The organism is Ruegeria sp. HKCCA5929, from assembly GCF_013034525.1.
Lineage (GTDB): Bacteria > Pseudomonadota > Alphaproteobacteria > Rhodobacterales > Rhodobacteraceae > Ruegeria.
On record NZ_WQGE01000001.1, the window covers coordinates 113,065 to 169,730 of the forward strand.

Sequence of the window (56,666 nt, forward strand, 5' to 3'; positions counted from 1 at the left end):
TCTGGCCTTTGGGCTGGTGCTTATTGTCGAGGGGCTGGCCTATGCGCTGGCCCCTTCGCTTATTGAACGTATGCTCGAAGCGCTTCGTTCAGTGCCAGAACAGGCGCGCCGGTTGATGGGACTGCTTTGCGTCATAAGCGGGTTGATCCTGCTTTGGGGGGCGTATCAGCTGGGTTTTTGAGGGTGTGCCTTCACTTGGCAGTGAATTCCCCGCGATCCTGAGTTGCTCGTCCGATCAAACTGACTACATTGGTCGATAAGCAAGACTGTTTCTTAGCGGTCTGGGGAAGACTGTCGACAAGGAGAGCTCAAGTGCAGGCGAAAGCGCGCAGTGTGTCCGTCCGGTGGGACGAAAGGGGTGAGTGGATGCGGGTGATGTGGCTGGCTTTTGCCGGAATGCTGCTTTTGCTGGCGCAAACAGTTGCCGTGCAGGCTCGGGGTGAAAGCCTTGCGCCGCTGGCGGAAAAGATCAGCCCGGCCGTGGTAAACATCACAACAAGTACCCTGATCGAAAGTCAGGCTGGTCCTCAGGGGATTGTTCCCGAAGGGTCTCCGTTCGAAGATTTCTTTCGTGAATTTCAGGACCGAAACGGAGATGACGACGATGCGCCACGCCGCAGCAACGCCTTGGGCTCTGGCTTTGTGATCTCAGAAGACGGGTTTATTGTCACCAACAATCACGTTATTGCAGAAGCCGATGAAATTCTTGTGGAATTCTTCCCGGGCGACGGTCAGCCCAAGCAAGAACTGGTCGCTAAAGTCATCGGTACGGATGAGAAGACCGATATCGCATTGCTCAAGGTCGAAGCGTCGGGCCCGCTGAAATACGTGACCTTCGGCGATAGTGACGTCGCGCGTGTGGGCGATTGGGTGATTGCCATGGGCAACCCGCTGGGGCAGGGCTTTTCGGTTTCAGCCGGGATCGTGTCGGCCCGTAATCGAGAGCTGAGTGGCTCTTACGACGATTACATTCAGACCGATGCGGCGATCAACCGAGGCAACTCAGGTGGTCCGTTGTTCAACATGGATGGCGAAGTGATCGGCGTGAACACGGCTATCCTGTCTCCCAACGGGGGGTCAATCGGGATTGGATTTTCGATGGCGTCCAACGTTGTGGTCAAAGTTGTCGACCAATTGCGTGAGTTTGGGGAAACGCGCCGCGGGTGGCTTGGCGTGCGTATTCAGGACGTGACGCCGGACATGGCCGAAGCAATGGGGCTTGAAAAGCCTGGCGGTGCTCTGATCAGTGATGTCCCGGAAGGTCCGGCAAAAGAAGCAGGTTTGAAGGCGGGTGATGTGATCACCAGTTTTGACGGCGTCGAGGTTGAAGACACACGCGGTCTGGTGCGTCAGGTCGGTGAAACAGAAGTTGGAAAATCTGTGCGTGTCATCGTGCATCGGGACGGCGGAACCCAGACCGTGTTGGTCACACTGGGGCGTCGCGAAGATGCTGAGCGTGCTGATAGTGGCGAACAGGAACCTGAAGAGGCGCCGGTCGACGAGGACGCGGATATTCTTGGCCTGACGATATCTCCCCTGACCGACACGCTGCGCGAGGATCTGGGTCTGGACGCAGATGCCGAAGGTCTGGTGATTTCCGACGTGGATCAGGCGTCTGAAGCTTATGCCAAAGGATTGCGGGCCGGTGATCTGATCACCGAAGCAGGACAGCAAAAAGTCGAGACCATCGGTGATCTGGAAGAGAGAATGGAAGAATCGCGCGAAGCCGGCAGGAAATCCTTGCTGCTCTTGGTACGCAGGGGCGGAGATCCGCGGTTTGTGGCGCTGAGCCTCGAAGAGTAAACGAAAGAGGCCGGGGCAAAAGCCCGGCCTTTTTCTTTGCCTAGCCGATTAAGGGGCAGGGTATTTGCAAAAAAAATGAGCCATACGCAGAAATTGCGTATGGCTCAGATACAGGGAGAGGTCAGTGGACAGATATCGGGGATGATTCTCTGACCTCCTACGGTAACAACTTCAACTTAGGTTATGTTTGGAAACAGGTCTGTGAACCAGATCACATCCGCTCAGATCAGGTCAGATTCGGCCAACTCACGTAGTGCCACAAAGTCCTGAATCAGCAGTCCGCCGCGGGATGCTTCCACAACATTGTCGCGTTTCCAGCCTGAGATTGTCTTGGACACCGCTTCGCGCGTCGCCCCGACAAACTCGGCCAGTTCACTTTGCGACAGTGTAATGCGTTCGGACGGGTTGTCCTGCAAACCTGACAGGTGTAGCAGCCTTCGCGCAAGACGAATGGGCATGGGCAAAAAGACTTGCTCGTTCAACTGAGACCCCATGTACCGCATCCGCAATCCGGCCAGCCGGATTAAATCCTCTGCAAGATCAGGATAGTGCCGGATCTGTTTCAGGACGTCATTGCGGCGCACTCGCAAAACGCGCGAGGCTTCGGCCGCCGCAATGGTCGCTGTGCGGGGACCGTTGTCGAACAGGGCGATTTCGCCAAAGACTTCGCCTGGGCGCATCAGGGTCAGGGTCAGCTTGCGCCCGCTCATGGCGAGAAAAGACACTTCGAGGGTGCCTTCCAAAATGGCGTACAGCGCGTCGCCCTCGTCGCCTTGTTCAAAAAGTGTTTCGCCTTGGGTCAGGGAAATTTCGGTCGCTTGAGCCGAAAGCATTTCTCTGAGTCCGTCGGAGGCTTCGGACAAGAAGCCGCTGTTGGGAAAGGCCGTCATGTATGCACCGATCTTGGGCAAGGTGAGTGTGCGGGTGGTGATACAACTTCACATAGCTCGGCGCATTATCCAAGAATTTTGTTTGTTTTGGCAGACCTGGCTGACGCAACGGGACTTATTTCTGTTCCGGATCCTCCATGTAGCGCTGCAACATGCTGAATTGCAGCATCAAAAAGGCCATCAGCGCTATGGGAAAGCCAAAGGTCTCAATCTTGACCCACATGTCCGTCGACATTGTGCGCCAGACAAATTCGTTGGCGGCGGCCAGAATGGCAAAACAGGCGCACAAGCGGCGGGTCAGGATCATCCAGCCTTCCTGTTTCATAGGAAGCAACTCTTCCAGAACATAGGCCAGGTAAGATTTCTTTTGCATCAGGCCAATGCCCAGGATCAAAGCAAACAGACCATAGACCAGCGTGGTTTTCATCTTGAAGAACCGCTCGTCATTGAACCAGGCGGTGAGGCCACCGAAGAAAAGGACCATGAAGGCGGTGAATATCTGCATTCGGCTGAGTTTGCCGGTCAGGTACCACAGGATACCCATCGCGCCGAGCATCAGGGGCACAAAGATGATCGTTGCAACGATAAAGCCGGAATACTCGATACCACCGATCAGAAAACTGTCGTCACGCAAACGCAGGTAGATGAAGAAGAAGGCCAAGGGGGGCCCAAGTTCCAGCACCTGTTTCAAAAACGGGTTGATGTCTTTTTTGGCTGTCATCTGTACGTCCTGCTGTTTACCCGCCCATTTCAACTATTACGGCGCCGAGTGCAATCAATGCCATAAGGGCAATGCGTCGGGGCCCTACAGTTTCCTTTAGCACAAGCCAACCGATCAGGGCCGCAAAGACCGTTGAGGTTTCGCGAAGAACGGCGGCCTCACCCACTTTGTCCAGCCGGGTGGCGAGCATGATCGCACCAAATGACAGAGGGGCAATAATTCCCCCCGCCAGACCGCGCAGCATGAGAGGGCCAATAGCAGGGCGGTCGATCATGGCGCGCGACCTGAGGAAAGCGTAGATCGGCATGGCCGCGCCATCGATCATGAAGAACCAGGCCAGAAAGGTGAAAGGGTCGGCAGTGGCGCGGATACCGTAGGCGTCATAGGTGGTGTACAGGGCCACAAAAAGGCCCGTGATGATCGCCAGAGTGAGCGCGATGCCCAGAGTGTCCCGATTGGTTTCCAAAAACCGGAAATTATACGCAGCCAACCCGAAGATACCAACCAGTAGGGTCGCAACGCCCAGCCATTGAACGGCAGAAAAAGTCTCTCCGAATAGAAGATAAGCCCCGATGACTGTAAAGAGTGGCCCAGTACCGCGCACAACCGGATAGACCACTGTATAGGAGCCTTTGGTATATGCCATAGCCTGAAGCGTCTTGTAGGCGATGTGGATCAGCCAGACGAGCGCGAAGATTGGCCACATATGCGGTTCAGGCCAGGGCACAACAAAAAGGGCGAGAGGTGCGGCCATGAGGCAGTAACTGGCATCAATGGCCCCACGAGACAGCCACGGATCATGACGCCCCTTTTGCAGAGCCCCAAACACGGCATGAAGAAAGGCCGCCATCAGGGCCAACCCGAGAGCAAGTTGGTGGCCCGCTTCGGTCCCTTCCAATGAGATCAGCCAGTTGCTCAAAGATGCCAACCTTTTGCTGGGCGGTGAGGCTGGGGGTTTTCCACCCCCAGACCCCCGAAGGTATTTTTAGCCAGATGAAGGGGCGGATCAGCCTTTGTCGAGACCGGTCAGGGCGGCGGCAAATTCTTCGGGATCGAAGGGGGCGAGGTCGTCGATCTGTTCGCCCACACCAATGGCGTGGATGGGCAGGCCGAATTTGTCCGCCAAAGCGACCAGAACGCCGCCTTTGGCGGTGCCGTCCAGTTTGGTCATGACAAGGCCCGAGACGTCAGCCAGCTTGCGGAAAGTCTCCACCTGGCTCAGCGCGTTCTGGCCTGTTGTTGCGTCGAGGACCAACAGGGTGTTGTGCGGCGCTGTGTCATCGACCTTGCGGATGACGCGGACAATCTTGGCCAGCTCTTCCATCAGGTCGGCACGGTTTTGCAAACGGCCTGCGGTGTCGATCATCAGCAGATCTGCACCTTCGGCTTGTGCGAGGGTCAGGGCATCGAACGCCAGGCTGGCAGGGTCCGAGCCTTCTGGCGCGGTCAGCACCGGAACCCCGGCCCGATCGCCCCAGACTTGCAGTTGTTCAACGGCCGCGGCGCGGAACGTGTCACCGGCGGCGATTACAACTTTTTTGCCCGCTTCCTTGAACTGGCTGGCTAGCTTGCCGATTGTGGTGGTCTTGCCCGAGCCGTTGACGCCGACCACCAGAACCACTTGCGGGCGTTTGGGATAGATCGGCAGGGGCTTGGCCACCGGCTCCATCACGCGGGCCACCTCTTGTGCCAGCAATTGCTTGATTTCACGTGTTGAAAGTTTGCGGCCAAAGCGCCCCTCGGCCATGTTCGAGGTGACGCGCAAGGCCGTATCGACGCCCATGTCAGAAGCGATCAGCAGCTCTTCGAGTTGCTCCAGCATGTCATCGTCCAAGGTGCGGCGCATTTCCGTCGTGCTGCCGCCGCGATTGAACAGGCGGTTCAAGATACCCTTCGATTCAGGGACTTCGGGAGGAGGAGCGACCGGAGTTGGATCAGCGGGGATCGGGGCGGGCGGTTCAATAGGTAGTGGTGCCGGGGCTGGATTCGGGATTTCCGGGACCGGTTCCGGTTCGGGCTGCGGTTCTGGGATCACCGGGTCAGGCGCGGCCGTTTCCTCGCCGCCATCTTCGACGATGGCTTCCAGCCCCTCTTCCAGACGAGAGGAGGATTTGAACAGCTTGTCCTTTAGCTTTGAGAAAAACGCCATGTAGTGTCTCCGCAGGTGTTCCCTTCACCTAATGCGGATTTGCGGCAGTTGCAAAGGGTCACGCGAATGCAAGGACAAAGCCAAGCTGTGCGCCCCAGTATAGCGGCCAGACGAGATAGGGCGTTGCCTTGAGGGCCGGGTGGTTCGGCGGCAGCAGGAACTTCTCGGTCGCAAGGATCAGATCGGACGCGATGAAGGCGATGGCGGCAGGAAAGGCCCAGCGCAATACACCTGTTTCCGGCAGTGCCATAACAGCTATACCCATTCCCAGGATGATGGGTATGTAGGCCAGAACAGGGCCTTTCAGATCAGCCGCGCGTGGCGCCAGCAAGGTGGCCATGACGATGCCCAGAATAATCAGAGACCACACCGTCGCGGGCGCGTTCCAAATCAGATCAGCGTTACTGGTCGGATAGGTCAGGAATAGCGCGATATAGGCCAGATGTCCGCCAGCGAAGGAAGCAATCCCCACCATAAACGTGGCATCCGTTTCGCGAGACAACAATGCATCGCCTGTCGCACAAAGAATGAGCGCAACAACAAGTAACCATGGCCCGCCTTGTACAAGGGCTGCAACGGCCAAAGCGGCAACCGAGGTGGTCTTGAATACCGTTCGCAAGGCCGAGGCCGGGCGCGCTGTCAGCGGCAGATAGACAAGGGCGCAGCCAAGTGCGATCAAGAAAACTATGTTGGTCATGAGTGCCTCCGACTGCTCACGACCGATCTCAGCCGGTGCGGGTTTTGAAATCAATTGCTTACGTTAAGTTAATTTTCTTATGAGGTCCCAGCATCAAACGGTAAATGGAATCGAAGTGAAGCTTCTGGCAGGGTGCGTATATGCTCAGGTATTGGATGATTCTCGCAAGTTTTGCCGCGCAGGCCGTTGCGGCCCAGACGCCTTTATCTGGCACGGAGTTCGACAGATACACGCAAGGTAAAACCTTGTTCTACGGGTTCGACGGGCAGGTTTACGGGGTCGAGCGGTATCTGCCGAACCGGCGTGTGATCTGGTCTTTTCTGGATGGCAATTGCAAGGAAGGTGTCTGGTATCAGCGGGACGAGCAGATCTGCTTTGTCTACGAAGACAGGCTCGACCCTCAATGCTGGGTTTTTACGCAATCTGGTGGCGGGCTGGTTGCGCAGTTTGAAGGCAACCCAGAGGCGACTGAGCTGTATGAGGCTGAGGAACTTGGCGAGGAAATGGTGTGCTATGGGCCTGAGGTTGGTGTGTGATCAAAGCAAGCACAAGACCTCAGAGCCCTTTAATTTCACGACGTTTTGCGGCCCCAGATGGTCAGCATGGCTTAAAACAGTGATCCCTGATCCGGGGCGTCCGGTTTGGGTTTCTTGGGCGTCGGTTTTGCGGCTGTGCCAGTGCTCAGAACACCATCTGCGAACTCGATCTCAAGCGCCGCATGTGTGGCCGCCTGGGCTTTGGTGGTGATCACGTCACCTTCCGCACGGACGACCGCATATCCCCGCTCCAAAGTGGCTTTGTAACTGAGCGTTTCGCGCAGGCGGTCGGTGGCCTCAAGTTGTTGCTGAAGGCGTTCCAGACGCGTGGTCTGAGCGGTGTTCATTCGATCATTAAGCCGGGCAAGGCTCTGCCGCTGCTGCTCGATCTCGCGCTGAATCGGGCGCAGAGACAGGCGCGACGACAGGTTGCGCAGCGATTCCTGACGTGTTGTTACCAAACCACGTAGGGTCGAAGGGCGTAGATGGGCGGACAGTTCGACGACTTGCAGACGGCGGTTTTGCACGCCGCGGGTCAAGGCGGGTGTCAGGCGATCTGCAATCAAATCAAGACGTTGGCGTGGGGAGTTCAACAAGCTGTCTGGGCGCGGCAAGGCGCGGGACAGATCGCGCAGCCTTTGCGTTCGGCGTTGAACTGCATCCGTTGCCGCACGGGACAACCGCGCCCCTTGCTCTCCGGTCCATGCAAGCAGCTCCATGCGGACGGGCACGGCAAGCTCTGCTGCGGCAGTGGGCGTGGGCGCGCGGCGGTCCGAGACAAAGTCGATCAGCGTTGTATCGGTTTCGTGCCCGACGGCTGAAATCAGCGGAATTTCTGATGCAGCTGCGGCGCGGGCGACGACCTCTTCGTTAAAGCCCCAGAGGTCTTCGATAGACCCGCCACCGCGGGCTACGATGATCAAGTCGGGCCGGGGCAGGGCTCCGCCAGGCGTCAATTGGTTGAAGCCTTCGATGGCGCGAGCGACTTCTGGTGCGCAATTCGCCCCTTGGACGGCCACGGGCCAGATTAGCACCTTACGCGGGAACCGGTCCCTGAGGCGATGAAGAATGTCACGGATCACAGCACCCGAAGGCGATGTCACCACACCGATGATATTCGGCAGATAGGGCAACGGCTTCTTTCGCTCGGGCGCAAACAAACCCTCGGCTTCAAGCTGCTTCTTGCGTTTCTCCAGCAAGGCCATCAATGCGCCTTGTCCGGCGACGGATACCTCATCGACATTCAGATTGTATTTCGATTGCGCACCAAATGCGGTCAGGCGGCCCGTGACGACAACCTCCAACCCTTCTTCTGGCACAACGGAAAGGCCGGAAATCTGTCCTTTCCATGTGGTGCAGGCCAGAACGTTCCGGTCATCTTTGATGTCATAGTACAAATGCCCCGAACGCGCTTTGAACACGCGCCCGACCTCACCCCGCACTCGGATTCGCCCGAAAGAGCCTTCGAGCGTCCGTTTCACCTCTCCTGAGATCTCGGAAACGGTGTATTCGGGGGTATTTTGGCCCGGAATCGGGTCATCGAGCAGATCGGACATTTCAGCGCCTTGTTTCAAATGCCGGGCCAGCTTAGAACGCCGCGCAGGCAAGGCCAAGCAGATCGGAGAGCATTCATGAACATCCTCATTCTCGGCAGCGGCGGACGCGAACACAGTCTCGCCTGGGCGGTGTTGCAAAACCCAAAATGCGACCGTCTGATCGTGGCTCCGGGCAATGCCGGGATCGCTCAAATCGCGGATTGTGCGGCGCTGGATATTGAAAATGGCGGGGCCGTTGTCAGCTTTGCCGAAGAAAACGCGATTGATTTTGTGATTGTCGGGCCCGAGGCACCTTTGGCGGCTGGCGTGGCTGATCGCTTGCGCGAGGCCGGAGTTCTGGTTTTTGGTCCCTCCGCCGAGGCGGCGAAGCTGGAAGCGTCGAAAAGCTTCACCAAGGAAATCTGCGACGCAGCCAAAGCCCCCACAGCAGCGTATGCGCGGTTCACCGAAGCCGAGCCTGCCAAGGCCTATATCCGCGACCAAGGCGCGCCGATTGTGGTGAAGGCTGACGGTCTGGCCGCAGGCAAGGGCGTGATCGTCGCGATGGACGAACAGACCGCACTGGACGCGATTGACGACATGTTCGGTGGCGCTTTTGGCGGTGCTGGCGCGGAAGTTGTCATCGAAGAGTTCATGGACGGTGAAGAAGCGTCGCTTTTTGTTCTGTGTGATGGCGAGAACATCTTATCCATAGGGACTGCTCAGGACCACAAACGGGTTGGTGAGGGCGATACCGGGCTGAACACGGGCGGTATGGGTGCGTATTCTCCCGCACCGGTGTTGAGTGCAGAGGTTGAAGCACGTGCGATGGAAGAAATTGTGCGGCCGACCATTGCCGAGATGAAGCGTCGGGGTACGCCGTTTCAGGGGGTTCTCTACGCTGGGTTGATGATCAAGGACGGTCAGCCGCGTCTGGTGGAATACAATGTGCGTTTTGGCGATCCTGAATGTCAGGTGCTGATGATGCGCCTTGGTGCGCAGGCGATGGATTTGATGCATGCCGCTGCCGAGGGGCGACTGGGCGAGATGCGGGTGAACTGGGCGGATGATCACGCGATGACGGTTGTGATGGCGGCCAAGGGCTATCCAGGTTCCTATGAAAAGGGTTCAGTCATCAAGGGGTTGAACGCATTGCCCGAGGACAGCAGCAACATGGTGTTCCATGCGGGGACCAAGGCTGTCGAGGGTCAGGTGCAGGCCGCAGGTGGGCGTGTGTTGAACGTAACGGCGCGCGGTGACACGTTGCAAGAGGCACGGGACCGGGCTTACCAGATGGTTGATGGGGTGGAATGGCCCAAAGGATTTTACCGGCGCGATATCGGGTGGCGTGCTTTGGATGGTTGATCGGGCAGGGGGCTTTGCCCCCTCGGCCTGCGGCCTCACCCCCAAGGTATTTTTAGCCAGATGAAGAGACGGATCAGCAGTTCAAGGCTTGGGCGAGGCTGTTTGAGCCTTTGAATGGGCCGAGATCGGTTTTGGTCCAGCCATTGTCGTAGGAAACGCTGACGATCCGTGACCAGTCGGCGCTGGCTACGATCAGCTCTGGGCGGTCGCCGCAGGTGCCCACACCGCCTGAGATAAAATCCTCACCGATCTTGTGGTTGGTCAGACCGGATATCGAAGCGATCTCGGTCAGGGCGTTGTCTTTATAGCGCCAGACGCGCAGTGTTTTGGCAAGGTGCGGACGGTCGATATAAGCGATTTCGATATGGCCGTCACCGTCCAGGTCGGCTGCGCCAATTGGGGCGAGCCAGCGGAAGCGGGTGCCGATATGAGGTGTGGCGGCGATTTTAGTGCCGCTTGCGTTATAAATGGCGAGTTGCGCGCCTTGTTGATCCTGAGACTCGACAACAATCGCTTCGAAAGTTCCGTCTGCATCAATATCGATAAGCCGTGGTGAGAGGTCTTCGAAGACGCGGTCTTTGGGCAGACGAACGGTCACGGTCTTTGGGTTTGAGCCGGTGATTTGAACGCGGAGTTCCAATGCACCGTATTCAACAGCGTCGCCCAAGACCCCATGCGCATAGCGTGTAGTGGGCTCTGTAAACTTGGCCGCTTTAATTTGATCGGCAGCAGTTGCTGCGCCAAAGGTCGATCCCCAAAGGCACAGAGATGTCAGTGCGCCGCGCGCCCGGCCTTGCCAAATGCGAGCGGGCGTGCGCGGCGCTTTGGAATGCATCAGATCTGTTTTTCCGGCATCTGAACGACCAGACCGTCCAGCGCGTCGGTGACCTTGATCTGGCAGGTCAGGCGCGAGCGCGCCGGGTCGGGCTCATAGGCAAAGTCCAGCATGTCTTCTTCCATGTCATCCTTGCCCGGGATTTTTTCAACCCAGTCGGGGTGGACATAGACATGGCAGGTCGAGCAGGCGCATGCGCCGCCGCAGTCGGCCTCGATGCCGGGAATGTTGTTGTCACGGGCCCCTTCCATGACGGTCAGTCCGTTGGCGACCTCGACAGTGTGTTCGGTACCGCCGTGCTCGACATAGGTGATCTTTGCCATTGCGTGCGTCTTCCTTTTTCGATGTTCGAATCTTCCTTAGTCAAGGCATTTAGGTCTTTCCAGCCTCATTTGCGACTCATCGCGCCGTGTCTGGACTTTCCTTGCGTTTGTTCTATCTTTGTTCTCATGCTTGTTGCTCCTGTTCGCACTGTCGCGCCAAACCAGGGCTGGCCGCGCCCGCCATCCTGTTTGCCCTCAAGCCAGTTAACTGCACCGCCCGAGGGCGCGCGGGTGGCCGTGGCCGGGCTGGTGATCCTGCGACAGAGGCCGGGGACGGCCAAGGGGGTGATCTTTCTGACGCTTGAGGATGAGACCGGGATCGTGAATGTGGTGGTGTGGCGCAAAATCTACGAACAATTCCGTCGCGCGGTGATTTCAGGGCGTTTGCTGAAGGTGACAGGTCGGATGCAGCGGGCGCATTCGGTGACTCATGTGATCGCGGAAGAGATCGAAGATATCTCGGGCATGTTGGATGTGCTGGTGCGGGGGGAAGGGCAATAAAGCAATCTGCGTATAGTGCTGCCTCTGGACAGGGCGCTGCCCCGGTCATAGCTCGGATAGGTATTGAAACGGGTAAGAGGGCGCGATGGCAAACGGACATTTTCTGTGGACGGACCTGTCCACCTACGACATGCGCACTGCCAGAACGGACTATGCTGAATTTTTCAATTGGTCCTTTGGCAAAGAAGAGGCGTATGACTTTGCCACTATCGGCGGTCAGGAGGTTGCAGCAATCTTCCCGATGCCGGATCGTTTGGCGAAAATGAACATGCCGTCATTTTGGATGTCCTACATCCATGTTGATAATCTGGACGCGAAGGTCGAACAAGCTCGGACACACGAGGGGGTCATCATCGAAGTTGAGCCCCAACCCTTCAGTGAAGCGGCCCGTATCGCGTTGGTTCGGGACCCGTCCGGCGCAGGGTTTACGATGTACGAAGGACCTGACATCCAGACCGGCGCCCCAGGCGCTGGTAAGGTCATAGGCCGCTTTCACCACGTTCCTGACATAGCGCTGATCGCGCCATTCTATGCGGACCTGTTCGGGTGGCGCTTTGAGAAAAGCTCGGCAAGCCCATGGCCGCGTTATGATATACGCCATCCCGACGGAACAGTTGTTGCCTGGGCCGAAGAGGTGCCCGAGGCGATACGTGGAAAGTTTCGCTATTGGATGCCATGTTTTGGCGTCAAATCGGTCGGCGATACCCTACGGCAAATCGAAGCGCGGTCCGGGCAGCACCACAATGACCTGCCGGAGGGCCGCGTATTGGTATCAGACCGGCAAGGGGCTCATTTTATGATCCAGACTGTGGATCCAAACGGTACTGCTGTCGACGAAAGATCGGATTCAAGCGCCAAAAGCACGCCTGTGGGAGTGGCCTGGAAGTCGCTGATCGCGTTGGTTTGCGTATGGCTTGCCGTGATCATGGATTTACAGGTGTTTTGGGGCGTGCTGTTCCTGATCTGGACATGGCTGGCACTAAGATCCGGGCGCGCCGATTTTGTGGAGCCGATTGATCGGGCGACTCGACCTTGGATGTTCTGGCTTATCACCGGAACGTGGATCGTGCTTATCTCTTGGGTGATCATTGCGTCGGTTTTCGGTGGCTGGTGATTTTGTGCGAAGGAAGCTAAGCGCTCATTACAAATCAAACGTTTTTTCAGCAGCTTGGTGTCCGATTCCGCTCGTTTGGGAACCGTCGCATGGACATGTTTGCATCAACCAAGAGTGAGCAAAAGGCGCTTTTCTGCCAATTTGGCGACTGTTGGTCGACTCTCCGACACCGGGTGGGTATTTGCTCATGTCTTTTTGCGTCAGCCGAGGCTCGGGGGTGGGCTTGGTCGCGCATCACTCAACGTCTTCTCAGAGTCAATCGGGATGCCAAACACTAAACAGCACGGATCGTTCAAAAAAACCATCGGTCTGGATGAAGATCAAATATTAGACCGTCTTGCAGAGCTTTCAGTGCTCAGCCGGTCAAAAGGGTATATGCATGCCGCAAGAATGATAGAAGAAGCTCAGAAAGCATACGCTTTCGAGAGCCAGCATCTTGCAGCCGCTGAAGCATACCGCACCGAGTTACTGAACTTGACGGGTTTTGAGACGACCCGCTCGCCGGAAAACTTGGATTTGAAGCAACGCGGAGGTCCGAGTTTTAGGTCGAGGCGGTCCAGGAAACCGGAATGCTTCCATTCCGACATTGCACATCGATCAGTTAAACCGCAGGGGCAAAGAGCTTTTGTCCTGACAGCCGGGATGCGTGTCGAAAGCAGGAAGGTTACAGCGTTGCGTGGTCAGCAATGGGCAGGCAAACCAATGCGCTTTCCCGCAGAGCCAGAATTCAAGTTTCGCTGATGCACTGTGCTGCGGCCATTTTGTTCATGCCTAACATCGAACATCACCAAGAAATCATGTGCTTGCTGTGATTGGGGTTTATCGCTTGAACAAAACCCCTTGCGACTGCTTGTCCCTGTGATCCCCACGCAATTCGGCGTGTAATGCGCGACCAGCCTGAACGCCAGGACGGGCGCTTACGGTTTCAAGCCAGCGGGCGAAATGGGGTGTGTTGTCCAGTACATGCTGCTGACCTTCCCAAAGGCTGGCCCAACCCCAGATCGACATATCTGCGATGGAGTAGAAATCGCCCGCAACGTACTCATTATCCGCCAGTCGACGATCCAGCACGCCATAAAGGCGGGCGACCTCGGTGCGATAGCGGTCCTTTGCGTAGGGCAGGTCCTGTGGTGGGTCCAGTTGAGGGGCGTATTTCAAAAAGTGATGCGCTTGACCGGCCATGGGTCCGACGCCGCCCATCTGCCACATCAGCCATTCCTCAACAGCGATCCGGTCACGCTCGGTCTTGCCATAGAACCGCCCGGTCTTGCGGGCCAGATACATCAGGATCGCACCGCTTTCGAATACGGAAACGGGTTCACCATCAGGACCGTCGGGATCAACAATGGCAGGCATCCGGTTGTTGGGGGCGATCTTCAGAAACTCCGGGTCGAACTGATCGCCTTTGCCGATGTTGATCAGGTGAGTCTTGTAGGGCAGCTCCATCTCTTCCAGGGCGATGGACACTTTCCAGCCGTTTGGCGTGGGCCAGAAATACAGATCGATCATGGTCTCTCCTCAGGTTGAAGAGATCATGAGAGTTTCTGCGCAATCGGCAAGGGGGCTTGCGGCAGGCGAAGCGCAAAAAGCTGTGACTTCGGGCGATGCCATCGCAGGGGAAGGCCCGTCGAACCTTTGATTACAGATCTGTGACTGCGGGTTTGTCGGGGTTGACGACTCTGCATGTGCGGCGTAAGGCCAACATCACAGACCACGTGGCGATTTGTTACCGGATTGCGGGCCACGCTAAACAACACCGCTAAAAGGTCAGGATGAAAGACCCCTTTCGCTTGGCCGCGTCTGGGGTTTTTTGTTTGCCTCTGCCAGAGGCTGAAAGGATTGAGATGAGCGAGAACTGGAACAAGCGCACCCAAGCCGTCCATGGCGGCATCCGCCGCAGCCAATACAACGAGGTGAGCGAGGCGATTTTCCTGACGCAGGGCTTTGTCTACGAAAACGCAGAACAGGCCGAAGCCCGGTTTCTGGAATGCGGACCTGACGAGTTCATCTATGCCCGTTACGGCAACCCAACTGTATCCATGTTCGAACAGCGTATCGCAGCGTTGGAAGGGGCTGAAGACGCCTTTGCAACGGCATCGGGTATGGCCGCTGTCAACGGTGCGTTGACCTCGATGTTGAAGGCAGGCGATCATATCGTCTCTGCCAAAGCCTTGTTTGGATCCTGTTTGTACATCGTCGAAAACATCCTGACCCGCTTTGGTGTGGATGTGACCTTTGTTGATGGCACTGATCTTGAGCAATGGAAGGCCGCAATCCGGCCTGACACCAAAGCGGTGTTCTTCGAATCCATGTCGAACCCGACTTTGGAGGTGATCGATATCGCGTCTGTGGCCGAACTGGCCCACGCTGTCGGTGCCCTTGTTGTGGTGGACAACGTGTTCTCGACCCCGGTGTTTTCGCGCGCGATCGCGCAGGGTGCAGATGTTGTGATCTATTCGGCGACCAAGCACATTGACGGCCAAGGTCGCGCGCTGGGCGGCGTGATTATCAGTACTCGTGACTTCATCCGCGGAACGGTCGAGCCGTACCTGAAGCACACCGGCGGCGCGCTTAGCCCGTTCAACGCCTGGGTCATGCTGAAGGGTCTGGAAACCATGGCTCTGCGGGTCAATGCGCAGGCTGAAAGCGCGCAAAAGATTGCCGAGGCACTGGAAGGGCACCCGGCGCTTGAGCGTACCCTGTATCCCGGCCTGGGAACCCATGCGCAGAACGCGCTGGTTCAGACGCAGCTTGGCGGCAAGGGCGGCACGGTTCTGTCTCTGGACATCAAGGGTGGTAAAGATGCGGCCTTTGCGTTCCTGAATGCGATGACGATCCCCGTGATTTCAAACAATCTGGGCGATGCCAAATCCATCGCAACGCACCCGGCTACAACGACGCACCAAAGGCTGAGTGACGCGCAGAAAGACGAATTGGGTATCACACCCGGCCTCATTCGGTTCTCTGTTGGTCTGGAAGACGCTGACGACCTGCTGTCCGATATCCGGCAGGCGTTGGAGGTCTCGCAAAAGTAATCTGCCGCGCCCCTGGCGTCTTTATCGTGCCGGTGTGTGACTTGACGTCAAATTGCAGCGTGATTGTGTTTCCGTATGGATAGCCTGCTGCGCTGTTTCCTGCTGATTGCACCATCAAAAGGCGCAAATCGTTGCGAATTGACGGTTTTGCACCGCTTTTTTCGATCCGGACTGCTATTGGCCACGTATCGGGGTAGACTGGAAAATGAACATCAGTCGTATATAGTCCGACGATCAATCGAGGAACCGCAGCCGATGAACGTTCACCCGCGCGACATTGATGAAACTCCGGATCGGGAAAAGGCCGCCGAGGCTCTTAAAGTTCTTCGGCAATGGGCTCAATCGGCGTCTGCATCCGAAATCAGCCAATTGGACCCGGCAGTCGCCAGGTTGGTGCCCGGGCTGACTTCGGTGAATTACCCATCTCTTTCTCGCGAGTATCCTGAAGAATTTGCAGTCGATGCCGCGTATCGCGCGTCACTGCCAGATTTGCAGAATGGCCCGTCCAGCCTGATCCGTGGGGCCAAGCAGCAAATCCAGCATGTGGGTATTTCGAACTTCCGCCTGCCGATCCGTTTCCATCGGAAAGAGGGCGATGACCTGACGCTTGAGACGTCGATCACAGGTACTGTCAGTCTGGAGGCCGAGAAAAAGGGCATCAACATGTCCCGGATCATGCGGTCGTTTTACAAACATGCAGAACGTACGTTCAGCTTCGAGGTCATGGAAGCGGCGCTTGATGACTACATGACAGATCTGGACAGTTTCGATGCCCGGATTCAGATGCGGTTTTCTTACCCGGACAAGGTAATGAGCTTGCGCTCAGGTTTGGAAGGCTATCAATATTACGACATTGCCCTGGAATTGGTCGAACAAAACGGTGTGCGCCAGAAGATTATGCATCTGGACTATGTGTACTCTTCGACATGTCCGTGCTCGCTGGAACTGAGCGAACACGCTCGTTCGATGCGCGGGCAGCTTGCAACGCCGCATTCTCAGCGCTCGGTCGCGCGGGTTTCCGTTGTGGTGGACTGCGATGCAGATTGCCTGTGGTTCGAAGATCTGATTGCGCTGTGTCGTCGTGCTGTTCCGACCGAGACGCAAGTCATGGTCAAACGTGAGGACGAACAGGCCTTTGCCGAGCTGAACGCCGCAAACCCCATCTTTGTCGAAGACGCTGCGCGCCTTTTCTGCGCTGAGCTGTTGGCGGATCACCATGTGGGCGATTTCCGCGTTGTCGCCAGTCACCAAGAAAGCTTGCACAGCCATGACGCCGTGTCGATTCTGACCGAGGGCCCAACGTTTGAGGCATCCAGCCTGGACCCCAGATTGTTCACAACCCTGTTTCATGTTGGGTGAATCGCGCCGTGTAAGCGGCTAGAATTTAATCAGAGTTTCTGGCCGCAAGCGTTCTTTCGCCGCAATGCAGCAAAAATGCTGCACTTGCGCACTCTTTGCCTGTATATTCGAAGGGAATGCAGCAGACGTATGCCTGCCTTCGGGAAGGTGTGCGTCCCCGAAAGGAAACCGAGACGTGACACGCCTTGGACTGCAAGACCTGGATCACCGCCCGATACATCGGTGCGGGCAGGGCACCTTACCCCAAAAATTCGGGCTGCATCGTTATTACAGGAGAAACATGTAATGAATCCGATTACCCAACCGTTGGAGCTTCAGGCTGCGGCGTTTCGATTGGCGGGCTATGCCGTGGTCAACCAAATGAAGATCATGCAAATCGTAGCTCGTTCAGCGTTCGAATTGCCGATGGCACCTGTGCAAGCACTGCATGCGGCCGCATCAGCTCCGGCGCCGGTCGCTGAAAAGCCAGTCAGAAAACCGACGGTCAAGGCCAAGCCTGCTGCTTCCAAGGCCAAACCTGCTGCTTCGCGTGTGCAAAAACCAGCGGCCAAAAAGGCCACGGTTGCGAAAAAACCAGTAAAGAAGGTTGTGGCGGCTGCGCCCAAAACAAAACCGGTTGAGTTTTCCGCCAAGCCGCGCGCTGCCGCTGTGGCAAAGGTTGAGCCGGTCGTGAAGGCCAAGCCCGCGCCAAAACCAGCCCCGCAGGCCAAAACAGAAGAAAAACCTGCCGCACCCGTTGCCAAGCCAGCAAAACCGGCGGCGCGAAAGGCGACCCCCGCATCGTCTTCTACCGTTAAGGCAACTCCGGCGAAAAAATCTCCGGCCCGGGCTGCAGCGCCTGTAGCCAAGACACCTGCGGTCCAGCCAAAAACCGCTACGCCGTTGGAAAAAGCGGTGTCGACTCGCGCGAAACCTGCGCCCCGCACACGCAAAGCGGCTTCACCCAAACCTGCACCGTCTGCCACCCAGTCAAAGCCCGAGGCGACAGCAGAGAAGCCCAGCCCGCAGACGCGTAGAACCCGTGCACCGTCCAAACCTCCGGCGATGCCCGGGGCAGATACGAAATCCGACGCTTAACCCGGATCATCTGCTTGACACGGTCGGGTTGGCGCGCCAACGCTGCGCCTCATGATGGATCTTCGCCCGGTCGGATATGTGATTGGCTTGCTGGTCGCCATTCTTGGGGCGACCATGCTGTTTCCTATGCTCGCCGACATGATCGAGGGGCGGGGGGAATGGCATGTGTTCCTGGAAAGCGCGATCATCACGATGCTGACCGGGTCGGTTCTGGCGATGAGTTGTTCCAACGGCGTGGGCGAGGGACTGACCATTCGGCAGACCTTTTTGCTGACAACCGGCGTATGGGTCGCGCTGCCGGTATTTGGTGCAATCCCGTTTCTGTTCGGTGAAACCGAACTGCGCTTTGTCGATGCCTATTTCGAGGCCATGTCCGGCCTCACAACAACAGGCTCAACCGTCATAACCGGGCTGGATACACTGCCACGGGGGCTTTTGCTGTGGCGCGGTATTCTGCAATGGTTGGGCGGCATCGGTATCATCGTGGTCGCGATGGTGTTCCTGCCGGAATTGCGGGTGGGTGGTATGCAAATCTTCCGTTCGGAAGGGTTTGAAACCATGGGGAAAATCCTTCCGCGCGCGCAAGAGATCGCAGGCCAGATTTCCCTGATCTACGTGTTCCTGACTGTAGTATGCGCGCTGGTCTACGCCGCATTCGGGATGAGCTTTTTTGATGCCACCGTCCATTCGATGACCACCATCGCGACGGGTGGATTTGCCAACTATGACGCGTCATTTGCAACATTCTCGGGCCCGGTGGAATACGCGGCTGCGGTGTTTATGATTCTGGCGGCGTTGCCTTTCGTTCGGTATGTTCAGCTTGCCAACGGCCAGACCTCTTCTTTGTGGGAGGACAGCCAGATCCGTGCCTTTATCGCGACCGTTCTGGTGCTGGTCGTGATAATGACCATTTTTCTGACTTCGGTCTTCCCGCATCATTGGGAACAAGCTTTCCGCGAGTCCCTGTTCAACATCACCTCGATCATCTCGGGCACCGGGTATGCCAGTGTCGATTACATGGGATGGGGCAGCTTTCCGGTCATGTTGTTTTTCCTGATCGGGCTGATTGGCGGCTGCGCGGGATCCACGGCATGTTCGATCAAGATCTTCCGGTATCAACTGCTGCTGGCGTCAATCAAAACTCAGATTAGGCGGATCCGGTCCCCGCACGGAGTTTTTGTACCGCTTTACGACGGTCGGCCCGTAGGGCGCGATGTTCTGACCTCGGTCATGAGCTTTTTCATGTTCTTCGTTCTGTCGATGGGCGTGTTGTCCTGGGCTCTGGCGCTGACGGGGCTGGACTTCATCACGTCCGTGTCCGGGGCAGCAACCGCGTTGGCTAATGTCGGCCCTGGTCTGGGCAGCCAGATTGGGCCCGCAGGCAATTTCGCGGGCCTCAATGATACGGCCAAGTGGCTGCTTACGATCGGAATGCTGGTTGGGCGGCTTGAACTTCTGGCCGTTTACGCGATCTTCACCGTTCAATTCTGGAGAAACTGATGAAAAGACCCCTTGGCGCGCAAATTTCGCATATGCTCAAGGATCGTGGCGTGGATGTGATCTTTGGCATTCCCGGCGTCCATAATCAGGAAATGTATCGCGGCATCGAAGAGGCGGGCATTACCCATGTTTTGGCGCGGCATGAGCAAGGGGCAGGGTTCATGGCAGATGGCTACGCGCGCGCCACAGGCCAGCCGGGTGTTGCCTATGTCATCACCGGGCCCGGTTTGTGCAATATCATGACACCGATTGGTCAGGCCTACAGCGACTCTGTCCCGATGCTGGTGTTGTCTTCTTGTCTTGATGAAACGCAGGCAATGCGTGGCCAGTTGCATCAGATGAACGATCAGCGTGTCGCTGCCGGGACGGTTGCCGATTGGTCGGCACAGGCCGAATCCGCCACAGCAGCCTATGGGCTGGTAGAACGTGCTTTTGAAGAGTTCGAGCTATCGCGACCACGGCCCAAACACATTCAGGTGCCAATTGCGCAGTTGGAGGCGGATGCCGAGCCCGCGCCATTTCCAAACCAGCCAGCGCTGCGCACCAAGGCGTTGCCGCCTGATGTGTCGTCCGTTGTTTCGATGCTGAACCTGTCACGCAGGCCATTGTTCATTTTGGGCGGGGGTTGCAAGTCCAACGACTGGCGGCAAATTTTGACACAGTTGGGCGCTGCTTGCTTTACCACCTACGCCGGGCGCGGGATGCCGGGCGCGAACTACCCGCTGGATTTCGGATCCATGCTGCCGCGCCCTGGAAGCGCCGAAGTCATAGCCTCGGCGGACCTGGTGATTGCTGTTGGCGCTGAGCTGGGCGAAGTTGATTTGTGGCGGCATGAGCTTGGACACAAAGCGACGCTGATCCGTGTGGATCTGGACCCCGAAGTTCTGTCTGATCGCCACCGGGCCGCAATCAAGCTCCAGACAGACAGCCAAAGCTTTGCCCGCGCATTGTGGCACGCGACTGCTGACATGAAACCCGCGACCGGATGGTCGGCCGATGAGGTCGCCGTTGCGCGTGCCCGCTGGCGCGCCGAGGTAGACGCCGAGAGGCCCGGAATTGTGCCGGTTGCGGACGCGCTGCGCGAAGCCATGCCAGCAGATACAATGATCTATTCGGACATGACGCAGTTCGCCTATGTCGCGAAAGAGGTTTGGGACATGGCCTATCCTCATCACTGGCATCACCCTACGGGGTTCGGCACCCTTGGCTACGGGTTACCTGCCGGAATTGGTGGGGCAGTGGCACGACGTGGAAAGCCAACGGCAGTTATCGCCGGGGACTATGGGTTTCATTACACGATGCAGGAACTGGGTGTTGCGGTTGAGTTGGGTTTGTCTTTGCCAATCATCCTATGGGACAATGGCAAGCTGAAAGAAATTGAAGACAGCATGGTGCGCAGTCAGATCGCACCGAATGCTGTGGTTGCTCGAAACCCGGATTTCTGCAAATTGGCTGAGGCTTTCGGTGCCTTGTCGGCGGCACCTTCGACATTGGCAGAAATGCAGAGTGCCACCCGCGCCGCCTTCGACGCACCGGTCCCGACGCTTATCCATGTGACGCCAGACATTCTGTAAAAAAAGCGCCGCGCGGGTGCGCGGCGCTTGGAAATTTGCAGTTGGCTGCGGTTTATTCCCAGCAGTGCACCAGAACCGTCATGCCTGTTGCGCGTCGGCTCAATTCATTGGGCGAAATCTGTGTGGTTTCCTCGCCCGACAGACCGGACACGCCAGCCTGAGCCAGAATTTCTGTCAGCCGCTCACCGGTGGCTGCCAGACTGACAGATGCAGGCAGACTGCGACCTTCGGACGGGGGCGGCAGCAACATGCCAACCACATTGCCGCTGTCATTAAACACCGGACCACCGGCATCACCGGGCAGCGCGCTTAGTGCCAGACGTTTGACACCAGCTTCACCGTTCAACCCGCGGACATCGGCAACTTGCCCAAATGTCAGCGTTGGCGCGCCCAATGCGCCCTGATACGAGAAGCCTGACACCGCGATGTCGGACTGAAGACGCGGCAAGGCCGGGCTGAATGCGGCCACGCTCATGGGCGCCAACGCCTTGGCCGGGCGCAGAACAGCAACGCCTACTTCGTCGTCTGCCACGGCAAGCTGCACCTCTTGATCGCCATCCAGTGTTATACGGGTGCAATTTTCGACAGCTTCCGAAACCGTCAAGACAGTTCCCTTGTCATCCGCAAAGAAACCCGAACGCGACAGGCGGGGCTTGCGGATCTGAAGGCCGGAGACAAGGTCAATGCTCTGCTCTGCGTTCAAACCTGCTGCAGCGTCAAGCACCGCGTCGGTTGTGTCAAAACTGGACGCCATAGCTGCCAAAACCCGCAAACGACGCGCTTCATCCCCCTCGGGCCACACCAGGGTGAACCCCTTGATCTTCCCATCGGTCAGGCGTGCCTGTGTGAAGGACACAACCCCGTTTCCGCGCCCTTCAAGGGTGAAGCGATCTCCGCGCAGTTCACGCGGACCATTGAGGGGAACGATCTCTAGCGACTGCATGACCTCATACAGGGCCCGAAGCGTGCGCTTGTCGCCGTCCTGGCTGATCAAAAGCGCCTTGGCGTTCAAATCGGATGCGCTGTTGAAATGCACGAAAGGGGCCTCATACCGGTCAAAGCTGACGGCACCCAGCGGGAAGTCCATTGTGATCCCAGCTGCGTCATCGCTGTAGCGGGCCATGCCGACACTTGTCAGCGGCGCGTTATAGTCGTCCATCAGTGCTTTGCGCTGCGCGGTGGTCAGAACGCCAGTTGCTTCATATCCGTTAAAGCGTTGCCAATCTCCCATCGAGCGGCGCGTTCCCTGACCAAAGGCCCCGTCAATGGTCGAGTTGTAGAACCCCGCCGCCTGCAAGGCCGTTTGCAGGTTTCTGCGTTCCTGCGCGGTCAGCAGACGTTCGGATTGCAAGGCTTGTGCCCGCGTTTCATCCGCGTCCTGAGTAGGCGCGATTGTCAGCGTATCTTCTGCCTGAGCAACTGGCGCAACCGGTGCCGCGACGGTGCCACGGTTCAGCACGTTTGCCCCAACAGGCCAGAACTGTTGCCCCAGTCCGCTGGAAAAGGCGATGAAACTGTCGCGGGGGATTTGACCCTCGGACCGATAGACCTGCAGCACCTGTTGCGCATCCGGGCGCGCATATGGGCCGACCACGATCGCATACCATCCGCTGTTCAGTCTGAAACCGTTCACATCAGGCAACGCAGTCGCATAAGCCTGCGCCCGTTCCTGCGCTTCTTGCAGCGTTGGCTGGGCTTCAATTTGAACCCAGACGCCGGGGTCTTGCTGTGCGGATGCGGCGCGCAGGCCGACCACAAGAAATAATAGAATTGCTGAAAATACGCGTGTCATTGTCTGCCCGTGTTTTGCAGTGTTTGTGCTTTGGCGCAGGGTACGCGATTTCCAGTGCTAAATACCATGCCGCATGTACGGGGAATTTGTGGTGTGGCCGCGCAGATACAGCCATGGGGCAAAGCCCCGTTGACGCCCCTTGGCCCCTTGCATAGGAAGGGCCAAACCGACCGGAACCGGGCGTAAGAATGCCCAGAGGGAATGCCATGACCGAACCGAACAGCGCACCGCGTTCATTTCAGGAGATTATCCTGCGGCTTCAGACCTATTGGGCCTCGAAAGGCTGTGCGATTTTGCAGCCCTATGACATGGAGGTCGGGGCAGGGACGTTCCATCCTGCGACCACTCTGCGTGCGTTGGGATCCAAAGCATGGGCCGCGGCCTATGTTCAGCCGTCGCGCCGCCCGACGGATGGGCGCTATGGCGAAAACCCAAATCGTTTGCAGCATTACTATCAGTACCAGGTGCTGATCAAACCCAGCCCGCCCGATCTGCAGGAGCTTTATCTGGGCAGCCTCGAGGCCATCGGCATCGACATGGATCTGCATGACATCCGATTTGTCGAAGATGACTGGGAAAGCCCCACCCTGGGTGCCTGGGGTCTGGGTTGGGAAGTCTGGTGTGATGGTATGGAAGTCAGCCAGTTCACTTATTTCCAGCAGGTCGGCGGGCATGATTGCGCACCCGTCTCGGGTGAGCTGACCTATGGTCTGGAGCGTCTGGCGATGTATGTGCTGGGTGTAGACCATGTGATGGACATGCCGTTCAACGACCCGCAATCCCCCAGCCCGCTGACATACGGTGACATCTTCAAGCAAACCGAAGAGGAATACGCACGCTGGAACTTTGACGTTGCCAATACCGAGGTTCTTCTGCGTCATTTCGAAGAGGCCGAGGCTGAATGTGCTGCCATTCTGGCGCAAGAGCATGACGATCCTAAAACCGGCAAGCGCATCATCATGGCGCACCCGGCTTATGATCAATGCATCAAGGCCAGCCACATCTTCAACCTGCTGGATGCGCGCGGAGTGATTTCGGTGACTGAAAGACAGGCTTACATTGGACGTGTGCGGGCGCTGGCAAAGCAATGCGCGGATGCGTTTGTTCAGACCGAGGCGGCCGGGTTCCAAGCCTGATGGGCCAATCAGGCCAGCCCCGGCAGCAGCGCTTTGAGGCCATCCGCGATCATACTGATCGCGATGGCCGACAAGATCATACCCATAAAGCGGCTCATGATCACACGCGCGTTGCCCGACAGGCGTTCGGCCAGCCATGCTGCATTCCAGAAGGTGACCAGCAAAAGCGCGACGACCACCAGGAATACGCCTGCGAATACAATTACTTCGAAAGGCTTTTTCACGTGATGGGCGTACAAGATCAAAGTTGTAATGGTTCCGGGCCCAACAAGAATGGGAAAGGCCAGAGGGTAAAACGCGACGGTTTCAGCTGTGTGGTATTCTTGTTTCTCGTCTTCGGTTCCGTGGTGCGACGTACTCTCGTTGCCGTTGAGCATGTTGAAACCGATCATCAGAACGACCAGACCGCCCGCGACCCGCAAGTGATCGACCGTTATGCCAAACAGGCCAAGCGCCTGACTGCCCACGGCTGCAAACGCTCCACCCAGGATCAGGCAGTAGAGGGATGTTTTGATCGCAACTTTGCGCTGATCAGAGGCGGACAGGTTCTGCGTGACACTCAGAAATACCGGCAGGTTCGTCACTGGATTCATGATGGCAAAAAGCGCGCCGAAAAATCCAACGGCAAGGGTGGTATCCATACTTTTCGCCTTGGGTCGTTCTGTTCTGCGTTGAAATGTGGCCTATTTCTGAAAGACTTGAAAGTCCTTGCATGAAGGGAAGCATCGAAAGATGACTGGTAAAATTCTGGCGATCATCCTGCTTTTGTCCGCAGCCCTTGCAGGCGCAGGCATGTATTACTTGCAGGTCTACGGGTATTATTACGATGTTGAACCCCGTCCGGGTGAGGATGTTGTCTTGTTGGCTGACGCAGCACAGCCGCCGGTTGCTATTCCTTATTCTTCGTTTCAGGCCATAGACGCAGACAGCTCTCCGATCCGATACCGCGCCTGTTTTGAAACCGACATCGCGCTGGACGAGTTGCGGGCCACTTATGTGACGGCGGAAGAGGCAACACCGCTGACCGCGCCGGGCTGGTTTGACTGTTATGATGCGGTGGGCCTGGCTGACGATCTGAAATCCGGCAAGGCCCAAGCCTTTATTGGCCAGAAAAATGTGCATTACGGCGTTGATCGCATCGTGGCCATCACCCAGGACGGCAAAGGTTTTATCTGGCACGTTCTGAACAATTGCGGCGAAAAGGCCTATGACGGTACGGTGGTCGGAGAGGAGTGCCCCCCGCGCCCCGAGAACTGAGGAACTTGCCTTGGCCGACGCAGTAACAATCCCGGATTTCATCACGGCGACCATGGGTTTTGCTGTCTATCTGCTTGGCGCGCAGATTAACAGCAGGGTTGCGATGCTGCGGCAATTCAATATCCCTGAACCCGTCACTGGTGGACTTCTGGCATCGCTTGTCGTTCTGGCCCTATATCTGGTGTTCAACCTCGAACTGTCCTTCGAACTGAACACCCGCGATTCCCTACTGGTTCTGTTTTTCGCCGGGATTGGCCTGAATGCGCGGTTTTCTGATTTGATTGCGGGCGGTAAGCCTCTGCTCATTCTCCTGATTTTGACGCTCGTGACGATCATTGCGCAGAACGTGATCGGAGCGGCAGGCGCGTCGTTGTTTGGCTATCCCGCGCAAGCCGGCGTTCTGTTCGGATCCGCTGCCCTCATCGGCGGGCACGGGACCGCGATCGCATGGGCACCAGAGGTTGCAGGGGCGACCGGTTTGGAAGGCGCGACCGAATTGGGCGTTGCGGTTGCGACGTTGGGCCTGGTTCTGGCGGCTTTGGTCGGTGGCCCCATCGCGCGCCTGTTGGTTGAATCGCGCAATCTGACGCCTGATCGACCCGATGAGGAACACACGGTCGGGCTGCCCGATGATGAGCCAAAGCTTTCGGGCATCGACCATATCTCGATCATGCGCGTGCTGCTGCATCTGAATCTTGCGGTCATTTTTGGCTTTATATTGGGCGAGGCCATTGCCGCTGCTGGGCTGAAACTGCCTTTGTTTGTGCCCTGCCTTCTGATGGGCATCGTGATTTCGAACCTGAGAACGGCCTTGGTGCCGTCCGCCCCACCTGTTGCACGGACGCCCTCGCTGGCCTTGATCTCGGAATTTGCACTGGGTGCGTTTCTGGCGATGTCCTTGATGAGCCTTCAGCTTTGGACAATTGCCGAATTGGGGATGGCGATAGCGGTTATCATGTCGGCGCAGACGCTGTTCACGGTCGTCTTTGTAATTTGGGTGCTGTTTCCGCTTATGGGTTCAAACTACCGCGCGGCGGTGCTGGCTGCGGGTTTTGGGGGCTTTGCTTTGGGGGCTACACCCACCGCAATTGCAAATATGACCGCCGTGACCAAGCGATATGGTCCATCGCCTATTGCCTTTATTGTGCTCCCCCTTGTATCCGCCTTCTTTGTGGATATCGCAAATGCCATCGTCATTCAGACGATCGTCAATTTCTAAGGACCAACAATGCCTGACCTGCTGATCGAACTGTTTTCCGAGGAGATCCCCGCGCGCATGCAGACCCGCGCCGGTGAGGACCTGAAAAAGCGGATCACCGATGGTTTGGTCGAGGCGGGTTTGACCTATGCCGGGGCTGCTGCCCTGACCACGCCGCGCCGTCTGACGCTGGCGGTCGAAGGTTTGCTGGCGGAAAGCCCCACCATTCGTGAAGAGCGCAAAGGCCCCAAGGTCGGCGCGCCGGACAAAGCCATCGAAGGGTTCCTGCGTGGCGCTGGCCTGACCCGCGACCAGCTGGAAGAGCGTGACACACCCAAAGGTGCGGTTTACTTTGCCACCATCGAAAAGGCAGGGCGACCAGCGGCTGATATTGTCGCTGAGGTGCTGGAAGCCACCATCCGCAACTTCCCATGGCCCAAATCCATGCGGTGGGGCAGCGGCCCTTTGCGTTGGGTTCGCCCGTTGCATTCGATCCTGTGCATCCTGAATGATGAGGCAGGCGCGCAAACCGTGCCGCTTGAGGTCGAGGGCATAGCGTCCGGGGACACGACCGCTGGCCACCGTTTCATGGCACCAAACCGGTTTTCGGTATCGTCGTTCGAGGACTATGCCGCCCAATTGAAACGCGCATTTGTCGTGCTGTCGCCCGATGAACGGGCCGAGCATATCTGGAACGACGCCCAGAACATGGCCTTTGCCGCCGGTCTGGAAGTGGTGGAAGACAAGGGCCTTCTTGCAGAAGTCGCCGGGCTGGTCGAATGGCCTGTGGTGCTGATGGGGCAGATCGACGAGGAATTCCTCGAATTGCCGCCCGAGGTGCTGCAAACCTCAATGAAGGAACACCAGAAGTTCTTTTCCGTGAAGAACCCCAAAACCGGACGCATCGAGCGCTTTATCACCGTTGCAAACCGCGAAACCGCTGACAATGGCGCGACCATTCTGGCGGGGAACCAGAAGGTGCTGTCGGCCCGTCTGGCCGATGCGAAATTCTTTTGGGAGAATGACCTGCGCGTTGCCAAATCGGACATCGCCCAATGGACCCGCGCACTGGAGAATGTGACCTTCCACAACAAGCTGGGCACCCAGGCCGAGCGCATCGACCGCATCGCCGGACTGGCCCGCGAACTGGCGCAGGTAACCGGGGCAGATGCCGATCAGGCCGAGAAAGCCGCGCGTCTAGCAAAGGCCGATCTGAGTTCCGAGATGGTTTATGAGTTCCCTGAACTTCAGGGTCTTATGGGCCGCTACTATATCGAAGCCGCAGGTGAGGACGCCGCCGTTGCTGCCGTGGCGGAGGAGCACTACTCACCGCTGGGTCCATCGGACGACGTACCAACCGCACCGCTTTCGGTGACCGTGGCGCTGGCCGACAAGCTGGACACGCTGACCGGGTTCTGGGCAATCGATGAGAAGCCCACCGGCTCGAAAGACCCGTTTGCTCTGCGTCGCGCGGCGTTGGGGGTAATTCGTTTGGTGCTGGATAACGATCAGCGCGTCAGTTTAGACCGCTTCTTTGATAGCCAGTTAGTGCGGGCAGAGAGCGCCATCAATGAGGCGCTGCCGGATGCAAATGTCCGCGACCTTCTGGAGGAAATTGCAGATCACGGTGTATTTGGCGGTGCTTTTCAGGCAGTCAAAGAAAGAATTGGCGGATTGCCTGCGGCGGCGTTTCTTGAGTTAGAGAAAAAGGTTCCTGACGCATCCGATGACCTCCTCTCCTTCTTTCACGACCGCCTCAAAGTCTTCCTCCGCGACGAAGGTATCCGCCACGACATCATCGACGCCTGTATCGCGATGGAGGGGAATGACGACCTCAACCTGCTGGTCAAACGGGCCCGTGCTCTGAACGCAGTGATCGCGACCGAGGATGGGGAGAACCTCGTGCAGGGCTTCAAACGTGCCAACAACATTCTGACGCAGGCCGAGGAAAAGGACGGCGTCGAATACTCCTATGGCGCGGATGTGAAATTTGCTGAGACGGACAGCGAAAAGGCGCTGTTTGCGGCCTTGGATCAGGCGCAGGCGCAGATCGAACCGGCGTTGAAGGCCGAAGATTTCCCGACTGCTATGGCCGCCATGGCAAGCTTGCGCGGGCCGGTGGATGCGTTCTTTGAGGATGTGCAGGTCAACACCGACAATGACATCCTGCGGCGCAACCGTCTGAACCTGCTCAGCCAGATCCGCACGGTCTGTTCCAGCGTGGCCGATCTGACCAAAATTGAAGGTTAAATCTCTGGGCGCGCGGCAAATGCGCGCCCAGAACGCCCTTGCGCGAAAGGCGCAAGCGCTTATGCTGCACGCAAACCAAAAGGTGCTGCAGTGCAGAATAATCCGCATACCACGCTCATAACCTCCGACGCGCCGGTCACGGCCCATACCCATGGCGGGCGGGCCAAGTGCCTGCAACGGCTGGTCCGTCTTGAATTGCCTGTTCCGCGAACGGTCGCGCTGTCCTTTGACTCTGTGCACCAGATTGCCGAAGGCGAGATCCCGAACCTGGCCGCGATCCTCGAACAGTTTGACCCGGCGACGTTGCTATGTGTTCGACCCAGTTCCGAGGACCCGGATTGGGGCGGACCCGGGGCAGTTCTGAACATCGGCATGAACGATGCACGCTATGTGGATCTGTCGGAAAACATGGGGGCCGAAGCGGCTGCCGCACTGTATCTGAGGTTTGTACAAAGCTACGCGATCCACGTGGCACGCCTGGATCCTGATGTATTCGACGATATCGAACTGGACGGAAGCGAGGGCCTGCGCCTTTCGTTGCGGGCCTATGAAGATGAAACCGACGAAGCCTTTCCGCAAGACCGCGGAGAGCAGTTAATCGGCGTGTTACGGTCCATGGCGCGCGCATGGGATGGAACCTCGGCGCGTTTGTTGCGGCAGGCCAAGGGGGCACCGGCGGATGCCGGGCTGGGGCTGGTCATACAGGAAATGATCCCCGGTGTCGGGCAGGGCGAATGTGGCTCTGGTGTTTTGCAACTGGTCGATTCCACAACAGGGATGCAGCAGATCACCGGTCGTTATCTGAGCCAAAGTCAGGGCCGGGATGCGTTGGGTGAAGATGTTGCCGCGCTGTTTCTGGAAAAAGACCCGCGTGGCCCATCGCTTGAGGAAGTTGCACCCGAAGCCTTTTCTGAACTCAAGCAACAGGCCGCTTTGATGCGCGCAAAACTGCGCGAAGAAATGCAGGTCGAATTCGTTATTCAGAACGGTGACGTGCACATCCTGGATGGCGTGCGCGTACAGCGCAGCGCTCGCGCGGCTATGCGGATCGCAGTGCGTCTGGCGGAGGAAGGGATAATCCCGCCGCAAGAGGCGGTCATGCGCGTGGACCCTCATGCGCTGAACGAACTTCTGCACCGGCAGGTGCATCCGGATGCACGACGCGATGTTCTGACAACTGCCATTGGTGCTAGTCCCGGTGCATCGACCGGTAAGATCGTGTTCACCTCGGCTGAGGCGCAGGCAAGTGCCGCGCGTGGCGAAGCCTGTGTTCTGGTGCGTCGCGAAACTTCGCCCGAGGATGTGCGTGGAATGCACGCAGCTGTGGCCGTTCTGACAGAAAAAGGCGGGATGACCAGCCACGCAGCGGTGATCGGGCGCGGACTTGGGTTGCCCTGTATCGTCGGTGCGTCTGACATTCGGTTTCAGACCAAGAAGAAGATGCTGACAGCACCGGATGGTCGCGTCTTTAAAACCGGCGATGTTCTGACCATCGATGGCAGCTCGGGGCAGGTGCTGGCGGGGCAGCCTGCAATGCTCGAGGCGGCGCTCGACGACTGTTTTCAGACGTTGATGGCCTGGGCCGATGCAGAGCGCGACATTGATATTCGTGCCAATGCTGACACACCCGCCGATGCGCAGACTGCCCGGAATTTTGAGGCGCAGGGTATTGGCCTGTGCCGCACCGAACACATGTTCTTTGATCCCGGCCGTCTGATCGTAATGCGCGAGATGATCTTTGCACAAACCTCATCTGGTCGCGCGGCGGTGCTGGAACGGTTGTTGCCGATGCAACGCGAGGACTTTGTGCAACTTTTCCGTATCATGGAAGGCAAGCCGGTCTGTATTCGCCTGTTCGACCCACCGCTGCACGAATTTCTGCCCACGACCCGCAGCGGGCAAAGAGAATTGGCCGAAGCACTTGATCTGCCTGTTTCAGATGTCGAGCGCCGCGTTGCTGCCATGAGCGAATACAACCCAATGCTGGGTCTGCGCGGCGTGCGTCTGGGCGTAACCGTGCCGGAAATCTACGACATGCAGGCGCGCGCGATTTTCGAAGCAACGTTGGAGGCTCGAAAAAACGGGGCTGCAGTTGTGCCCGAGGTCATGATCCCTCTGGTTTCGGCAAAGCGCGAGGTTGAGCTGGTAAAATCCCGTATCGACTCGGTCGCAGCGGCTGTTGCGTCCGAGCAGGGGCAGGAATTCGACTATCGGCTGGGCGTAATGGTTGAAACGCCGCGCGCCTGTCTGCGAGCAGAAGAGATCGCCCCGCAAACGGCGTTTATGAGTTTTGGTACAAACGACCTGACCCAGATGACTTATGGCCTGTCGCGGGATGATGCCGGTCGTTTCATGTCAGCTTATGTGCGGCAGGGCGTCTTTGGCGAAGATCCGTTTCACGTCCTTGACCCGGACGGGGTGGGGGAGTTGTTGAAACTGGGGGCCGAACGCGGGCGCTCTGCAAAACCTGACGTGACCTTGTCTGTGTGTGGCGAACATGGCGGAAACCCCGAATCAATCGCGATTTGCCGGGATCTGGGGTTTGACTACGTGTCGTGCTCTCCGTTCCGGGTTCCGGTCGCTCGGCTGGCTGCCGCTCAACTGGCGATTTCGTCCAGACTTGGGGGTTGACAGAGCACGATATCCCAAGGATTAGTGGGTTATCTGATCACTCGTGGGCGAATTAAATCTTCGCTACGGGCGGATTTTCACTTGCTTTTTCCGAAAGACTGGACCTTTGCGCTCGATTGCGCTAGATGCCTCGTCGCGCCCGCCGGGGGAGGGTATGGCGCGAGAAGTGCCTGTGCGAGGTTATCTGATGCTACGTTATATACTGGCTGCTGCCACTTTGGCGGCAACCATGCTGCCAAGTGCGTCCTTCGCCGAGAGGGAAGCAACCGAAACCGCAAAGCAAGAGCTTGTGGCCCGTAACGAATTGCCGGGTCAGAGCTTTCGTGACTACTTCAAGCTGTTCCAGCCGCGCAAAGCCGCGCCTGTCCAAGTGAGCTATTCTAAGGATTGGCTTGACCAGCAACCGAAAGCCACAGGTGACGAGAACTGGAAGTGCCTGTCTGAGGCACTGTACTTTGAAGCGCGTGGTGAAAGCGTGCGCGGACAGTTCGCCGTTGCCGAGGTTATCCTGAACCGGGTCAAAAGCAGCCGCTTCCCGGACTCACTCTGTGGTGTAATCCGTCAGGGTACGGGTAAAAAATACCAGTGCCAGTTCACATACACATGCGATGGCCGCAAGGAAGTCATCCATGAAAAGAAAGCCTATGAGCGCGTGTCAAAAGTAGCCCGTGCGGCGATTGACGGTATAGCCAAAGAGCTGACCGAAGGGGCGACCCACTATCACACCACCGCAGTGCGCCCGTCCTGGTCGCGCGTTTACAAGCAGACTGCGCGGATTGGTGTGCACATCTTCTATCGCCACAACTATCGGACAGCGAGCAACTGATTGACGCACCCGCGCTGGAAGCTTGATGGCGAGGGGAAAGTTGCAGTCTATATTACGGGCCAGGAGGCCCGTAATGCTTTTTACACGAAGACACATTCTGAAAACGGCTGCTGCAGCCGCGACGCTGCCGCTTGCGGCACGGGCCGATTTCCCGTCGCTTGAAGCGCGCGAAGCCCGGCAACGTGTTGCGCCCGACGGATTTCCTGACACAACAGTTTGGAGCTTCGATGGCTCTGTCCCCGGAACCACCATAAGGGTTGGGCAGGGCAGACGTGTTCAGCGCAAGCTTGTGAATCAGCTTCCCCAACCGACCTCGGTTCATTGGCATGGAATCCGAATAGAAAACGCCATGGATGGTGTGCCCGGTTTGACGCAAGATGCGGTCGAAACGGGAGGTTCCTTTGACTATGACTTCGTCGCGCCTGATGCCGGGACCTATTGGTACCATTCGCATAACAGGTCAATCGAACAGGTTGCGCGGGGCCTTTACGGGCCGCTGATCGTGGAAGAGGCACAAACGCCAGATGTCGATCAGGACCTGATACTGATGCTGGATGATTGGCGATTAAACCCGGAAACGGCGCAGATAACAGACGATTTCGACAACGGCCATGATCTGAGCCATGCGGGTCGGCTTGGCAATATCGTCACCGTAAACGGGTCGTTTGACCCAGCCTTTTCTGTGCAAAGGCATGAACGCCTTCGACTGCGCTTGATCAATGCCTCTAACGCCCGGGTCTATGATCTGGATCTCGACGGTCTTTCAGGTTGGATCGCTGCCCTCGACGGCATGCCGCTGGAAACTCCGTTACAACTGTCAGGATCGTTCCCATTAGCACCTGCACAACGTGCGGATCTGATTGTCGACGTCGTCACCGAAGGTGATACCGCCAGTCTCGTCAGTGTTGAACGGGATGGTGCCTTTGGTCTGGCGCGGTTCGACGTTAAAGGCGATGCCGCAAAGGCGCAAAGGCAGAGCGTGTCAGCATTGCCGCCCAATCCTTTGCCGGAAATCAAGAATATTGAAGATGCACCCTTGCATAAAATGGTTTTGCAGGGCGGCGCGATGCGATGGTTGGAAAGCGCGCGGCTTGGCGCAACCGAGTTGTCAGGCCGTGAACTGGCACAGCTGGGTCGGTTCTGGGCGCTGAACGGTCATGCAGAACGGCCCGATGATCCATTTCTGGATGCCGCTATCGGCAGCCTGCACAGGGTGGAGTTCGTGAATGAAACAGCCTTTCCACACGCGATGCATTTGCATGGGCATCACTTCCGCTTGGTTCTGGATGACGGTTCCCTTGGCCCTTGGCGCGACACTGTTCTGGTGGGGCGGGGGCAAACTCGCCAGATCGCTTTGGTCGCGCATAATCCGGGCGACTGGCTTTTGCATTGCCATATGCTGGGACATGCCGCATCCGGCATGATGAGTTGGTTTAGGGTCGCCTGACGCCGCAATCGGCGGTTGGAATGGCGCTTGTTTGAGTGCTATAGGCCCCGGCAAAGCCTATAGTAGGCAATCTTTGCAACGAGCCCGAAAAGGCCTGACCCATGAGTTCTGAAATCCGCCTGGCATTTGCACACCCCTCTGAGAGGTCCGAGGCGACTTCTCCCCGAGGACCGCTGGATCGCATTTCGCTGCGCGATCACATCGTTGAAGTCGAAATCGGTGCCTTTCAGGCCGAACGGGGCACAACCCAACGAATTTGCTTTAACATCGTGGTCGAGGTGCGCCCGCTGACTGCCGATATTGACGACGACGTTGATCGGATTCTGTCCTATGACCGGGTCACCGAAGCCATAGCCTTTGAATTGGCTGCAGAACGCTTGAACCTGCTCGAGACGCTGGCGGAACGCGTGGCGGAGCGCATTCTTCTTGAACCTCAGGCCGTAAGGGTCTTTGTTCGCATCGAAAAACTGGATCGCGGTCCGGGGGCTTTGGGTGTTGAAATCGTACGTGGGAAGGACTCGGTCCATCACGAAATGGTCGAAGAGGAACGCCCGCATCCGCGTCTAGTTTACCTGTCGAACGAAGCCATTTCCTCGGACAATCTGACCGGTTGGATCGATCAGTTGGAGAACCGCCAGCGCCCGTTGATCCTGTGCGTCGGGGCGTCGGATCTGGACGCGCCCCAAACTGGCCACGCGATGACGCAGCGCCGTATCGATTTTCTGGCTATTGAACAGAATGCATGGGTTCTGGCGGCACGAGATCACCGCTGCGTGGTGGTTTCCACCCGGACGGAACTGGATTGGGCGATGAAGAACGGACAGATCTGTGTTTGGGCCCCGTCCAAGATTGTGTTGGATGCGGTTGACGGTCCTTCTGCTGCGCCATCTGATGCTGTGGCCCTTGCTGCCTGGTTCGCAGCAACCTTTGAAGCCAGCGAAATGCTGGTGATCGGCGGCGCATTGCCAAAAGAACCCAAAACGCCCTTGCGCGCGATTGCCGTGGATCAGGCCCAGCTGTGAGCATCTATTACAGACCACTGGTTCAGCATGGCCCTGTACGCCCTGTAGGCGCCGTGCCGCTGGCGGGTCAACCGCTTTGGTTCACCCATGTTGAAGCCTTGCGGCGCGGGGCGGACCCTGAGGTTATTGCGGTATCAGAGGTTCCGTCTGACTATCTTGGCCGTTTGACCCAAGCGCGGACTGACATTGCGGGCCTGGACATCCAGGTGCCGCATATCATGGGCATTCTGAATGCCACGCCGGACAGCTTCTCGGATGGGGGCGTCCACAGCTCGGCAGAAGCCGCGCGTACGGCCGCCGCAGATATGGTCGCGCAAGGGGCCACGATTTTGGATATTGGTGGGGAATCTACCCGCCCCGGCGCTGATTTTGTGCCAGCTGACACAGAAATCGCCCGCACACGCCCTGTGATCGAGGCGATCCGGGCGGAAACGGATGCTCTGATTTCGATCGACACGCGCAAGGCCAATGTGGCCAAAGCTGCCTGCGATGCCGGGGCCGGGTTGGTGAACGATGTTTCAGGCTTTACCTTTGATCCAGATCTGGCACCGTTTTGTGCAGCACAGGGCACCCCGGTTTGTGTCATGCACATGCAGGGCGATCCGGCCACGATGCAGGACAATCCGCATTACGACGATGTCTTGCTGGATGTGTATGACTTTCTGGAGAACCAGATTGCACTGCTGGAGGGCCTTGGCCTCAGCCGTGATCTGATCCTTGTTGATCCCGGCATCGGCTTCGGCAAGACCGAGGATCACAATCTGACCTTGCTGCGCAATCTCAGCCTGTTTCACGGTTTGGGCTGCCCGATCCTGCTTGGCGTGTCGCGCAAAGGTTTCATTGGTTCGATCGGGCAGGAGCCGCGCAAGACGGCGCGTGCACCGGGATCAATTGCGGTGGCTTTGGCAGGATTGTCTCAGGGCGTGCAAATCATTCGCGTGCACGACGTGGCCGAGACCTCTCAGGCCTTGCGCCTATGGGCTGCTGTCCGGTAATCCGGTCTCACGACAAATCACGGAGTGACACGTATGCGCAAGCTGTTCGGAACCGACGGGGTGCGGGGCACCGCCAACACGCATCCGATGACGGCGGAAATGGCCTTGCGCATCGGGGCTGCGGTTGGGCGTTACTTTCGCCGTGACGCGACGGGTGTGCACCGGGTTGTCATCGGTAAGGATACGCGCCTATCCGGTTACATGTTGGAAAACGCTCTGACGGCTGGTCTGACCTCGACGGGTATGAATGTGCTGCTTCTGGGGCCCGTACCAACGCCTGCCGTTGGTCTCATGACGCGGTCCATGCGTGCCGATCTTGGGGTCATGATCTCGGCCAGTCACAACCCGGCTGAAGACAACGGGATCAAGTTTTTCGGACCCGATGGCTATAAGCTGTCGGATCAGGCCGAGATCGAGATCGAACGGTTGATCGACGAAGGCGTCCAGCCCGCTCAGGCACAAAATATCGGCCGGGCGCGTCGTGTCGATGATGCGCGGTTCCGCTATGGTGAGCGTGTGAAATCCTCTTTGCCGCGTGACGTCAGTTTGGATGGTCTGAAAGTGGTCATCGATTGCGCAAACGGCGCGGCTCACCGCACTGCGCCTGAGGTTTTGTGGGAACTGGGCGCTGATGTCATTCCGGTCGGTGTCGCGCCTAACGGCAAGAACATCAACCTCAATTGCGGATCGACGAAACCGCAACTGGCCGCAGAAACGGTTGTGGCCCACGGTGCAGATGTCGGTATCTGTCTGGATGGCGATGCGGACCGGGTTGTTGTGGTCGACGAAACCGGTCAAGTGGCCGACGGCGATCAGCTTATGGCGCTACTTGCGACGGCATGGAAGAGGTCGGACCAGTTGAAAGGCGATGCTCTGGTGGCGACGGTGATGTCCAATCTGGGCCTCGAACGTCATCTGACAGGGCAGGGGTTGCGTCTGGAGCGCACGGCTGTCGGCGACCGCTATGTGGTCGAGCGGATGCGGGAAGGCGGGTTCAACCTGGGCGGCGAACAATCCGGTCATATCGTGATGAGCGATTATGCCACCACTGGAGACGGGCTTATGGCGGGCCTGCATTTTCTGGCTGAAATGGTTTTGTCGGGGCGCAAGGCTTCGGACCTGTCGAAACAGTTTGAAACGGTGCCGCAGTTGCTGAAAAACGTGCGCTATACCAGCGGGCAAACTCCGCTAGAGGTTCAGAGTGTTCAGGCCGCCATCGCAGATGCCGAAGCGCGACTGAACGGGCAGGGTCGGCTGCTGATCCGCAAATCCGGGACCGAACCGCTGATCCGCGTCATGGCCGAGTGCGAAGACGACGGGTTGCTGACTCAAGTCGTCGATAGCATCGTAGCCGAGGTCGAAGCCGCCACGGGTTAACGTCCAAACAGAACCTTGCGCAGGCTGAACCATTGGCTGATCGCCATGCCGGTCAGGATCAGGCCCAAGGCAATGTAAAAGCGCAGGGGCAGGGCCTCGGACAGGATCCATGCGCCGAACACCATCGACCAGATTGGAACCTGATAGTTCACCAATGTCAGGAAAACCGATCCGGCGCTGCGGGTGATCGAAACGCGCAGCAGGGTAGCAAAAGCGGTTGGGACCAATCCCAACACAATCATGGCGATTGTCGGGCGTGGTCCTTGCCACGTCGGCAGACCTTCGGTGAGCAGCATGATCGGTAACAGAAGTATGGCCCCGACGACCAGTGTCAGGGCCGCCAGCACCACGGGATCGACCGGGGGGCAACGCCGGGTCATCACTGAAGAACTGGCGTAACATAGTGCAGCTGTAATACAGGCCAATTGTGCCAACGGTTCCGCCCCTTGACCCAACTTTGCAAGGCCGGGGCCGATCAGAACCAATGCGCCTGAGAACCCAAGGCACACCCCCAGAAAGCGGCGCAGGTTCAGCGGTTCATCCGAGAAGAAATGCGCAAGCGGCAGCACCATCAACGGGATCGCGGCCATGGATAGACCTGCAAATGCCGAGGGCACAAATTGCTGTCCCCAACTCAGCAACATGAATGGAACGGCTGTGGACAGGACACCGATTAGCACAATCGAAGTGCTGAACGCTGGTGTCAGAACCGGCAATTTGCGACCGGTTGCCCACATCAAAAGCAGCAGGGTCACAGCGCCCAGCGTCGTCCGAGAGGTCGCAACTGTGATCGGGCCGTAGCCTTCAAGCGCCATGGCAACGACCATGAATGTCGCGCCCCAGATAAGGCCCAGCGTGAAAACGCCGCTCCAGTCCTGTTTTGTAGGCTGTGGCACCATTTGTTTGTCCTGCTGCGGCTGCGTGAAACGTAAAAAAGTTAATCTGACCGGGTGTTTATGTGCTGCGCCGCTTTTTTGTGCAAACGAAAAAGGGCGACCACTCGGGCCGCCCTTGTGCTGACAGAGGTCAGATTAGTTCTTTTCTTTGTCGACCATTTTGCCGGCCGAAATCCACGGCATCATGCCGCGCAGTTTGGCACCGGTTTCTTCGATCATGTGCTCGTCATTGGCGCGGCGCGACGCTTTGATGGTTGGCTGGCCAACGGCGTTTTCCAGCATGAAGTCGCGAACGAATTTACCCTGCTGGATGTCGTTCAGAACCTCTTTCATGCGCGCTTTGGTTTCGTCGTATTTCAGGATACGCGGGCCGGTGACATACTGACCGTATTCGGCAGTGTTCGAGATCGAGTAATCCATGTTGGCGATGCCGCCTTCATAGATCAGATCAACGATCAGCTTCACTTCGTGCAGGCATTCGAAATAGGCCATTTCCGGCGCGTAACCGGCCTCGACCAGCGTTTCAAAGCCGCAGCGGATCAGTTCGACCAAACCACCGCACAGAACGGCTTGTTCACCAAACAGGTCGGTTTCGCATTCTTCGCGGAAGTTGGTTTCGATGATGCCCGAGCGACCGCCACCAATGGCTGAGCAGTAGGACAGGCCGATTTCCAGCGCTTTGCCTGTCGCGTCATTGTCTACGGCGACCAGGCAGGGCACGCCGCCGCCTTTGGTGTATTCGCCACGTACGGTGTGGCCGGGGCCTTTGGGGGCCATCATGATGACGTCGACGCCTTCTTTCGGCTCGATCAGGCCGAAGTGGACGTTCAGGCCGTGAGCGAACGCGATCGCAGCACCCGGCTTGATGTTGTCGTGGACGTATTTCTTGTAGGTTTCAGCCTGCAGCTCGTCGGGCATGGTGAACATGATGACATCACACCAGGCTGCCGCTTCGGCGATGCCCATGACTTCCAGACCTTCCGCTTCGGCTTTCTTGGCCGAAGGCGAGCCTTCACGCAGGGCGATGACCAGGTTCTTGGCACCCGAGTCACGCAGGTTCAGCGCGTGGGCGTGACCTTGCGAGCCATAGCCCAGGATGGCCACTTTTTTGTCTTTGATCAGGTTGATATCGCAATCGCGATCGTAATAGACGCGCATTTCGCCGGTCCTTTCAGGTTAGATTGCGGCGGTTTTACATGCCTGATCGTGTGTTGGCGATAGCGTTGGGCTTGAGTATTTGAGAAAAAGGTGAAGAATAATTCGCCAATAGTGATAAAAGTAAAAAAATCATGCTTGATGACATTGACCGGCGTATTTTACGCCACTTTCAGGCCGCGCCTAGCCTGACAACATCGGAATTGGCTGATCTGTGCCGGATCAGCGCCGGGGTCTGTTGGCGGCGGATCGAAAAGATGCAGGCGGCCGGGATTATCGAAGGACAAGAGGCCGTGATTGACTGGACCGCCATGGGTTATGCGGTCGAGGTTTCGCTTCGGATCACGCTGGACAAGACTCAGGCGCGGGCCTTTGACGAGTTTACCGAGGCCGCGCGCGATGTGGCCGAGGTGGTTGAGATCCAGACCTTTCTGGGACGTGTGGATGTACGCCTTTCGGTTATTGCCAAGGACATGAACCACTACCAACAGCTGTATCGCGATCGGATTCTGACTTTACCTCATATCGCCGACATCGAAGCGCTGATGCATATCGCGCGGGTCAAACGGGATGAGGTGCTGCCGGTATGATCGAGTTGGACGAAGTTGACCGCCGCTTGCTGCGCGCTCTGCAACAGGACGCGACACAAAGCGCGGGTGCGTTGGGGCGCAGGTTTGGATTGTCTCAACCCGCCACCTGGCGGCGTATCCGCCGGTTAGAAGAAGCAGGGATCATCAAGGGGCGGCGTTTGCGCTTGAACGCCGAGGCGCTGGGCTTTGGGGTAACGGTGTTTCTGGGTGTGAAACTCGGGCGAAAAGGTCAGATCAGCCTTGAGGATTTTGAACGCGCCGTAAGTGCCATTCCCGAGGTGCAGACTGTCGAGCATGTTCTGGGCTTATATGATTATCGCCTGCGCGTTGTCGCACGGGATCTATCTGATTTTGAACGTGTGTTGCGGCGCCGGATCATGACCTTGCCCGGTGCAGGGGATGTCGAGGCAAACGTTTTGCTGAGCGAAGAACGCTTGCCCGGACCGCTTGGTTGAGATGCCTCAGTATTTTGTACGGACGCAATACCCCGGATGGTGGGTCATACGGGCGAACGTCAAAGGTTTATCCTCTTTCCACGTGGTGCGTTCCATCTGAATCATGGAGGTGCCCGTTGTGGTGCCCATAAACTCTGCCAGTTTTGCGTCGGCCGAGATCGCGCAGAAGGCGATTTCGGCCTCGGTGAATGGGGCTGCGTGCAGTAGCCATTCATGCGGCCCGTGTCCGCTCAGGTCAGCGGTTTCCACATCCGGGACCGCGTCGATATTGATCCAGCGCTCTTCCAACTGAAACGGTCGGTTGTCCGCGTAGTGCATACATGTGACATGCAGAACACGCATGTCATTAGGCAAATCCAATTGCGAAGCTAACCAGCCGGGGCTTTCCACGACGTTACGCCCGACCAAAGCATAGCGATAGGTCGCGTTTTGGCTTTCAACCATTTGACGGGCCAGAGAAAACTCAAGCTTGGCGTGTTTGCTTGGTTCCTTTTTGACCCGCGTTCCGCTTTTGCGTTTGCGCTCAACAAAACCCTGTTCGGCCAATTCCCTTAGGGCGCGGTTCACAGTGGCACGCGCGCAATTGAACTCTTCGGCCAATTGCGTTTCGGTTGGTAAAAGCGATCCTTGTGGCCAGACGCGGCTTTCAATACGCCGTTTAACTTCGTCTCGAACGGACTGGAAGCTTATCCGCTTTTGTATAGTCACGGGTGGAATTATCCCTTCAAGTATAAAGTGTGTGCATCTGTTCAGAAGCAAGCAGAAGTGTAAAGGGGAAGGTGACACTACTTGGCGTCATTTATGGGTGATTCAGCAGGATCTGGCGCAGCATTTGTGATTAAGCGCAGCATGCCGTTGCGTCACCTTTTTTGTCGCGAAAGTGCTTTACGGAGGCTGGCAAAGAGATCAGGTTCTCGAAAACGTTTTTGGAAAGGATGAGGAATGCCAGCGTTATTGGATACCGTTGACCCGAACGGACTTGAAGAGTTTTCGGTGGTGTTCACCGACCGCTCGCTGAACCACATGTCGCAGAAATTCCAACAGGTCATGCGCGACATCTCGGACATGTTGAAAGAGGTGTATAACGCTGAAGGCGTCGCTGTCATTCCGGGTGGTGGCACCTATGCCATGGAGGCCGTAGCTCGTCAGTTTGCGCGGGGGGCGGATGTTTTGGTGGTTCGGAACGGATGGTTCTCGTACCGGTGGAGCCAGATCATCGAAAGCGGATCCCTGACGCAAAGCGCTACAGTTATGAAGGCCCGTCAGACAGGCAACTCCAGCCCGTCGCCCTTTGCGCCAGCCCCCATTGAAGAGGTTGTCGAAGCCATTCGGTCGCAAAAACCGGGCGTCGTGTTTGCCCCGCATGTTGAAACATCTGCCGGTGTGATTTTGCCTGATGATTATGTGACCGCTTTGGCAGCGGCCGCGCATGAGGTTGGTGCGCTGATGGTGTTGGATTGTATCGCATCTGGGTGCGCTTGGGTGGATATGCGGGCGACAGGCGTCGATGTTCTGATTTCTGCCCCCCAGAAAGGGTGGAGCGCATCGCCTTGTGCTGGCCTTGTCATGCTATCCGAGCGGGGCGAAGCTCGTTTACAGGAAACAGACTCCGACAGTTTTGCAGTGGATCTGAAAAAGTGGCGTCAGATCATGCAGGCCTATGAAAATGGCGGTCATGCTTATCACGCAACGATGCCTACCGACGCGTTGTTGGCCTTCCGCGATACCATGGCAGAGACCAAAGATTACGGGTTCGAGAAACTGCGTGAGGCGCAATGGGCACTGGGTGACGGTGTGCGGTCCATGTTGAAGGACAAAGGCATCGTTTCAGTAGCTGCAGATGGTTTTGGCGCGCCCGGCGTTGTCGTCAGCTATACTTCGGACCCCGACATTCAGAACGGCAAGAAATTTGCGGCGTTGGGGATGCAGATTGCTGCTGGCGTGCCCCTGCAATGTGATGAGCCCGAAGGGTTCAGCACCTTCCGTCTGGGTCTGTTCGGTCTCGACAAACTCTACGATGTGGATGGGACCATCGCACGTTTGAAACGGGTGCTGGATCAGGTTCTGTAAACTGACCGGGCCTTAGCGAACGCCAAGGCCCATCTGCATCAACGTCTTGCGTACGGGCGGCAGGGAATAGAGCGCGCTCAGCCCCATGGCCCGTGCATCGCGCAACGGACGCGCCTCGATCATCGAGGCGCGGTTCAACAGGTCGATTCCCTTGACGCGCATTTCGACCTCGGTATGGCGGGCCTTGTGATAAGCGTCCAGCATCTGAGCGTCGCCCAGCCCTTCGGGGCGGGCCTGTGCCAAATCCAGCAGACAGCGCAGATCACCCAAAGACATGTTCAACCCCTGAGCGCCAATCGGCGGCACAACATGCGCGGCCTCGGCCATCAAGGCAATGCGTTCGCCGGACAACCGCTCGGCAGACTGGCTGATGATGGGCCAGATCGTCCGGCGCGACGCCAGCTTCAATGGGCCAAACAACCCGCAAGAGCGTTCGGTCATTGCGGCCTCAAATGCTTCAGGCTCGAGGTTCAGAAGGTCGATGGCCTTCGGACCACGCTCCATCCAGACAATGGCTGAGGAAGGCTGTCCTTGCCAATCGGGTAAGGGGACCAGCGTGAACGGCCCACCGGATCTGTGAATTTCAGTCGAGACGTTGTCGTGTGGAATGGGGTGGGTCACCGCAAAAGCCAGTGCTTTTTGCCCGTACCGTGTTGTGTGAACCGATATTCCTGCGGCTTCGCGCATGGGTGAATTGCGGCCATCAGCTGCAAGCACCAGTTTACACCGGACGCGGCTGCCATCGCTCAGCCCCACGCGGGCTTCGGCGGTCCGTGTGAACAGGCTGGTTGTAGCTGTGCCGGGGCGGAAATCGACATTGGGAAGGTCTGCCAGTCGCGCCACCATTTCCCGGCGCAGAAGCCAGTTGGGCAAGTTCCAGCCAAAGGGCTGATCGGAAATGTCGGCGGCATTGAAATCACGCACAACGCGCGGTTCGGGCACGTCGCCGCCTGCATCTACGATGCGCATGATTTGCAAAGGGGCCGCGTGGGCGTCCAGGCGCGCCCAAAGCCCGCACTGTTCGAGCAATCCGTGCGCAGGCTGAAGAAAGGCAGTGGTGCGCAGGTCCGATCCGTCCACATCCCGCTCAGTGATCGGAGGGGTCGGGTCCACGCAGATCACGTCAAAGCCTGCTGTTCCGAAAACCGCTGCTGCGGTCAGGCCGGCGATGCCACCGCCGGAAATCAGGATGTCACAGCTATCAGTCATGGCGCCTCTCATCGGTTTGGGCAGAACCTAGTTCGGTTCGACCCCAAGCGCCAAGTGACATCCTGTCCCGTGCCTCAGCCCCGCGAAATCAGGACGAGAATCAAAAACATCACCGGCACCATCATCAGGGCAGGTATGAATAGACCGGGCAGGCCGAACAACATGATGGAACAGCCCCACATGCTGAAAATCGCACCGGCGGTGTAATACAGATCTTCGGCCTTGCCATTGACCGCATCGCGGGCCAGCCACCCGAATACAGGGATTGCAAAGAAAAGGCGCTGCCAAATCGGCAGGCGGCCGGTCATCTCGATCGCGGTCATTTCGGTCTCCATCTGTTCGTCGCTGATGTGCATATAGGGACGAGGATGCAGGTGCAGAATGTGCGGATCGTCGCAGTGTGACAGCCTATCGCAGGCGAGCCAGAAACGCGGTCAAATCGTCCGTGTGATGGTGGATGTGATCGGCGTCATGCGGGTCAGGCGCCACGTGCACAGTCCGCATTCCCATCTCGTGCGGAGCCGCCAGATTGCGCGGATCATCCTCGAACATGGCAGCTTTTTCAGCTTGGATACCATCCTTGGCAAAGATGGCCTCAAAGGCTGCTTTTTCGGGCTTCGGCCGATAGCCTGCATGTTCCACGCCATAGATTGCATCGAACAGTCCGGAAAGGCCGCGCGCCTCAAGCACCCGTTCGGCGTAAGGAGCGCTGCCGTTGGTATAGACAATACGTCGCCCGGGCAGGGCGCGAATGTGGTCAGCCAAGGCCGCATCCGGGTCCATATGGCTCATGTCCACCTGATGGACTGCGTGCAGGTACGGGTCCGGGTCCAGATCATGTTCGGCCATCAAACCGGCCAGCGTGGTGCCGTATTCGCGCCAGTAATGCGCCCGCAAACGGTCCGCTTCGGCCTGCTCTACACCTATCGCCCGCATGACATAATCCGTCATCAGAACTTCGATCTGATCGAACAGACGCATGTGTGGCGGGTACAGGGTGTTGTCCAGATCGAACACCCACTGTGTGACATGAGAAAAAGCCGGTTTGACCATAAGCAGGGTGTAGGGCGCGGGCGCGATGTTTTCAATGCTCTACTTGATCGTTCCCCCTTTGGACGGATAGACATGTCCGAACGAGGAGACAATGAACCCCATGAGCCAGACCCGATCCCCCACCAAGGATGCCTACAGCCTGATACTCGAAGCTATTGATGTGGGTGTCTACAAGCCCGGTGATCGTCTGGTGGAAAGCGAGCTGGCCGAACGGTTCGGAGTGTCACGCACGCCGATCCGCGAAGCATTGCAGCGGCTCGAGACACAGTCACTGTTGGAGCGGGACGGGCGGTCGCTGATCGTGGCGTCGCTGGATCACAACCAGATGGCCGAGCTTTACATCGTGCGTCGGGAACTGGAGGGGTTGGCTGCAAGCCTTGCGGCCAAACATGCGACCGAAGAAGAGATCAAAGTTCTGCAGGAGATGGTCATCGAAGATGACAAGCTGGTTGATGACCCATCAGCCTTGTCGCGCGCGAACCGGCGCTTTCATGAGCAGATCCATCTGGCATCTCATAACCGCTATCTGGTGCAGCAACTTGATCTTGTGCACCGGACAATGGCCCTGATGGCAACGACCTCATTGGCGGTGCAAGGGCGTGGCGAAATCGCCCAAAGTGAGCATAAGGGCATTGTCGAAGCCATTGCCGCAAGGGATGAAGAGGCAGCGGCGCGAGCACTGAAGGATCATATCTCGATCGCGTTTATGACGCGACTGAAACAGGATGCAAGCCTGCGCGACAAATAAGTATCAGGCCAGCGGCTGATCTTCGCTGGCTTGCCCATGTTGGGTTTTGTCCCAGAAGAAGGGATTGGTTACCAGTTCCCACAAAGCTTTGTAGGCGGCAACCACCCCCAACGGGTAGTACAGAGCCATGGTTGGAACCCAGGGCAACAAAAAACGCCGTTCACGTGCCCAGACGGCAAGACATCCGACGCAAACACTCAGCGCTTCGGTTGTCAAAAACAGAATTATAAGTGCGGTAGCTACCAGTTGTGGAACAACTTGCGCCATTGGATTAACCAAACCCAGCGTCGACAGCCAGAAAAGCCACAACACAGGGGCCAGTAAGAATTGCCCCAACGTGCCCAGAAAAAACGCCTGCAACCCTAGAAACTGCGCGGCCCCCAGATCGCGCAGCAGTTTCTGAGGGGATCGCATGTGCACAAGATACGTCACCATGAAACCCTTGAGCCAGCGTGAACGCTGCTTTACCCAAGGCCAGGCGCGAAAATTTGCTTCTTCAAAAGTTGTGGTGTCCACCAGTTCGGTCCGGTATCCGGCACGGCACAGCCGAACGCCAAGATCGGCATCTTCGGTCACGTTGTGGGCATCCCAGCCGCCCAATTCCAACAGCTTGTCTCGACGAAAGAAAAAGGTGGTCCCGCCCAGTGGAACGACAAGTCCCATACGCGCTATTCCCGGCAGGATGATGCGAAACCAACTGTTGTATTCGATGGTGAAGCAGCGTGAGCGCCAGTTTGTGCGCGGGTTGTAGTAATCAAGGCTGCCCTGAAGACACACGACCTGCGGAGCGGCCTGCGTGAAATGCGCGACCACCCGTTCGATCTGATCCGGTTGCGGCGCGTCTTCGGCATCCCAGACGCCAACATAGTCGCCTCGACAAAAGTCCAAAGCATAGTTCATGGCACGTGGTTTGGTGGTCAGCCCGCCCAATTCGGGCACCTCGACGATCCGCATCCAACTGGGCAGATCCACTTGAGCCAGAGTTGCGCGCGTGACTTCGTCTTTTTCTTCCAGGACCAAGATGACGTCCAGAAGCGCCTTGGGGTAGGTCAGTCGTTTGAGCCGTTGGACAAGCGCATTCGCAATCTCGCGCTCTTTGTACAGTGGCACCATGATTGAGACGCAGGGCTGTCGTATCGGGATGGCTGCATCAGACGCTTCTGGCTTTTTTTGAAAGGAATGACGCAGATAGGTCAAAGCCCCAGCGGTGCGAAGAACAGCGAATAGAGCCAAGGTTCCCACAGCTGCGGTCAGCAGAACAGCCAACCCTAACTGCGGGAAAGTGGCGAACAGAACAACAATACCAAGGGCAGTCAGGCTTGGCGCAATGCGCGACCCGACCGTCCAGTTGCGGCAGCTCTGTTCGGCGTCGACCCGTGTCTCCGCAGCTTCGGCCAAAGGGCGCGAAAACTGCCGGGCAATTGTGCGGTCGATCTGATCAGAGGCCGCAAGCACGGGAATAATCGTGTAATCGCAATCCTGCATGTCGCGAGTAACATCTGGAAACCGATCCGGACGGGCAGTCGCAACCAACAGAAGCGGGCCAACGCGCATCCACGGTATAACGTTGTGTTTCAGCCAAAAACCTACCGGTTTCAGGTCGCACAGCCCTGGCATGGGCGGGATCTGTTCCAGGTTCGCAATCTGCCAACCAGACTGGACAGTCAAGGCGTGCAGGACGTCTTGCCGGGTGGCAAATCTTTCACCCACTAAAATTTCACCCAAAGGCGCGTTTTGCTGGGATTGCAAATGCAAGGCGTGGTCAAGTTCCGACTGTGTCAGAGTTCCGCCTTCTACCAGACAGGTGCCCAGCGGTTTTCGAAATCCGGGGGCTGGGATTGGAGACGCGGTTGTGAAATTTTGGAGATTAAGCTCAATCATAAAAAGAACCCTGGCACAGTTACCCGTGCTCAGGGTTGTTCAATCAAGGTTAACGTGCCGTTAACGCTGCACAGTTTGAGTGTTATGCGCTTTGCTTTTTCTTTTCCATGGCGTCGGCGAAGCGCTCAAACAGATAGAAACTGTCCTGAGGTCCGGGGGACGCTTCCGGGTGATACTGAACCGAATAAACAGGCCGGTCTGTCATGCGGATACCGCAGTTCGAGCCGTCAAACAGCGACCGGTGGGTCTCTACAACGCCGTCTGGCAGGGACTGAGCATCAACTGCAAAGCCGTGGTTCATTGATGTGATCTCAACTTTACCGGTGTCCAGATCCTTGACCGGGTGGTTTGCGCCGTGGTGGCCGTGGTTCATCTTGACCGTCTGGCCGCCCAAGGCCAGCGCTAGCATCTGGTGGCCAAGGCAGATACCGAAAACAGGCAGATCTGTGGTGTCCAGAATCTCTTTGATCATCGGTACGGCGTATTCCCCGGTCGCCGCCGGATCACCGGGACCGTTCGACAGGAACACACCATCAGGCTGGTGGGCCAGCACTTCGGCAGCAGTTGCCGTTGCAGGTAGAACCGTCACATCACATCCCGCGGACGCAAGGCAGCGCAGAATGTTGCGTTTCGCACCGTAATCGACAGCCACAACCTTGTGCGCAGGGGCTTCTTGACGCGTGTACCCGTCAGGCCAGGCCCAACGCATTTCGTCCCAGCGATAGCTTTGGGCACAGGTTACGTCCTTGGCCAGGTCCATGCCCTCTAGGCCGACAAATCCACGAGCTGCTGCTACCAGTGCCTCGATGTCAAAATTGCCCTCGGGGTCATGAGCCAGAGCGACATGCGGCGCGCCTTGCTGGCGGATGGCACGCGTCAGGCGACGGGTATCGACGCCGCCGATGGCGATGCGACCGCGACGGGCCAGCCAGCCTTTAAGCTCTTCGGCCGAACGCCAGTTCGAAGGCTCGGTCGGGTCCCATTTAACGACCATGCCTGCAGCAACCGGATCATTGGTTTCGTCATCTTCTGGGTTCACGCCGACATTGCCGATATGCGGGAAGGTGAATGTCACGATCTGACCGGCATAAGATGGGTCGGTCATGATTTCCTGATACCCGGTCATGGCTGTGTTAAAGCACAACTCGGCCACTGTTTGTCCGGTGGCACCAAAGCCTATGCCGTAAAACAATGTCCCATCGGCCAATGCCAGACATGCGGTGGGCTTGGACGGGGCGTTCTGGGCCATGGCGCGACTCTCCTGCAAGGTAAACCGGCGCATACCTAAGGGGGTTGGGCGCTTGGGTCAAGTCTGTTCAAATTTTTGGCTATTGTTATTTTTCAATGACTTAGGGGTATTCACTCCCTGTTGTGTCAGGCTTTTTGTTTAGATATGGTCGGGGTTCCGTTGTCATGGGGATGGACAAACCAAATGGACATGCGATCACGGGTGAATGCCGCCCTGAAGCAAGCAATGAAGGACAAAGCAGCCGAGCGTCTGTCGACGTTGCGGTTGATCAACGCGGCCATCAAGGACCGCGATATCGCGGCGCGCGCCTTGGACAACGAAGAAGTCAAAGGCTGCGGTGACGCTGAGGTGCTTGAAATCCTTGGTAAAATGACCAAGCAACGCAAAGAAAGCGCGCGTGCCTATGAAGAAGGCGGCCGTTTGGATCTGGCCGAACGCGAGATGCAGGAAGTTGCGGTCATCGAGGAATTTCTGCCCAAGCAGCTGGATGATGACGAGGTGTCAAAGGCGATTCAGACTGCGATCACCGCAACCGGGGCCGGATCCATCCGAGACATGGGCAAAGTCATGGGCGAATTGAAGACTCGTTACACCGGACAGATGGATTTTGGCAAAGTTGGCCCGATGGTCAAAGATCACCTCTGCGCCGCATCAAACGGCAACTGCTGAGACAAAAAATGAACGATGACCTACTGCGCGACCGGTTCGCGCAGTCTCGTGCTTAGTTCGTCATAAAGCGTGATCCGCTCATCTTCGGATAAAAACGAACCGATCTCGACCTCGCGCCCTTCACCAACAAGCGTGACATAGTGGGGGACGGGTCCACCTTTCTCGTGCATTTCCGTCCTTGCCCAAAAGCGGTTGCAGGACCATTCCTGCTGGTCTTTGCCGGGTGTGTAGTGCACCAGATGCGCTTGCGTATCAGACAGCGTCAAAACCTCGAAAACGCTGCGTGCGCGATAGTTGGTCTGAATGGCAAGCCAAAGGCCAAACACCGTGATCAGAAGAAAGGGTAACAACCCCCACAGAACCACGGACCCCAGCATGGCCAGCAAGGGGATCAGGCCAAACAGGAACACCGAAAGTATAGTGATCATAGCTCCGCGCGGAGGCAGAGAGTTGTGCGGCCACAGGCGCAGCTCTTGTTCCGTTTCGGACGTCTGATTCCATGTATACGGCATATCGCGAACATAGCGCAGGACGGTCTTGTGTCGACGGGTTTTGATCAGATGACGTGCCCGACACGCGCCCAGGACAGGGCATCGTCCAAACGGTCGTCTCCCCAGAACACTTCTTGCCGGACAACAAAGCTTGGCGCGCCAAATACACCCAGTTTCACGGCCGTTTCCGTTTCAGCCTCAAGCGCCGCAATGACGTCTGCGCTGCGGGCTCGTCCCAGCGCCAGACGAGGGTCTTGCTGGCAGCGCAACAAGGCCTCGGACAGGGCGCTTTCGCTTCCGGCTTCGATACCTTCCTCGAACCAGATGCGATACAAAGCCTGGGTAAAGGATTTGCCCCATCCTTCTTTCATTCCCAGAACGGCGACCTGATTGGCCAAAGCCAAGTCTGAGACCGGGTAGGGCGCGGGCAGTTTGGCATGAATGTGGTACTTGGCACAGCGCCGCTCAATGTCGCGCCACATATAGGCTGATTTCACGGGTTTGCCTGCAAAGGGAACGTTCTGCTGGGCCGACATGACCGTGCGCACGTTGAAGGGGCGCCAGTTTACGGTGGCGTCGTGTTCGGCACACCACTCATCCAAACGCATCACGGTGAGGTAGGTATAGGTGCTGCCGATGGAGTACCAAAAGTCGATTTCAGGCATAGACGACCCTCCGGCTGTCCTGCCTGCATATGATACCCGATTTTGCGGCAATTGGCGAACTTGAGGCACGCACAAAGAAAAACCCCGCCACTTGGGCGGGGTTTCTTTGGATCATGTTGGGATTAGTGCGCGTGGCCCTTGTCCCAGTCTTCCTGCTTGGGCAGCTGCTCGAACGTGTGTTCGGGCGGCGGCGAGGGCAAGGTCCATTCCAGTGTGTCGGCGTATTCGTTCCACGGGTTCGGACGCGTCTCTTTCGCGCCACGGAACAGGGCGTAGAACACAATGCCGAAGAACAGCAGGAACGAGGCGAACGAGATGAACGCACCAATCGACGATACGAAGTTCCACTGGGCGAATGCCTCGGGGTAGTCGATGTAGCGGCGCGGCATGCCTTGACGGCCCAGGAAGTGCTGCGGGAAGAAGGTCAGGTTGGCGCCAATGAAGAACATCCAGAAGTGAACCTTGCCCCAGAACTCGGAATACTGACGGCCTGTCATCTTCGAGAAGTAGAAGTACACGCCAGCGAAGATCGCAAAGACGGCACCCAAGCTCATCACGTAGTGGAAGTGCGCCACGACGTAGTAGGTGTCGTGATAGGCACGGTCGACACCAGCCTGCGACAGAACCACACCGGTCACACCACCAACGGTGAACAGGAACAGGAAGCCAAAGGCAAACAGCATCGGAGTTTTGAACTCGATCGAGCCGCCCCACATGGTCGCAATCCACGAGAAGACCTTAACGCCTGTCGGAACCGCGATGACCATCGTGGCCAGCATGAAATAAGCCTGCTGACGCAGCGACATGCCAACGGTGTACATGTGGTGCGCCCACACGACGAAGCCCAGAACACCAATCGCGATGATCGCCCAGACCATCGGCAGGTAGCCGAAGATCGGCTTGCGCGCGAAGGTCGCAATGACGTGGCTGATGATGCCAAAGCCGGGCAGGATCACGATGTACACTTCCGGGTGGCCGAAGAACCACAGGATGTGCTGATACAGGATCGGGTCACCACCGCCGGCGGGGTCAAAGAAGGTGAAACCAAAGTTGCGGTCCATCAGCAACATGGTGATCGCGCCTGCCAGAACCGGCAGCGACAGCAGAATCAGCCACGACGTGACGAAGATCGACCAGCTGAACAGCGGCACCTTGAACAGGGTCATGCCCGGGGCACGCATGTTCAGGAAGGTGGTGATCATGTTGATCGCGCCGAGGATCGAGGAGGCGCCCGATACGTGCACGGCAAAGATCGCAAGGTCCATGGACATGCCGCCCTCGGTCGTGGACAGCGGCGGATACAGAACCCAACCAACGCCTGATCCAAGCTGGTCGTTACCACCGGGGCTGAGCAGCGAGGCCACACCCAGCGACGTACCGGCGACATACAGCCAGAAGGACAGGTTGTTCATCCGCGGGAACGCCATATCCGGCGCGCCAATCTGCAACGGCATGAAATAGTTGCCAAATCCGCCGAACAGGGCGGGAATGACCACGAAGAACATCATCAGAACACCATGATAGGTGATCATAACGTTCCACAGATGCCCGTTGGGGGTACATGGGTCGGCCATGAAGCCTTCCAGACACATGTACTGAACGCCCGGGTGCATCAGCTCGAGCCGCATGTAAACGGTCATCGCCACCGAGATCAGACCGGCCAGGGCCGAAACGATCAGGTACAGAATCCCGATGTCCTTGTGGTTGGTCGACATGAACCAGCGCTGGAAAAAGCTGCGCTCGTCTTCATGGTCGTGACCATGAATGGCTGCGTCTGCCATTATAGGTGCCTCCTGTTGCAACTACACCGCGCAGTCGGACCTCTCCAACGCGCGGGATTCCTGCTGGTTTTAGATTGCGAAGAGAGCACCTTCAATGGCCGAGTTTGATCTGGATCAAGATTAATTGTCGCGGGCAGGGGGCTGCCGCGCGATTTTCAGGCCTCGGACGGCATCTATCTGGCGATGCTCGCCCGGTTTTCAAGCCATAAGCACCGGGTTGAAACAGGCGCTTGGCAGATATCCGCCTTGACCGTCATGAACTGGCGTCTCAGAACTACGCCAACACCCGCAATCCGGAGACTGAATATGGCAGACTACGATCCAGACAACATCTTTGCCAAAATCCTGCGCAATGAGATCCCCTCGACCCGTGTGTACGAGGATGACGAGACACTGGCGTTTATGGACATCATGCCGCGAACCGATGGTCATTTGCTTGTGATTCCGAAAACCCCATGTCGCAACGTACTGGATGCCACGCCCGAGCAACTGGCGGCGGTGATGAATACCGTTCAGAAAATGGCGCAGGCCGCCAAGGCGGCATTTGATGCGGATGGGGTGACGATCCAACAGTTCAATGAAGCGGCAGGCGGACAAGAGGTCTTCCACCTTCATTTTCACGTTCTGCCGCGTCACGAAGGCGTGTCGATGCGCCCGCCGGGAAACATGGGCGACTTCGACCAGATTGCGCAGCACGCCGAAAAGATCAAAGCTGCGTTGTAAAGCTGGGCTTCAGTTTTACGCCCGCGACGGATTTTTGACCGGCACTTTTTGATCGGGCGCGAAATTCAGTGGTCTATTAGGTGGTGGAAAGAGAATTGCCGTTCCGATTTGGGGTCGGAACGGCAGACTCGTAACCAAACACTTCTCGGATTTCGAGGGCGAGCCCTGGATCACCGGTTAACATACCACTCACTCTTGATTGGCAGTTTCATACTACTCGTTAACGGTCCCTTTGTATCTAAAAGAGTTAAAAATTGCCTAAAGAAACTGATAAACCCAGGGCATTCAGGGTTAATTGCGCAAGGCATCGGAAACAGAGCCATTCGCCTGAGCATATTGTTTTGATACTTGCGCGCTAACACCGATTCGCCTTGCGGTTCGATGGGGTTGTTCACGCGTCTTTTGAGCCAAAGACCTCAATAAACGTCTTCTCCAACGCTGCATCAAGATCAGCCATGGTCACGGGAAGCCCCAGATCAACCAGAGAGGTCACGCCATACTCGGTTATGCCACACGGCACGATGCCTGAGAAATGCTCCAGATCCGGTTCCACGTTGACCGAGATGCCGTGAAAGCTGACCCATTTGCGCAGGCGCAGGCCGATGGCCGCGATCTTATCTTCTGCTGGCTTGCCGGTCACTGTCAGCGGCATGTCATCGCGGCGGACCCAAACACCAACGCGCCCGTCGCGAATCTCACCGTGTACATTGAATTCCGCCAGCGCCGAGATCACCCAAGTCTCCAACTGCTTCACAAACTGGCGTACATCGCGTCCACGCTTGTTGAGATCCAGCATGACGTAGGCCACACGCTGACCCGGTCCGTGATACGTGTATTCTCCGCCGCGCTTGCTTTCATAGACCGGAAATCGGTCAGGATCGGTCAGGTCCTCAATCTTGGCTGAGGTGCCTGCGGTGTAAAGGGGCGGATGTTCCAGCAGCCAAACGCATTCTTCAGCGTCGCCACGCGCGATCCCTGCGACGCGGGCCTCCATGAAGGCCACGGCGTCTTCGTAACTGGTCAGACCATCGGTGATTTTCCATTCCATGCCGGCCTCATATCCGCCCATAGCGGTCAGGGGAAGGGGTCAGGCGGCCTCGGACAGGCATCGTTGCAAGACTTGCGCATAGGTTTCGGTCCCTTGCGCCCCAGTCAGCAGGTATTTTCCGCCAAACACCATGGACGGTACGCCGGAAATACCTCGGCTGGTCCAGAATTGCTGTTTCTCGCGAACGGGGCCCGTGTGTTGGCCACTTTCAAGCGCTTGCCGAGCAGCTTCCGCATCAAGCCCGACTGATCGAACGGCATCCAGCAAGACCTCAGTGTCCGAGACGTCCTTCTGCTGCGTAAAATACGCATCAAATAGGGCAAGTTTCAGCGGGTGTTGTCGACCTTGCCCTTCTGCCCAATCCAGCAACTGATGTGCGGCAAACGTATTCACCATCCGGCTTTCGTCGCCGAAGTTGAACGTAAACCCCAGCTCTGCGCCAATCGAAGTGAGCCTGTCCCGCGCTTGCTGGCTTTGTTCGGCGGTGGTTCCGTATTTCTCCATGATATGGTCGCGCAGGTTTTGACCTTCGCGTGGCATATTCGGGTTCAACTCGAACGGATGCCAGCGCAGCCGGGCCAAAACACCCATTTGCTGCAAGGCCGTGTCCAATTGTTTGAAGCCAACAATGCACAACGGGCAAACCACGTCTGAAACGATGTCGATCTGTACAATAGGGCGGTTCTCGGTTGAGGTCATTTGCGGTTCCTGTCAGATCGGATGTGTGGTGATCATTCAGCTAGATAGGTCTGCTGCGCGGTAATTTAAACCAGAGCGTTTTTGCCTCTTCACATCGCGCGCGCCAACGTCTATACGCCGCTCTACCAAGTCACTGGCAGTGCGGTCGTGGCGGAATTGGTAGACGCGCAGCGTTGAGGTCGCTGTGGGGTAACTCCCGTGGAAGTTCGAGTCTTCTCGACCGCACCAAATCATACCTTAATCCTGTGGCACGCTCATTTTCGCAAGCTGCCAGGCACGTGCGCTTCGGACACGGTTGTGACGTCTGAAAGGGCAACAAGCTGCTGCCCACTTGCATTGCCAATCCACGGCCCGTAACACAGCCCTGTTCAGGGATGCGAGCTATGCCTTTGCTCGGATGCGTTTTTCCTGCATCTCTGAATGCCGGGGCCATGATTGCGGGATGCGTTGATGAGATTAGTCATTTCCACGATGAAAGATGAAGGTCCTTTCATTCTTGAGTGGATTGCCTACTACCAATCGATCGGTTTCACACATTTCATCGTCAACTCGAACGACTGCTCGGATGGTACGGATGCGATCCTCAAACGGTGTGAAGAGCTTGGTTTCCTAGCGCATATCGACAATCCGGGGCCGTGGAAACACGGGCCACAAGCCTCGGCTTATGCCAACGCAATGAAACATCCCTGGTCTTCCGAAGCCGAGTGGATTCTGGTGTGCGATGTCGATGAGTTCTTTGATATTCGCGTCGGCGAAGGCACTCTGGATGACCTTTTCCGAACGTTGCCACATGCAGATGGTTTTGCGGCGCTATGGCAGATGTTTGGGCACAACGGGATTGTCGAGTTCGAAGACAAGTTCGTAATTGAACAGTTCACGCGCGCCGGCGAGATGGGCATGGTCATGCCGCAGAATTTGCGCGCGTTCAAATCTCTGATCCGCAACAATGGATCTTATCGTTTGGTCAACACGCATCGACCGCGCGGTCCGATCAAGGGTAAAGTTGAAAACTTCGCTTGGGTGGATGGGGACGGCGATCCGCTGCCACCTGCAATGCGTCGGCGTGGCTGGGCGTTTACAACAACTGGTGCGGCCTTTGGAACTTCGTTGTTTCGTATGAACCACTATGCCGTCAGGTCCATCGAAAGCTATCTGATGAAGCGGCTTCGCGGAGATGTGAACACAACGGCGTTTCATCCAAAGATGGAGGCGACCGGACAGGCCTATTGGCATATGCATTGCTTCAATGATGTCGAGGAACGGTCAGTTCTGTCCAAGCTGGACCGTATGCGTCACGCACATGAACGCCTGTGTCAGGATGAGGTCTTGCGAAACCTTCACAAACAGGCTGTTGAGTTTCATAAGTCCCGGATCGCCACGGTTCGCCAAACCGACGCCGCCAAGAGCTTTATTCGGAGGTATCAGAATTTTCGCAGCGGCCAGAACTTGAAAGCCTTGGATTTGGGGGTTCTGGAAGAAGCCAACACTTCCTTCGATTTGGAAGTGTACAAAGACCCCGAAGTCAGTTTTGCGCAGGTCGCGAAATGGAACCGGATCGGGCAAATGGCGATAATCTCGAACAACAAGACGCTGAATTACCCGTGGTTTGTTCGGCTTGATGCCCTGGACACGCCTATGGATTGTGAGCAGGCTAAGGCGGAACACGCCAAGATCACTGACCCGAAACAGGTCGATCTGCCGTTTGATCCCAGAGATCCCAGTTTTTTGCCGCAAACGCCTAAGGAAGTTGAAAGAACGGCAAAGCAACGCAAGAAATTCCTGAAGTCGATCAGCGGAAAGAAGTCCTGGGTCCTGATCGGGCAGGTTGAACCAGAAATCGTCCAGGAAATACTGGATTTGGGGACTGTTGCGCAATTGACCGTAATTGCGCCTTGGGGCTTGTCCTGGAACGGGTTTGCCTGCCCGGACACGACCCAAGATGAGGGCGCGCAGGCGCTTGACCGCGCGTTCTATGCGTTTCTCGAGTATTTCCGCGAGCCCATTCTGTCTGGAAAGTTGCGTGTGTACAGGGCGATGCCGGCCTTGATGTTGAAACTGTTCAAAGATCAAAGCATTGGCGTCGTCGTCATTCGTGGCGTTCGCGCTGAACGCGTTATGCTGCAATTGCTGAGACGGATCGACAGGGTGCTCGCGCCGGGTGGCAGCATCGCTTTCACGTCTTACAGGCGCGGCAAGGGGTCGTATTCGGGGATGTCTGCTGCGATCAACCGGTTCCTGGCAGGCAATGCCGGGTCCTATAGAATAACCGGCTTAGAGCCACCGTGGCTTGGGATCGACAAATTGCCCCCGCTCGATAAAGAATAACCCAAGCTTCTGGC

At 57.3% G+C, this 56,666-nt stretch carries 53 protein-coding genes, 1 tRNA gene and 1 riboswitch (1 of these 55 running past the window's edge); of the genes, 29 read left to right on the forward strand and 25 right to left on the reverse strand.

Annotated elements, in window-relative coordinates; translation table 11 throughout:
- Positions 1 to 181, forward strand: partial view of a DUF2065 domain-containing protein gene (locus GOV90_RS00590; protein ID WP_171089323.1) — the 3' portion only. It extends 14 nt beyond the left edge of the window; 181 of the gene's 195 nt are visible here — the last part of the coding sequence; its start codon lies beyond the left edge, outside the window; it ends in the stop codon at positions 179 to 181.
- Positions 182 to 312: 131 nt separating this feature from the next.
- On the forward strand, positions 313 to 1,803 hold the full coding sequence (locus GOV90_RS00595) for a Do family serine endopeptidase (RefSeq protein WP_171089326.1): 1,491 nt from the start codon (positions 313 to 315) through the stop codon (positions 1,801 to 1,803).
- Between the two features lie 221 nt (positions 1,804 to 2,024).
- Here GOV90_RS00595 and GOV90_RS00600 read toward each other — a convergent pair whose 3' ends face one another.
- The 5 genes from GOV90_RS00600 to GOV90_RS00620 all read right to left on the reverse strand — a co-directional run bounded on the left by GOV90_RS00600 (position 2,025) and on the right by GOV90_RS00620 (position 6,260).
- Positions 2,025 to 2,693, reverse strand: a complete 669-nt coding sequence (locus GOV90_RS00600; protein WP_171089328.1) for a Crp/Fnr family transcriptional regulator — start codon at positions 2,691 to 2,693, stop codon at positions 2,025 to 2,027.
- 115 nt (positions 2,694 to 2,808) lie between these two features.
- A complete protein-coding gene (locus GOV90_RS00605; protein WP_171089330.1) occupies positions 2,809 to 3,414 on the reverse strand; it encodes an inner membrane-spanning protein YciB in 606 nt (201 codons plus the stop codon).
- 16 nt (positions 3,415 to 3,430) lie between these two features.
- Positions 3,431 to 4,333 carry an EamA family transporter gene (locus GOV90_RS00610; RefSeq protein WP_171089332.1) on the reverse strand — a complete coding sequence of 301 codons (903 nt, stop codon included), beginning with the start codon at positions 4,331 to 4,333 and terminating at the stop codon, positions 3,431 to 3,433.
- Positions 4,334 to 4,420: 87 nt separating this feature from the next.
- Positions 4,421 to 5,563 (reverse strand): signal recognition particle-docking protein FtsY, encoded by a 1,143-nt coding sequence (ftsY, locus tag GOV90_RS00615; RefSeq protein WP_171089334.1) that lies wholly within the window; start codon positions 5,561 to 5,563, stop codon positions 4,421 to 4,423.
- A 58-nt stretch (positions 5,564 to 5,621) separates the two neighbouring features.
- The gene (locus GOV90_RS00620; RefSeq protein WP_171089336.1) at positions 5,622 to 6,260 is read right to left on the reverse strand and encodes a lysoplasmalogenase; all 639 of its coding nucleotides are present in this window, start codon (positions 6,258 to 6,260) and stop codon (positions 5,622 to 5,624) included.
- A gap of 155 nt (positions 6,261 to 6,415) precedes the next feature.
- Here GOV90_RS00620 and GOV90_RS00625 point away from each other — a divergent pair, with 155 nt between their 5' ends.
- Entirely contained in the window at positions 6,416 to 6,796 is a 381-nt protein-coding gene (locus tag GOV90_RS00625; RefSeq protein WP_253284724.1) for a hypothetical protein, read from the forward strand.
- Positions 6,797 to 6,867: 71 nt separating this feature from the next.
- Here GOV90_RS00625 and xseA read toward each other — a convergent pair whose 3' ends face one another.
- A complete protein-coding gene (xseA, locus tag GOV90_RS00630; RefSeq protein ID WP_171089340.1) occupies positions 6,868 to 8,352 on the reverse strand; it encodes an exodeoxyribonuclease VII large subunit in 1,485 nt (494 codons plus the stop codon).
- Positions 8,353 to 8,427: 75 nt separating this feature from the next.
- On the opposite strand from xseA, the gene purD reads away from it, so the two are divergent.
- Complete coding sequence (gene purD / locus GOV90_RS00635; protein WP_171089342.1) at positions 8,428 to 9,696, forward strand: phosphoribosylamine--glycine ligase; 1,269 nt, start codon at positions 8,428 to 8,430, stop codon at positions 9,694 to 9,696.
- Positions 9,697 to 9,769: 73 nt separating this feature from the next.
- Here purD and GOV90_RS00640 read toward each other — a convergent pair whose 3' ends face one another.
- Together GOV90_RS00640 and GOV90_RS00645 are read right to left on the reverse strand one after the other, a co-directional pair.
- Positions 9,770 to 10,531 (reverse strand): VCBS repeat-containing protein, encoded by a 762-nt coding sequence (locus GOV90_RS00640; RefSeq protein ID WP_171089344.1) that lies wholly within the window; start codon positions 10,529 to 10,531, stop codon positions 9,770 to 9,772.
- Complete coding sequence (locus GOV90_RS00645; RefSeq protein WP_170715918.1) at positions 10,531 to 10,854, reverse strand: 2Fe-2S iron-sulfur cluster-binding protein; 324 nt, start codon at positions 10,852 to 10,854, stop codon at positions 10,531 to 10,533. The genes GOV90_RS00640 and GOV90_RS00645 overlap by 1 nt, the downstream gene beginning before the upstream one ends.
- Positions 10,855 to 10,980: 126 nt before the next feature.
- On the opposite strand from GOV90_RS00645, the gene GOV90_RS00650 reads away from it, so the two are divergent.
- The 3 genes from GOV90_RS00650 (at position 10,981) to GOV90_RS00660 (ending at position 13,210) form a co-directional block, all read left to right on the forward strand.
- Positions 10,981 to 11,355, forward strand: coding sequence for an OB-fold nucleic acid binding domain-containing protein (locus tag GOV90_RS00650; protein ID WP_171089346.1), 375 nt, complete (start codon positions 10,981 to 10,983; stop codon positions 11,353 to 11,355).
- A gap of 85 nt (positions 11,356 to 11,440) precedes the next feature.
- On the forward strand, positions 11,441 to 12,469 hold the full coding sequence (locus GOV90_RS00655) for a VOC family protein (RefSeq protein WP_171089348.1): 1,029 nt from the start codon (positions 11,441 to 11,443) through the stop codon (positions 12,467 to 12,469).
- A 264-nt stretch (positions 12,470 to 12,733) separates the two neighbouring features.
- Complete coding sequence (locus GOV90_RS00660; protein WP_171089350.1) at positions 12,734 to 13,210, forward strand: hypothetical protein; 477 nt, start codon at positions 12,734 to 12,736, stop codon at positions 13,208 to 13,210.
- A 78-nt stretch (positions 13,211 to 13,288) separates the two neighbouring features.
- Here the strand turns inward: GOV90_RS00660 and GOV90_RS00665 are convergent, their stop codons facing one another.
- The gene (locus tag GOV90_RS00665; RefSeq protein WP_171089352.1) at positions 13,289 to 13,978 is read right to left on the reverse strand and encodes a glutathione S-transferase N-terminal domain-containing protein; all 690 of its coding nucleotides are present in this window, start codon (positions 13,976 to 13,978) and stop codon (positions 13,289 to 13,291) included.
- 196 nt (positions 13,979 to 14,174) lie between these two features.
- A riboswitch (SAM riboswitch) is annotated at positions 14,175 to 14,252 on the forward strand.
- 61 nt (positions 14,253 to 14,313) lie between these two features.
- Here GOV90_RS00665 and metZ point away from each other — a divergent pair.
- Positions 14,314 to 15,504, forward strand: coding sequence for an O-succinylhomoserine sulfhydrylase (gene metZ / locus GOV90_RS00670; protein ID WP_171089354.1), 1,191 nt, complete (start codon positions 14,314 to 14,316; stop codon positions 15,502 to 15,504).
- 255 nt (positions 15,505 to 15,759) lie between these two features.
- A complete protein-coding gene (gene folE2 / locus GOV90_RS00675; RefSeq protein ID WP_171089356.1) occupies positions 15,760 to 16,863 on the forward strand; it encodes a GTP cyclohydrolase FolE2 in 1,104 nt (367 codons plus the stop codon).
- A 341-nt stretch (positions 16,864 to 17,204) separates the two neighbouring features.
- On the opposite strand, the gene GOV90_RS00680 is transcribed toward folE2, so the two are convergent.
- Positions 17,205 to 17,897, reverse strand: a complete 693-nt coding sequence (locus GOV90_RS00680) for a hypothetical protein (protein WP_171089107.1) — start codon at positions 17,895 to 17,897, stop codon at positions 17,205 to 17,207.
- 94 nt (positions 17,898 to 17,991) lie between these two features.
- Between GOV90_RS00680 and GOV90_RS00685 the strand changes: the two genes are divergently transcribed.
- Positions 17,992 to 19,440 (forward strand): TrkH family potassium uptake protein, encoded by a 1,449-nt coding sequence (locus tag GOV90_RS00685; RefSeq protein WP_171089358.1) that lies wholly within the window; start codon positions 17,992 to 17,994, stop codon positions 19,438 to 19,440.
- Positions 19,440 to 21,014, forward strand: a complete 1,575-nt coding sequence (locus GOV90_RS00690) for a thiamine pyrophosphate-binding protein (RefSeq protein ID WP_171089360.1) — start codon at positions 19,440 to 19,442, stop codon at positions 21,012 to 21,014. The genes GOV90_RS00685 and GOV90_RS00690 overlap by 1 nt, the downstream gene beginning before the upstream one ends.
- A 52-nt stretch (positions 21,015 to 21,066) precedes the next feature.
- Here GOV90_RS00690 and GOV90_RS00695 read toward each other — a convergent pair whose 3' ends face one another.
- On the reverse strand, positions 21,067 to 22,806 hold the full coding sequence (locus tag GOV90_RS00695; RefSeq protein ID WP_171089362.1) for a serine protease: 1,740 nt from the start codon (positions 22,804 to 22,806) through the stop codon (positions 21,067 to 21,069).
- Between the two features lie 206 nt (positions 22,807 to 23,012).
- Between GOV90_RS00695 and GOV90_RS00700 the strand changes: the two genes are divergently transcribed.
- The gene (locus GOV90_RS00700) at positions 23,013 to 23,942 is read left to right on the forward strand and encodes a glycine--tRNA ligase subunit alpha (RefSeq protein ID WP_171089363.1); all 930 of its coding nucleotides are present in this window, start codon (positions 23,013 to 23,015) and stop codon (positions 23,940 to 23,942) included.
- 8 nt (positions 23,943 to 23,950) lie between these two features.
- Here the strand turns inward: GOV90_RS00700 and GOV90_RS00705 are convergent, their stop codons facing one another.
- Entirely contained in the window at positions 23,951 to 24,583 is a 633-nt protein-coding gene (locus tag GOV90_RS00705) for a MarC family protein (protein WP_171089365.1), read from the reverse strand.
- Between the two features lie 91 nt (positions 24,584 to 24,674).
- Here GOV90_RS00705 and GOV90_RS00710 point away from each other — a divergent pair, with 91 nt between their 5' ends.
- The 9 genes from GOV90_RS00710 (at position 24,675) to glmM (ending at position 36,945) form a co-directional block, all read left to right on the forward strand.
- The gene (locus GOV90_RS00710; protein WP_171089367.1) at positions 24,675 to 25,199 is read left to right on the forward strand and encodes a DUF6446 family protein; all 525 of its coding nucleotides are present in this window, start codon (positions 24,675 to 24,677) and stop codon (positions 25,197 to 25,199) included.
- A 52-nt stretch (positions 25,200 to 25,251) separates the two neighbouring features.
- Entirely contained in the window at positions 25,252 to 26,418 is a 1,167-nt protein-coding gene (gene gltS, locus GOV90_RS00715; RefSeq protein WP_253284738.1) for a sodium/glutamate symporter, read from the forward strand.
- Between the two features lie 9 nt (positions 26,419 to 26,427).
- On the forward strand, positions 26,428 to 28,647 hold the full coding sequence (gene glyS / locus GOV90_RS00720) for a glycine--tRNA ligase subunit beta (protein ID WP_171089371.1): 2,220 nt from the start codon (positions 26,428 to 26,430) through the stop codon (positions 28,645 to 28,647).
- Between the two features lie 90 nt (positions 28,648 to 28,737).
- Positions 28,738 to 31,278: a putative PEP-binding protein gene (locus tag GOV90_RS00725; protein WP_171089374.1), complete on the forward strand. Its 2,541-nt coding sequence runs from the start codon at positions 28,738 to 28,740 to the stop codon at positions 31,276 to 31,278.
- Between the two features lie 187 nt (positions 31,279 to 31,465).
- Entirely contained in the window at positions 31,466 to 32,104 is a 639-nt protein-coding gene (locus tag GOV90_RS00730) for a cell wall hydrolase (RefSeq protein WP_171089376.1), read from the forward strand.
- 73 nt (positions 32,105 to 32,177) lie between these two features.
- Positions 32,178 to 33,551 (forward strand): multicopper oxidase family protein, encoded by a 1,374-nt coding sequence (locus GOV90_RS00735; protein WP_171089378.1) that lies wholly within the window; start codon positions 32,178 to 32,180, stop codon positions 33,549 to 33,551.
- Positions 33,552 to 33,652: 101 nt separating this feature from the next.
- Complete coding sequence (locus tag GOV90_RS00740; protein ID WP_171089380.1) at positions 33,653 to 34,573, forward strand: dihydroneopterin aldolase; 921 nt, start codon at positions 33,653 to 33,655, stop codon at positions 34,571 to 34,573.
- Positions 34,570 to 35,568, forward strand: a complete 999-nt coding sequence (gene folP / locus GOV90_RS00745; RefSeq protein WP_171089383.1) for a dihydropteroate synthase — start codon at positions 34,570 to 34,572, stop codon at positions 35,566 to 35,568. The genes GOV90_RS00740 and folP overlap by 4 nt, the downstream gene beginning before the upstream one ends.
- 33 nt (positions 35,569 to 35,601) lie before the next feature.
- Positions 35,602 to 36,945: a phosphoglucosamine mutase gene (glmM, locus tag GOV90_RS00750; protein WP_171089385.1), complete on the forward strand. Its 1,344-nt coding sequence runs from the start codon at positions 35,602 to 35,604 to the stop codon at positions 36,943 to 36,945.
- On the opposite strand, the gene GOV90_RS00755 is transcribed toward glmM, so the two are convergent.
- Complete coding sequence (locus GOV90_RS00755; protein ID WP_171089387.1) at positions 36,942 to 37,844, reverse strand: DMT family transporter; 903 nt, start codon at positions 37,842 to 37,844, stop codon at positions 36,942 to 36,944. The two genes, glmM and GOV90_RS00755, sit on opposite strands and share 4 nt — an antisense overlap.
- A 132-nt stretch (positions 37,845 to 37,976) precedes the next feature.
- Entirely contained in the window at positions 37,977 to 38,999 is a 1,023-nt protein-coding gene (gene ilvC, locus GOV90_RS00760; RefSeq protein ID WP_039534886.1) for a ketol-acid reductoisomerase, read from the reverse strand.
- 131 nt (positions 39,000 to 39,130) lie between these two features.
- Between ilvC and GOV90_RS00765 the strand changes: the two genes are divergently transcribed.
- Positions 39,131 to 39,586, forward strand: coding sequence for an Lrp/AsnC family transcriptional regulator (locus tag GOV90_RS00765; protein WP_171089389.1), 456 nt, complete (start codon positions 39,131 to 39,133; stop codon positions 39,584 to 39,586).
- Positions 39,583 to 40,041, forward strand: a complete 459-nt coding sequence (locus GOV90_RS00770) for an Lrp/AsnC family transcriptional regulator (protein ID WP_171089391.1) — start codon at positions 39,583 to 39,585, stop codon at positions 40,039 to 40,041. Before GOV90_RS00765 ends, GOV90_RS00770 begins: the two co-directional genes overlap by 4 nt.
- Positions 40,042 to 40,047: 6 nt before the next feature.
- Here the strand turns inward: GOV90_RS00770 and GOV90_RS00775 are convergent, their stop codons facing one another.
- Positions 40,048 to 40,749, reverse strand: coding sequence for a GntR family transcriptional regulator (locus tag GOV90_RS00775; RefSeq protein WP_171089393.1), 702 nt, complete (start codon positions 40,747 to 40,749; stop codon positions 40,048 to 40,050).
- 234 nt (positions 40,750 to 40,983) lie between these two features.
- Here GOV90_RS00775 and GOV90_RS00780 point away from each other — a divergent pair, with 234 nt between their 5' ends.
- A complete protein-coding gene (locus GOV90_RS00780) occupies positions 40,984 to 42,111 on the forward strand; it encodes an aminotransferase class V-fold PLP-dependent enzyme (RefSeq protein ID WP_171089395.1) in 1,128 nt (375 codons plus the stop codon).
- A gap of 12 nt (positions 42,112 to 42,123) precedes the next feature.
- Here the strand turns inward: GOV90_RS00780 and GOV90_RS00785 are convergent, their stop codons facing one another.
- The 3 genes from GOV90_RS00785 to GOV90_RS00795 form a co-directional block, all read right to left on the reverse strand.
- Positions 42,124 to 43,320, reverse strand: coding sequence for a UbiH/UbiF family hydroxylase (locus GOV90_RS00785; RefSeq protein ID WP_171089396.1), 1,197 nt, complete (start codon positions 43,318 to 43,320; stop codon positions 42,124 to 42,126).
- 74 nt (positions 43,321 to 43,394) lie between these two features.
- Positions 43,395 to 43,643: a hypothetical protein gene (locus GOV90_RS00790; RefSeq protein ID WP_171091130.1), complete on the reverse strand. Its 249-nt coding sequence runs from the start codon at positions 43,641 to 43,643 to the stop codon at positions 43,395 to 43,397.
- An 85-nt stretch (positions 43,644 to 43,728) separates the two neighbouring features.
- Complete coding sequence (locus tag GOV90_RS00795) at positions 43,729 to 44,373, reverse strand: pyrimidine 5'-nucleotidase (protein ID WP_171089398.1); 645 nt, start codon at positions 44,371 to 44,373, stop codon at positions 43,729 to 43,731.
- A 100-nt stretch (positions 44,374 to 44,473) separates the two neighbouring features.
- On the opposite strand from GOV90_RS00795, the gene GOV90_RS00800 reads away from it, so the two are divergent.
- On the forward strand, positions 44,474 to 45,121 hold the full coding sequence (locus GOV90_RS00800; RefSeq protein WP_171089400.1) for a GntR family transcriptional regulator: 648 nt from the start codon (positions 44,474 to 44,476) through the stop codon (positions 45,119 to 45,121).
- 3 nt (positions 45,122 to 45,124) lie between these two features.
- On the opposite strand, the gene GOV90_RS00805 is transcribed toward GOV90_RS00800, so the two are convergent.
- On the reverse strand, positions 45,125 to 47,002 hold the full coding sequence (locus tag GOV90_RS00805; protein ID WP_171089402.1) for a glycosyltransferase: 1,878 nt from the start codon (positions 47,000 to 47,002) through the stop codon (positions 45,125 to 45,127).
- An 82-nt stretch (positions 47,003 to 47,084) separates the two neighbouring features.
- Positions 47,085 to 48,251, reverse strand: coding sequence for a glutamine-hydrolyzing carbamoyl-phosphate synthase small subunit (gene carA, locus GOV90_RS00810; RefSeq protein ID WP_171089408.1), 1,167 nt, complete (start codon positions 48,249 to 48,251; stop codon positions 47,085 to 47,087).
- Positions 48,252 to 48,434: 183 nt separating this feature from the next.
- Between carA and GOV90_RS00815 the strand changes: the two genes are divergently transcribed.
- Positions 48,435 to 48,920: a GatB/YqeY domain-containing protein gene (locus GOV90_RS00815; RefSeq protein ID WP_171089410.1), complete on the forward strand. Its 486-nt coding sequence runs from the start codon at positions 48,435 to 48,437 to the stop codon at positions 48,918 to 48,920.
- Positions 48,921 to 48,940: 20 nt separating this feature from the next.
- On the opposite strand, the gene GOV90_RS00820 is transcribed toward GOV90_RS00815, so the two are convergent.
- The 3 genes from GOV90_RS00820 to ctaD all read right to left on the reverse strand — a co-directional run bounded on the left by GOV90_RS00820 (position 48,941) and on the right by ctaD (position 51,857).
- Entirely contained in the window at positions 48,941 to 49,432 is a 492-nt protein-coding gene (locus GOV90_RS00820) for a DUF2244 domain-containing protein (protein WP_171089412.1), read from the reverse strand.
- A gap of 44 nt (positions 49,433 to 49,476) precedes the next feature.
- On the reverse strand, positions 49,477 to 50,076 hold the full coding sequence (locus GOV90_RS00825) for a 2-hydroxychromene-2-carboxylate isomerase (RefSeq protein WP_171105190.1): 600 nt from the start codon (positions 50,074 to 50,076) through the stop codon (positions 49,477 to 49,479).
- 122 nt (positions 50,077 to 50,198) lie between these two features.
- A complete protein-coding gene (gene ctaD / locus GOV90_RS00830; protein ID WP_171089416.1) occupies positions 50,199 to 51,857 on the reverse strand; it encodes a cytochrome c oxidase subunit I in 1,659 nt (552 codons plus the stop codon).
- A 306-nt stretch (positions 51,858 to 52,163) separates the two neighbouring features.
- Between ctaD and GOV90_RS00835 the strand changes: the two genes are divergently transcribed.
- Complete coding sequence (locus tag GOV90_RS00835) at positions 52,164 to 52,580, forward strand: HIT family protein (RefSeq protein WP_171089418.1); 417 nt, start codon at positions 52,164 to 52,166, stop codon at positions 52,578 to 52,580.
- A gap of 391 nt (positions 52,581 to 52,971) precedes the next feature.
- On the opposite strand, the gene lipB is transcribed toward GOV90_RS00835, so the two are convergent.
- Positions 52,972 to 53,628: a lipoyl(octanoyl) transferase LipB gene (gene lipB / locus GOV90_RS00840; protein WP_171089419.1), complete on the reverse strand. Its 657-nt coding sequence runs from the start codon at positions 53,626 to 53,628 to the stop codon at positions 52,972 to 52,974.
- 39 nt (positions 53,629 to 53,667) lie between these two features.
- Positions 53,668 to 54,327, reverse strand: coding sequence for a DsbA family oxidoreductase (locus GOV90_RS00845; protein ID WP_171089421.1), 660 nt, complete (start codon positions 54,325 to 54,327; stop codon positions 53,668 to 53,670).
- 141 nt (positions 54,328 to 54,468) lie between these two features.
- Here GOV90_RS00845 and GOV90_RS00850 point away from each other — a divergent pair.
- Together GOV90_RS00850 and GOV90_RS00855 are read left to right on the forward strand one after the other, a co-directional pair.
- Positions 54,469 to 54,555 (forward strand) — tRNA-Leu (locus GOV90_RS00850).
- 222 nt (positions 54,556 to 54,777) lie between these two features.
- Positions 54,778 to 56,652, forward strand: coding sequence for a glycosyltransferase family 2 protein (locus GOV90_RS00855; protein WP_171089423.1), 1,875 nt, complete (start codon positions 54,778 to 54,780; stop codon positions 56,650 to 56,652).
- Positions 56,653 to 56,666 lie beyond the last annotated feature (14 nt).

Coding starts and splice junctions, on each gene's coding strand:
- GOV90_RS00800 (WP_171089400.1), top strand. CDS start 44,474: ATGAGCCAGACCCGATCCCCCACCAAGGATGCCTACAGCCTGATACTC.
- ilvC (WP_039534886.1), bottom strand. CDS start 38,999: ATGCGCGTCTATTACGATCGCGATTGCGATATCAACCTGATCAAAGAC.
- GOV90_RS00785 (WP_171089396.1), bottom strand. CDS start 43,320: ATGACTGATAGCTGTGACATCCTGATTTCCGGCGGTGGCATCGCCGGC.
- GOV90_RS00845 (WP_171089421.1), bottom strand. CDS start 54,327: ATGACCTCAACCGAGAACCGCCCTATTGTACAGATCGACATCGTTTCA.
- GOV90_RS00790 (WP_171091130.1), bottom strand. CDS start 43,643: ATGACCGCGATCGAGATGACCGGCCGCCTGCCGATTTGGCAGCGCCTT.
- GOV90_RS00625 (WP_253284724.1), top strand. CDS start 6,416: ATGATTCTCGCAAGTTTTGCCGCGCAGGCCGTTGCGGCCCAGACGCCT.
- GOV90_RS00710 (WP_171089367.1), top strand. CDS start 24,675: ATGACTGGTAAAATTCTGGCGATCATCCTGCTTTTGTCCGCAGCCCTT.
- GOV90_RS00855 (WP_171089423.1), top strand. CDS start 54,778: ATGAGATTAGTCATTTCCACGATGAAAGATGAAGGTCCTTTCATTCTT.
- gltS (WP_253284738.1), top strand. CDS start 25,252: ATGGGTTTTGCTGTCTATCTGCTTGGCGCGCAGATTAACAGCAGGGTT.
- GOV90_RS00825 (WP_171105190.1), bottom strand. CDS start 50,076: ATGCCTGAAATCGACTTTTGGTACTCCATCGGCAGCACCTATACCTAC.
- purD (WP_171089342.1), top strand. CDS start 8,428: ATGAACATCCTCATTCTCGGCAGCGGCGGACGCGAACACAGTCTCGCC.
- GOV90_RS00770 (WP_171089391.1), top strand. CDS start 39,583: ATGATCGAGTTGGACGAAGTTGACCGCCGCTTGCTGCGCGCTCTGCAA.
- GOV90_RS00795 (WP_171089398.1), bottom strand. CDS start 44,373: ATGGTCAAACCGGCTTTTTCTCATGTCACACAGTGGGTGTTCGATCTG.
- GOV90_RS00730 (WP_171089376.1), top strand. CDS start 31,466: ATGCTACGTTATATACTGGCTGCTGCCACTTTGGCGGCAACCATGCTG.
- GOV90_RS00740 (WP_171089380.1), top strand. CDS start 33,653: ATGAGTTCTGAAATCCGCCTGGCATTTGCACACCCCTCTGAGAGGTCC.
- ctaD (WP_171089416.1), bottom strand. CDS start 51,857: ATGGCAGACGCAGCCATTCATGGTCACGACCATGAAGACGAGCGCAGC.
- GOV90_RS00705 (WP_171089365.1), bottom strand. CDS start 24,583: ATGGATACCACCCTTGCCGTTGGATTTTTCGGCGCGCTTTTTGCCATC.
- GOV90_RS00695 (WP_171089362.1), bottom strand. CDS start 22,806: ATGACACGCGTATTTTCAGCAATTCTATTATTTCTTGTGGTCGGCCTG.
- GOV90_RS00640 (WP_171089344.1), bottom strand. CDS start 10,531: ATGCATTCCAAAGCGCCGCGCACGCCCGCTCGCATTTGGCAAGGCCGG.
- GOV90_RS00660 (WP_171089350.1), top strand. CDS start 12,734: ATGCCAAACACTAAACAGCACGGATCGTTCAAAAAAACCATCGGTCTG.
- GOV90_RS00835 (WP_171089418.1), top strand. CDS start 52,164: ATGGCAGACTACGATCCAGACAACATCTTTGCCAAAATCCTGCGCAAT.
- GOV90_RS00690 (WP_171089360.1), top strand. CDS start 19,440: ATGAAAAGACCCCTTGGCGCGCAAATTTCGCATATGCTCAAGGATCGT.
- GOV90_RS00605 (WP_171089330.1), bottom strand. CDS start 3,414: ATGACAGCCAAAAAAGACATCAACCCGTTTTTGAAACAGGTGCTGGAA.
- GOV90_RS00735 (WP_171089378.1), top strand. CDS start 32,178: ATGCTTTTTACACGAAGACACATTCTGAAAACGGCTGCTGCAGCCGCG.
- GOV90_RS00685 (WP_171089358.1), top strand. CDS start 17,992: ATGATGGATCTTCGCCCGGTCGGATATGTGATTGGCTTGCTGGTCGCC.
- metZ (WP_171089354.1), top strand. CDS start 14,314: ATGAGCGAGAACTGGAACAAGCGCACCCAAGCCGTCCATGGCGGCATC.
- GOV90_RS00780 (WP_171089395.1), top strand. CDS start 40,984: ATGCCAGCGTTATTGGATACCGTTGACCCGAACGGACTTGAAGAGTTT.
- GOV90_RS00645 (WP_170715918.1), bottom strand. CDS start 10,854: ATGGCAAAGATCACCTATGTCGAGCACGGCGGTACCGAACACACTGTC.
- GOV90_RS00820 (WP_171089412.1), bottom strand. CDS start 49,432: ATGCCGTATACATGGAATCAGACGTCCGAAACGGAACAAGAGCTGCGC.
- GOV90_RS00665 (WP_171089352.1), bottom strand. CDS start 13,978: ATGATCGATCTGTATTTCTGGCCCACGCCAAACGGCTGGAAAGTGTCC.
- GOV90_RS00655 (WP_171089348.1), top strand. CDS start 11,441: ATGGCAAACGGACATTTTCTGTGGACGGACCTGTCCACCTACGACATG.
- GOV90_RS00620 (WP_171089336.1), bottom strand. CDS start 6,260: ATGACCAACATAGTTTTCTTGATCGCACTTGGCTGCGCCCTTGTCTAT.
- GOV90_RS00765 (WP_171089389.1), top strand. CDS start 39,131: ATGCTTGATGACATTGACCGGCGTATTTTACGCCACTTTCAGGCCGCG.
- GOV90_RS00650 (WP_171089346.1), top strand. CDS start 10,981: ATGCTTGTTGCTCCTGTTCGCACTGTCGCGCCAAACCAGGGCTGGCCG.
- GOV90_RS00755 (WP_171089387.1), bottom strand. CDS start 37,844: ATGGTGCCACAGCCTACAAAACAGGACTGGAGCGGCGTTTTCACGCTG.
- GOV90_RS00815 (WP_171089410.1), top strand. CDS start 48,435: ATGGACATGCGATCACGGGTGAATGCCGCCCTGAAGCAAGCAATGAAG.
- lipB (WP_171089419.1), bottom strand. CDS start 53,628: ATGGAATGGAAAATCACCGATGGTCTGACCAGTTACGAAGACGCCGTG.
- glmM (WP_171089385.1), top strand. CDS start 35,602: ATGCGCAAGCTGTTCGGAACCGACGGGGTGCGGGGCACCGCCAACACG.
- folE2 (WP_171089356.1), top strand. CDS start 15,760: ATGAACGTTCACCCGCGCGACATTGATGAAACTCCGGATCGGGAAAAG.
- GOV90_RS00600 (WP_171089328.1), bottom strand. CDS start 2,693: ATGACGGCCTTTCCCAACAGCGGCTTCTTGTCCGAAGCCTCCGACGGA.
- xseA (WP_171089340.1), bottom strand. CDS start 8,352: ATGTCCGATCTGCTCGATGACCCGATTCCGGGCCAAAATACCCCCGAA.
- glyS (WP_171089371.1), top strand. CDS start 26,428: ATGCCTGACCTGCTGATCGAACTGTTTTCCGAGGAGATCCCCGCGCGC.
- GOV90_RS00805 (WP_171089402.1), bottom strand. CDS start 47,002: ATGATTGAGCTTAATCTCCAAAATTTCACAACCGCGTCTCCAATCCCA.
- ftsY (WP_171089334.1), bottom strand. CDS start 5,563: ATGGCGTTTTTCTCAAAGCTAAAGGACAAGCTGTTCAAATCCTCCTCT.
- GOV90_RS00700 (WP_171089363.1), top strand. CDS start 23,013: ATGACCGAACCGAACAGCGCACCGCGTTCATTTCAGGAGATTATCCTG.
- carA (WP_171089408.1), bottom strand. CDS start 48,251: ATGGCCCAGAACGCCCCGTCCAAGCCCACCGCATGTCTGGCATTGGCC.